This is a genomic window from Mesorhizobium sp. M0898 (assembly GCF_040319695.1).
In the GTDB taxonomy this organism is placed as follows: domain Bacteria; phylum Pseudomonadota; class Alphaproteobacteria; order Rhizobiales; family Rhizobiaceae; genus Mesorhizobium.
The window spans coordinates 1-55,334 of sequence record NZ_JAMYOE010000003.1 but is presented as its reverse complement, the minus strand read 5'-3'; the positions used below and the strand labels follow the sequence as shown (position 1 = coordinate 55,334).

The 55,334-nt window shown below is 61.8% G+C and carries 56 protein-coding genes and 5 pseudogenes (1 of these 61 running past the window's edge); 38 read left to right on the top strand and 23 right to left on the bottom strand.

Going from position 1 to position 55,334, the window contains the following annotated elements:
- Positions 1-173, bottom strand: partial view of an NmrA/HSCARG family protein gene (locus NKH90_RS05550; protein ID WP_352469670.1) — the beginning only. It extends 697 nt beyond the left edge of the window; 173 of the gene's 870 nt are visible here — the first part of the coding sequence; it begins with the start codon at positions 171-173; the stop codon falls past the left edge of the window.
- A gap of 101 nt (positions 174-274) precedes the next feature.
- Here NKH90_RS05550 and NKH90_RS05545 point away from each other — a divergent pair, with 101 nt between their 5' ends.
- The gene (locus tag NKH90_RS05545; RefSeq protein ID WP_352767274.1) at positions 275-1,168 is read left to right on the top strand and encodes a LysR family transcriptional regulator; all 894 of its coding nucleotides are present in this window, start codon (positions 275-277) and stop codon (positions 1,166-1,168) included.
- Positions 1,169-1,296: 128 nt separating this feature from the next.
- Here NKH90_RS05545 and NKH90_RS05540 read toward each other — a convergent pair whose 3' ends face one another.
- The 4 genes from NKH90_RS05540 to NKH90_RS05525 form a co-directional block, all read right to left on the bottom strand.
- Positions 1,297-2,358: an alkene reductase gene (locus NKH90_RS05540; protein WP_352469672.1), complete on the bottom strand. Its 1,062-nt coding sequence runs from the start codon at positions 2,356-2,358 to the stop codon at positions 1,297-1,299.
- Between the two features lie 32 nt (positions 2,359-2,390).
- The gene (locus tag NKH90_RS05535; RefSeq protein ID WP_352818417.1) at positions 2,391-3,371 is read right to left on the bottom strand and encodes an NADP-dependent oxidoreductase; all 981 of its coding nucleotides are present in this window, start codon (positions 3,369-3,371) and stop codon (positions 2,391-2,393) included.
- 89 nt (positions 3,372-3,460) lie between these two features.
- Positions 3,461-3,610 carry a hypothetical protein gene (locus NKH90_RS05530; protein ID WP_352817929.1) on the bottom strand — a complete coding sequence of 50 codons (150 nt, stop codon included), beginning with the start codon at positions 3,608-3,610 and terminating at the stop codon, positions 3,461-3,463.
- 177 nt (positions 3,611-3,787) lie between these two features.
- A complete protein-coding gene (locus NKH90_RS05525; RefSeq protein ID WP_352817926.1) occupies positions 3,788-4,654 on the bottom strand; it encodes a LysR family transcriptional regulator in 867 nt (288 codons plus the stop codon).
- Positions 4,655-4,780: 126 nt separating this feature from the next.
- On the opposite strand from NKH90_RS05525, the gene NKH90_RS05520 reads away from it, so the two are divergent.
- From NKH90_RS05520 to NKH90_RS05505, 4 genes are all read left to right on the top strand, one after another.
- On the top strand, positions 4,781-5,401 hold the full coding sequence (locus NKH90_RS05520) for an isochorismatase family protein (protein ID WP_352817923.1): 621 nt from the start codon (positions 4,781-4,783) through the stop codon (positions 5,399-5,401).
- 145 nt (positions 5,402-5,546) lie between these two features.
- The gene (locus tag NKH90_RS05515) at positions 5,547-5,972 is read left to right on the top strand and encodes a DoxX family protein (protein ID WP_352767280.1); all 426 of its coding nucleotides are present in this window, start codon (positions 5,547-5,549) and stop codon (positions 5,970-5,972) included.
- Between the two features lie 98 nt (positions 5,973-6,070).
- Positions 6,071-7,297, top strand: a complete 1,227-nt coding sequence (locus NKH90_RS05510) for an LLM class flavin-dependent oxidoreductase (protein WP_352817920.1) — start codon at positions 6,071-6,073, stop codon at positions 7,295-7,297.
- A 36-nt stretch (positions 7,298-7,333) separates the two neighbouring features.
- Positions 7,334-8,056, top strand: a complete 723-nt coding sequence (locus tag NKH90_RS05505) for a CE1759 family FMN reductase (RefSeq protein WP_352469679.1) — start codon at positions 7,334-7,336, stop codon at positions 8,054-8,056.
- Positions 8,057-8,283: 227 nt separating this feature from the next.
- Here the strand turns inward: NKH90_RS05505 and nadA are convergent.
- Positions 8,284-8,426: pseudogene (nadA, locus tag NKH90_RS05500) on the bottom strand (quinolinate synthase NadA); the annotation flags it as partial.
- A gap of 317 nt (positions 8,427-8,743) precedes the next feature.
- Positions 8,744-9,625: a ComEC/Rec2 family competence protein gene (locus NKH90_RS05495; protein ID WP_352817916.1), complete on the bottom strand. Its 882-nt coding sequence runs from the start codon at positions 9,623-9,625 to the stop codon at positions 8,744-8,746.
- Between the two features lie 1,326 nt (positions 9,626-10,951).
- Here NKH90_RS05495 and NKH90_RS05490 point away from each other — a divergent pair.
- The 3 genes from NKH90_RS05490 to NKH90_RS05480 are packed head-to-tail and all read left to right on the top strand — an operon-like array spanning position 10,952 to position 13,195.
- Positions 10,952-11,719 (top strand): SDR family NAD(P)-dependent oxidoreductase, encoded by a 768-nt coding sequence (locus NKH90_RS05490; RefSeq protein ID WP_352817913.1) that lies wholly within the window; start codon positions 10,952-10,954, stop codon positions 11,717-11,719.
- 8 nt (positions 11,720-11,727) lie between these two features.
- Positions 11,728-12,312: an SDR family NAD(P)-dependent oxidoreductase gene (locus NKH90_RS05485; protein ID WP_352817910.1), complete on the top strand. Its 585-nt coding sequence runs from the start codon at positions 11,728-11,730 to the stop codon at positions 12,310-12,312.
- The gene (locus tag NKH90_RS05480; RefSeq protein ID WP_352817907.1) at positions 12,296-13,195 is read left to right on the top strand and encodes an aldose 1-epimerase; all 900 of its coding nucleotides are present in this window, start codon (positions 12,296-12,298) and stop codon (positions 13,193-13,195) included. Before NKH90_RS05485 ends, NKH90_RS05480 begins: the two co-directional genes overlap by 17 nt.
- On the opposite strand, the gene NKH90_RS05475 is transcribed toward NKH90_RS05480, so the two are convergent.
- Genes NKH90_RS05475 through NKH90_RS05460 form a run of 4 tightly spaced genes read right to left on the bottom strand, consistent with a single transcriptional unit; the run spans position 13,192 to position 17,604 of the window.
- On the bottom strand, positions 13,192-13,953 hold the full coding sequence (locus NKH90_RS05475; RefSeq protein WP_352539251.1) for an SDR family NAD(P)-dependent oxidoreductase: 762 nt from the start codon (positions 13,951-13,953) through the stop codon (positions 13,192-13,194). The genes NKH90_RS05480 and NKH90_RS05475 overlap by 4 nt on opposite strands.
- Entirely contained in the window at positions 13,950-15,512 is a 1,563-nt protein-coding gene (locus tag NKH90_RS05470; protein ID WP_352817902.1) for a sugar ABC transporter ATP-binding protein, read from the bottom strand. Before NKH90_RS05470 ends, NKH90_RS05475 begins: the two co-directional genes overlap by 4 nt.
- Positions 15,513-15,565: 53 nt before the next feature.
- Positions 15,566-16,540 (bottom strand): sugar ABC transporter substrate-binding protein, encoded by a 975-nt coding sequence (locus NKH90_RS05465; protein ID WP_352817899.1) that lies wholly within the window; start codon positions 16,538-16,540, stop codon positions 15,566-15,568.
- Positions 16,541-16,593: 53 nt separating this feature from the next.
- Positions 16,594-17,604, bottom strand: coding sequence for an ABC transporter permease (locus NKH90_RS05460; RefSeq protein ID WP_352539248.1), 1,011 nt, complete (start codon positions 17,602-17,604; stop codon positions 16,594-16,596).
- A gap of 243 nt (positions 17,605-17,847) precedes the next feature.
- Here NKH90_RS05460 and NKH90_RS05455 point away from each other — a divergent pair, with 243 nt between their 5' ends.
- Entirely contained in the window at positions 17,848-18,879 is a 1,032-nt protein-coding gene (locus NKH90_RS05455) for a LacI family DNA-binding transcriptional regulator (protein ID WP_352817896.1), read from the top strand.
- Here the strand turns inward: NKH90_RS05455 and NKH90_RS05450 are convergent, their stop codons facing one another.
- From NKH90_RS05450 to NKH90_RS05435, 4 genes are read right to left on the bottom strand one after another with little or no spacing between them, the layout of a single operon-like run.
- Positions 18,880-20,061 (bottom strand): mandelate racemase/muconate lactonizing enzyme family protein, encoded by a 1,182-nt coding sequence (locus NKH90_RS05450; protein ID WP_352817893.1) that lies wholly within the window; start codon positions 20,059-20,061, stop codon positions 18,880-18,882. It lies immediately after the preceding gene.
- A 9-nt stretch (positions 20,062-20,070) separates the two neighbouring features.
- On the bottom strand, positions 20,071-21,060 hold the full coding sequence (locus NKH90_RS05445) for a transketolase family protein (protein WP_352685400.1): 990 nt from the start codon (positions 21,058-21,060) through the stop codon (positions 20,071-20,073).
- Positions 21,057-21,905: a transketolase gene (locus NKH90_RS05440; protein ID WP_352539244.1), complete on the bottom strand. Its 849-nt coding sequence runs from the start codon at positions 21,903-21,905 to the stop codon at positions 21,057-21,059. Before NKH90_RS05440 ends, NKH90_RS05445 begins: the two co-directional genes overlap by 4 nt.
- 4 nt (positions 21,906-21,909) lie before the next feature.
- The gene (locus NKH90_RS05435; protein WP_352539243.1) at positions 21,910-22,704 is read right to left on the bottom strand and encodes an SDR family NAD(P)-dependent oxidoreductase; all 795 of its coding nucleotides are present in this window, start codon (positions 22,702-22,704) and stop codon (positions 21,910-21,912) included.
- 118 nt (positions 22,705-22,822) lie between these two features.
- On the opposite strand from NKH90_RS05435, the gene NKH90_RS05430 reads away from it, so the two are divergent.
- The 11 genes from NKH90_RS05430 (at position 22,823) to NKH90_RS05380 (ending at position 36,037) form a co-directional block, all read left to right on the top strand.
- Positions 22,823-24,043 carry a mandelate racemase/muconate lactonizing enzyme family protein gene (locus tag NKH90_RS05430; RefSeq protein WP_352817887.1) on the top strand — a complete coding sequence of 407 codons (1,221 nt, stop codon included), beginning with the start codon at positions 22,823-22,825 and terminating at the stop codon, positions 24,041-24,043.
- 137 nt (positions 24,044-24,180) lie between these two features.
- A complete protein-coding gene (locus NKH90_RS05425; protein ID WP_352818414.1) occupies positions 24,181-26,565 on the top strand; it encodes a thiamine pyrophosphate-dependent enzyme in 2,385 nt (794 codons plus the stop codon).
- 34 nt (positions 26,566-26,599) lie between these two features.
- Positions 26,600-27,610 carry a C-terminal binding protein gene (locus NKH90_RS05420; protein ID WP_352817884.1) on the top strand — a complete coding sequence of 337 codons (1,011 nt, stop codon included), beginning with the start codon at positions 26,600-26,602 and terminating at the stop codon, positions 27,608-27,610.
- The gene (locus tag NKH90_RS05415; protein ID WP_352817882.1) at positions 27,607-28,335 is read left to right on the top strand and encodes an E3 binding domain-containing protein; all 729 of its coding nucleotides are present in this window, start codon (positions 27,607-27,609) and stop codon (positions 28,333-28,335) included. The genes NKH90_RS05420 and NKH90_RS05415 overlap by 4 nt, the downstream gene beginning before the upstream one ends.
- Positions 28,336-28,458: 123 nt before the next feature.
- Positions 28,459-29,229 carry a GntR family transcriptional regulator gene (locus NKH90_RS05410; RefSeq protein WP_352539239.1) on the top strand — a complete coding sequence of 257 codons (771 nt, stop codon included), beginning with the start codon at positions 28,459-28,461 and terminating at the stop codon, positions 29,227-29,229.
- 57 nt (positions 29,230-29,286) lie between these two features.
- Complete coding sequence (locus NKH90_RS05405) at positions 29,287-30,351, top strand: sugar ABC transporter substrate-binding protein (RefSeq protein ID WP_352817879.1); 1,065 nt, start codon at positions 29,287-29,289, stop codon at positions 30,349-30,351.
- Between the two features lie 167 nt (positions 30,352-30,518).
- On the top strand, positions 30,519-31,586 hold the full coding sequence (locus NKH90_RS05400) for a substrate-binding domain-containing protein (protein ID WP_352817877.1): 1,068 nt from the start codon (positions 30,519-30,521) through the stop codon (positions 31,584-31,586).
- Positions 31,587-31,653: 67 nt separating this feature from the next.
- Positions 31,654-33,156, top strand: a complete 1,503-nt coding sequence (locus NKH90_RS05395) for a sugar ABC transporter ATP-binding protein (protein WP_352539236.1) — start codon at positions 31,654-31,656, stop codon at positions 33,154-33,156.
- 33 nt (positions 33,157-33,189) lie between these two features.
- Positions 33,190-34,188 (top strand): ABC transporter permease, encoded by a 999-nt coding sequence (locus tag NKH90_RS05390; protein ID WP_352539235.1) that lies wholly within the window; start codon positions 33,190-33,192, stop codon positions 34,186-34,188.
- On the top strand, positions 34,185-35,153 hold the full coding sequence (locus NKH90_RS05385) for an ABC transporter permease (RefSeq protein ID WP_352539234.1): 969 nt from the start codon (positions 34,185-34,187) through the stop codon (positions 35,151-35,153). Before NKH90_RS05390 ends, NKH90_RS05385 begins: the two co-directional genes overlap by 4 nt.
- A 2-nt stretch (positions 35,154-35,155) precedes the next feature.
- Entirely contained in the window at positions 35,156-36,037 is an 882-nt protein-coding gene (locus tag NKH90_RS05380) for an SMP-30/gluconolactonase/LRE family protein (protein WP_352539233.1), read from the top strand.
- Positions 36,038-36,383: 346 nt separating this feature from the next.
- On the opposite strand, the gene NKH90_RS05375 is transcribed toward NKH90_RS05380, so the two are convergent.
- Both NKH90_RS05375 and NKH90_RS05370 read right to left on the bottom strand, forming a co-directional pair.
- Positions 36,384-36,683: a hypothetical protein gene (locus NKH90_RS05375; RefSeq protein ID WP_352817872.1), complete on the bottom strand. Its 300-nt coding sequence runs from the start codon at positions 36,681-36,683 to the stop codon at positions 36,384-36,386.
- Positions 36,684-36,778: 95 nt separating this feature from the next.
- A complete protein-coding gene (locus tag NKH90_RS05370) occupies positions 36,779-37,534 on the bottom strand; it encodes an SDR family NAD(P)-dependent oxidoreductase (RefSeq protein WP_352503877.1) in 756 nt (251 codons plus the stop codon).
- Between the two features lie 190 nt (positions 37,535-37,724).
- Here NKH90_RS05370 and NKH90_RS05365 point away from each other — a divergent pair, with 190 nt between their 5' ends.
- The 9 genes and pseudogenes from NKH90_RS05365 (at position 37,725) to NKH90_RS05325 (ending at position 43,952) form a co-directional block, all read left to right on the top strand.
- Positions 37,725-38,297 (top strand): L,D-transpeptidase, encoded by a 573-nt coding sequence (locus tag NKH90_RS05365; RefSeq protein ID WP_352503876.1) that lies wholly within the window; start codon positions 37,725-37,727, stop codon positions 38,295-38,297.
- Positions 38,298-38,496: 199 nt separating this feature from the next.
- Entirely contained in the window at positions 38,497-38,631 is a 135-nt protein-coding gene (locus tag NKH90_RS05360) for an ABC transporter (RefSeq protein ID WP_352503875.1), read from the top strand.
- Between the two features lie 139 nt (positions 38,632-38,770).
- The gene (locus tag NKH90_RS05355; protein ID WP_352503882.1) at positions 38,771-39,343 is read left to right on the top strand and encodes a hypothetical protein; all 573 of its coding nucleotides are present in this window, start codon (positions 38,771-38,773) and stop codon (positions 39,341-39,343) included.
- Between the two features lie 200 nt (positions 39,344-39,543).
- Positions 39,544-40,131, top strand: a complete 588-nt coding sequence (locus NKH90_RS05350) for a protein-S-isoprenylcysteine O-methyltransferase (protein WP_352503881.1) — start codon at positions 39,544-39,546, stop codon at positions 40,129-40,131.
- An 11-nt stretch (positions 40,132-40,142) separates the two neighbouring features.
- On the top strand, positions 40,143-40,922 hold the full coding sequence (locus NKH90_RS05345; protein ID WP_352817869.1) for a hypothetical protein: 780 nt from the start codon (positions 40,143-40,145) through the stop codon (positions 40,920-40,922).
- Complete coding sequence (locus tag NKH90_RS05340; RefSeq protein WP_502893803.1) at positions 40,922-41,809, top strand: SDR family NAD(P)-dependent oxidoreductase; 888 nt, start codon at positions 40,922-40,924, stop codon at positions 41,807-41,809. The genes NKH90_RS05345 and NKH90_RS05340 overlap by 1 nt, the downstream gene beginning before the upstream one ends.
- 289 nt (positions 41,810-42,098) lie before the next feature.
- On the top strand, positions 42,099-42,446 hold the full coding sequence (locus tag NKH90_RS05335) for an ester cyclase (RefSeq protein ID WP_352539228.1): 348 nt from the start codon (positions 42,099-42,101) through the stop codon (positions 42,444-42,446).
- Entirely contained in the window at positions 42,359-42,724 is a 366-nt protein-coding gene (locus NKH90_RS05330; protein ID WP_352539474.1) for an ester cyclase, read from the top strand. The genes NKH90_RS05335 and NKH90_RS05330 overlap by 88 nt, the downstream gene beginning before the upstream one ends.
- A 324-nt stretch (positions 42,725-43,048) precedes the next feature.
- Positions 43,049-43,952: pseudogene (locus tag NKH90_RS05325) on the top strand (ArdC family protein).
- Positions 43,953-44,183: 231 nt separating this feature from the next.
- Here the strand turns inward: NKH90_RS05325 and NKH90_RS05320 are convergent.
- Complete coding sequence (locus tag NKH90_RS05320; protein WP_352817865.1) at positions 44,184-44,408, bottom strand: hypothetical protein; 225 nt, start codon at positions 44,406-44,408, stop codon at positions 44,184-44,186.
- A 360-nt stretch (positions 44,409-44,768) separates the two neighbouring features.
- Here NKH90_RS05320 and NKH90_RS05315 point away from each other — a divergent pair, with 360 nt between their 5' ends.
- From NKH90_RS05315 to NKH90_RS34790, 3 genes and pseudogenes are all read left to right on the top strand, one after another.
- Positions 44,769-45,035: a hypothetical protein gene (locus tag NKH90_RS05315; RefSeq protein ID WP_352539226.1), complete on the top strand. Its 267-nt coding sequence runs from the start codon at positions 44,769-44,771 to the stop codon at positions 45,033-45,035.
- Positions 45,036-45,668: 633 nt separating this feature from the next.
- A complete protein-coding gene (locus tag NKH90_RS05310) occupies positions 45,669-47,051 on the top strand; it encodes an adenylate/guanylate cyclase domain-containing protein (protein ID WP_352817861.1) in 1,383 nt (460 codons plus the stop codon).
- Between the two features lie 50 nt (positions 47,052-47,101).
- Positions 47,102-47,260: pseudogene (locus NKH90_RS34790) on the top strand (slr1659 superfamily regulator); the annotation flags it as partial.
- A 350-nt stretch (positions 47,261-47,610) separates the two neighbouring features.
- Here NKH90_RS34790 and NKH90_RS05300 read toward each other — a convergent pair.
- Positions 47,611-48,213 (bottom strand): hypothetical protein, encoded by a 603-nt coding sequence (locus NKH90_RS05300; RefSeq protein ID WP_352817858.1) that lies wholly within the window; start codon positions 48,211-48,213, stop codon positions 47,611-47,613.
- Positions 48,214-48,767: 554 nt separating this feature from the next.
- On the opposite strand from NKH90_RS05300, the gene NKH90_RS05295 reads away from it, so the two are divergent.
- The 4 genes and pseudogenes from NKH90_RS05295 (at position 48,768) to NKH90_RS05285 (ending at position 50,422) form a co-directional block, all read left to right on the top strand.
- Positions 48,768-48,926: a hypothetical protein gene (locus tag NKH90_RS05295; protein WP_352817855.1), complete on the top strand. Its 159-nt coding sequence runs from the start codon at positions 48,768-48,770 to the stop codon at positions 48,924-48,926.
- A complete protein-coding gene (locus tag NKH90_RS05290; RefSeq protein ID WP_352817852.1) occupies positions 48,923-49,612 on the top strand; it encodes a hypothetical protein in 690 nt (229 codons plus the stop codon). Before NKH90_RS05295 ends, NKH90_RS05290 begins: the two co-directional genes overlap by 4 nt.
- Before the next feature lie 7 nt (positions 49,613-49,619).
- A pseudogene (locus NKH90_RS34785) lies at positions 49,620-49,751 on the top strand (LysR family transcriptional regulator); the annotation flags it as partial.
- A 365-nt stretch (positions 49,752-50,116) separates the two neighbouring features.
- On the top strand, positions 50,117-50,422 hold the full coding sequence (locus NKH90_RS05285) for a DUF736 domain-containing protein (RefSeq protein ID WP_352817849.1): 306 nt from the start codon (positions 50,117-50,119) through the stop codon (positions 50,420-50,422).
- An 82-nt stretch (positions 50,423-50,504) separates the two neighbouring features.
- Here NKH90_RS05285 and NKH90_RS05280 read toward each other — a convergent pair whose 3' ends face one another.
- Positions 50,505-51,038 carry a Ros/MucR family transcriptional regulator gene (locus NKH90_RS05280; protein ID WP_352817846.1) on the bottom strand — a complete coding sequence of 178 codons (534 nt, stop codon included), beginning with the start codon at positions 51,036-51,038 and terminating at the stop codon, positions 50,505-50,507.
- A gap of 586 nt (positions 51,039-51,624) precedes the next feature.
- Positions 51,625-52,536 (bottom strand): LysR family transcriptional regulator, encoded by a 912-nt coding sequence (locus NKH90_RS05275; RefSeq protein WP_352817843.1) that lies wholly within the window; start codon positions 52,534-52,536, stop codon positions 51,625-51,627.
- Between the two features lie 99 nt (positions 52,537-52,635).
- Between NKH90_RS05275 and NKH90_RS05270 the strand changes: the two genes are divergently transcribed.
- Entirely contained in the window at positions 52,636-53,397 is a 762-nt protein-coding gene (locus NKH90_RS05270; RefSeq protein WP_352818411.1) for an SDR family NAD(P)-dependent oxidoreductase, read from the top strand.
- Here NKH90_RS05270 and tnpB read toward each other — a convergent pair.
- Together tnpB and NKH90_RS05260 are read right to left on the bottom strand one after the other, a co-directional pair.
- A complete protein-coding gene (gene tnpB / locus NKH90_RS05265) occupies positions 53,394-53,861 on the bottom strand; it encodes an IS66 family insertion sequence element accessory protein TnpB (protein ID WP_352817840.1) in 468 nt (155 codons plus the stop codon). The two genes, NKH90_RS05270 and tnpB, sit on opposite strands and share 4 nt — an antisense overlap.
- The gene (locus tag NKH90_RS05260) at positions 53,858-54,145 is read right to left on the bottom strand and encodes a transposase (RefSeq protein ID WP_352817837.1); all 288 of its coding nucleotides are present in this window, start codon (positions 54,143-54,145) and stop codon (positions 53,858-53,860) included. Before NKH90_RS05260 ends, tnpB begins: the two co-directional genes overlap by 4 nt.
- 618 nt (positions 54,146-54,763) lie before the next feature.
- Here NKH90_RS05260 and NKH90_RS05255 point away from each other — a divergent pair.
- Positions 54,764-55,334: pseudogene (locus NKH90_RS05255) on the top strand (DUF3363 domain-containing protein); the annotation flags it as partial.

Sequence of the window (55,334 nt, the reverse complement as noted above, 5' to 3'; positions counted from 1 at the left end):
GTGCGCAGCGCATCGACGTCAAGCAGATCGCCTTCGGCGAGGGCAACGGCGGCTGGTAAATTGGCCTTCGAGGGATCGCGGACGAGCGCGCGCACATTAGCGCCGCGCTTGATGAGCTGATCGACGACATTGCGGCCGACGGTTCCGGTTGCACCGGTGACGAGGATAGTCATGTGGTCACTCCTGCTTTTATCAGATCGTTAGCGCTATTTAGGAGTCCACAAACGCACCGGAAGCTGCCATTTGTAGACACCCTGTCTCACTGGTGGAACACATGGACCTGCTCGCCCTAGCCGACTTCAATCTGGTTGCACGTCATGGTGGATTCGGGCGAGCCGCGCGCGCCACAGGGCGCCCCAAGGCGACGCTCTCGCGGCGCGCCGCAGAACTGGAGAATAGCTTGGGCCTACGCTTGTTCGAGCGCGGGGCGCGTGCCCTGAAGCTCACGCAGGAGGGAAAGGACCTGCATGAGCGAACCAGTCGCTTGCTGACGGAAGTGGAGGAGACGGCCGCAGCGATTGCGTCGGGAGACCGGGAACCGCGTGGAAATTTGCGGATCAGTGCACCGTTGCTCTTCTCTCAACTTGCGATGGGTAAGCTGGCGGCAGGCTTCTCGCTCAAATATCCCGACGTTATCCTTGAAGTCACGACCGAAGACCGTGCAGTCGACATGGTCGAAGAAGGGTATGACCTGGCCATTCGCGTCAATCCGCGTTCCGATGAAAGCCTGGTGGGACGGGTCTTCATGCGTGATCGGCTTGTGATCGTGGCGAGCCCGCAAGTGGCGAGACCGCGAGACGGAGACGCCGCTCCCGCTGTCGTGCGGAGCTCGGACAGAGGACTCTCGTTGTGGAATATCAAACCGGACACGGGGCCGACGACGATCGCGTTCACCCCGGTGCTCAGCCTGTCGTCGCTCATCATGGTTCGCGATGCGGTCGTCATGGGCGTGGGTGCGGCACGGTTGCCGGTATCGCTCGTGAGTCATGATCTGGCCGCCGGCACATTGGTGCATTGGGGGGACGTGGATGGTCCGGATACGGCCCTGTGGACGCTCTACCCGTCGCGGCGCCTGTTGAATGCCCGCGTTTCCGCCTTTCTCGACCATCTGAGAGGAGCGTTCCCAAAAGGAACTCCCGACGAATTGGCAGCGTTCATTCGGATTTGAAGCCGCCACGGTTACCTTCTGTCGGCCAACGCCATCACCCACGTCGCGGGCCAGCTTGATCCAATAACGCAAGCGACGACCGCCAGAAGGTGGCTGCTGCAGTCCGATGAACTACAGCAGCCGACGCATCAGCCCGCAAGCCGCGGATAGTCCGTGTAGCCGGCCGCGCCACCGCCATAGAAGGTGGATGGATCGGGCTCGTTGACGGGCGCGCCCAACCGTAGACGCTCGACGAAGTCGGGATTGGCCAAAGCCCAACGGCCGATCGAGGTCATGTCTGCCTGGCCCGAGACGATGTCCTGGTCCAGGGCTTCGCGTGTGCGGCCAAGCCGCAGCACCATCAGGGTCGTGGGCCACGCACGGCGGATGTCGGCGAGGAACTCGTCGCCCCCGCCATACATCAGATGGAGATAGGCCAGTTTCAGTGGTGCCAGCGCGGCGACCAGTTCGCGATAGAGCGCAGGACTCTCCGGACCTTCATCAAGCCCGCCCAAAGGCAGGCCTGGCGAAAGGCGGATAGCGGTGCGATCGGCGCCGATCTCATCGGCGACAGCCTGCGCCACTTCGACGGCGAACCGAATGCGGTTAGCGATCGGCCCGCCATAGGCGTCGGTCCGGTGATTGGCGTTCGGCGCAAAGAACTGATGGACGATATAGCCGTTGGCGCCGTGAATCTCGACGCCGTCGGCGCCGGCATCGATAGCCAGCCGCGCGGCCCGCCGGAAGTCCTGCACCGTGGCGGCGACTTCCTCGGTCGTCAGCGCGCGCGGCTCGGGGATGGGCTGCATGCCGCTCGCAGTGAACATCTGCTCACCGGGCGCGACGGCCGATGGGGCGACGGGCTGACGGTGATGCGGCGTGTTGTCCGGGTGCGACATGCGGCCGACATGCATGAGCTGCAGGAAGATCTTCGCGCCTTTTGCGTGAACCGCATCGGTGACCTTGCGCCAGCCGGCGACATGTTCGGGTGCGTGGATCCCCGGCGTCGCGAAATAGCCCTGGCCATCGGCCGAGGGTTGCACACCCTCGGTTATCAGCAGGCCAAGGGAGGCGCGCTGGGCGTAGTATTCAGCGGCGTGCTCGCCCGGTACGCCGTTGAACTCGGCACGGCTGCGAGTCATCGGGGCCAAGGCCAGGCGGTGGGGCAGGTCCATTTGGCCCACGCGGACCGGACTCCAGATAGTCGTCATGATAAACTCCTTGAAAGTTGAAAACTTGGTGATCAGCGGGTGAAGTCAGCGACGATCTTGCCGGGTGCGTGGCCGGTGCGATTGCGCTCGATTGCGGAAGCCAAATCATCGAAGCCCGCCACGTCGGCGATCGTCGATCGCAGGGCGCCGATCGCGACCTGCTGGGCGATCGCGGTCAGGCGCGCGGTGTCGGGCCTGTTCGATAAAAAGACGCCGCGGCGGCCTGGCGGCGTACGTGATGCGAGGTCCGTGGCGGCGATGCTTACGAGAAGGCCATCGGGCGACAGGACTGCCCAGGAGCGGTTCACGACCTCACCGCCGACGAGGTCGACGACGAAATCGATGTCGCGCGCAAGCAGCTCGAAGTTCTGCTGCCGATAGTCGATCACCTCGTCCGCGCCGAGCGCCCGGACATGTGGCAGGCTATTGGTCGAGGCCGTGGCAAAGACCGTCGCTCCGGCCGCCTTGGCGAACTGGACGGCAAAGCCGCCCACGCCGCCGGCTGCGCCATGGATCAGCACCCGCCGTCCGGAGAGGTCGAAATCCGCCGCCTGAATGACATGCCAGGCTGTTATCGCCGCGACCGGAATGGCCGCCGCCTCCACGTCGGACAGTGATGCCGGCGTCAGGACGAGCTTCTCGGCGTTGATGACCAGATGGTCGGCGTAGGCTCCGACGCCACCGAGGGCGGCCATAACCCGATCCCCGGGCTTCACGCCTGTGACGCCGGGGCCGGTCCGAAGCACGACGCCGGCCATTTCGATGCCAAGCGTCGCGGGCAGGGTCAGCTTGAAGCGCTCGCGGAGGTAGCCTTCACGGATTTTCCAGTCGATACGGTTTACCGCGGCGGCCTTGACCGACACCAAGACCTCGCCCGGACCCGGCTCGGGCGCGGATACGCTATCGACTGTCAGCGATTCGGGGCCGCCATAGGCTTGAAGACGTAAGGCTCGGCCGTGGGCAAGCGGTTCGGATGTGGAGGCCCCGCGCTTGAGATCAGCGGATTGGATCATGTAGGTTCTCCTTCTTGGCAGAAGGTATGCGTTCGAAATCCGCGCCATAAGTCATCGAAATAAGACAGTCTGTCTCGCTGGAGAGACACCTAATGGCCTTCCGGCGTCTCCAATTTCGTATTTGTGGCCTTATCCGTACGGTGCTTTTCGGCCAGGCGGAAAGCGGTCGGCCGACGGCGACCTTGTAGCGGCGCGTGATCGGGCTCGTCGATCATCAGCGCCAGGATCAGATGGGCCATGAGCCAGCTTCGGACGAGCCGCTCATCGCGTGCAGGAAGCTTATGGGTGCCCATGCCGCTCTTGAGCCGCTTGAAGGCGAGTTCTGCCAGTGTCTCGATCGAATACTAACCATAGCCTTCGGCCGGGTCCGCAGAGTGCACAGCCGCCGATCTCCATTGGCCGTCGGGCGCCCGTCCTCAGCCGGCGTGATATTCGAGCATGATGTCGATCAGCGCTCTGACTTTGCGTGGCGGGAAGTCGCCGGGAGGACGCACCACATAAAGCCCTGCCGCGACCACCGTGTGGTCGGCAAGCAGGGGGATGAGCGCACCGGAGGCGATGTGGGGCTCGATCAGGAAATCCGGCAGGGCCGCCACGCCGAGTCCGGCCAGCGCCGCCGAAAGCAGCGCTTCGCCGTTATCCGCCTTGAAACGACCGTGAGGATGGACCGCGATCGTTTTGCCTTCCTCGACGAACCGCCATGCTTCGGTCCCCTGCAACAGGCACTCGTGATCCGCGAGTTGGCCAAGCGTTTGCGGTGCCCCATGCCCGGCGACATAGGCGGGGCTGGCGACAAGCATGCCGGATATGGGCCGAATGCGTCTGGCGATCAGGCTCGAGTCAGGCAGAAATCCCGCCCTGATTCCCGCGTCGAAGCCCTCGGAAATCAGATCCACGAAACGATCGCTGTAGGCTGCATGAACATGCAGCAAGGGATGGCGTCGAGCGAGTTCGGCAAGAACCGGGGCGACAAGCCTCGGCCCGCCAGACAGGGGCGCGGCGATACGCAGCAGCCCGCGCACCGCGCCATCGGGTGCTATTGCATCCTGTGCCGCCTCGAACTCGCCGAGGATGCGAGTGGCGTGGTCGCGGAACGTCGCGCCGGCCTCCGTCAAGGCGGCGCCGCGAGTCGTGCGAGAGAGCAACTGGCTTCCGAGCGTTTCCTCCAGCCGAGCCAGTCGGCGGCTGACGACGGATTTTGCGACGCCCAGCCGCCGCGCGGCAGGCGATATGCCTCGCCCCTCCGCGATCTCCACGAAAGTCCTGACGTCCTCAATCTCCATAGCGTTCCGCTTTCAGCAACAATCAATCGCAAAACCGGAGGCTATCTTAAGCCGACAAGGAACGCCATCCTTTGTGGGTCAGTTCATCCGGCATAGCCGCGCCGGACCAACCCCATGGAGAAACAGATGAGCGTGCAAGACGTGTGGAAATACGAAGAATCTGCGCTGGTGCTGATCGACTACCAGCCGGAAATGTTCAGCCAGATCCGATCCGAAACGCCGGCCAAACTGGTCGAGCTCAACGTGCGGCTACTGATCAGGGCTGCACGGGCTTTCGACATGCCCATTATTCTCTCGACGGTCGGTGCAAACATGGGTGTCAACGGCCCCACGGTTCCGGCGATCCTCGCCGAACTGCCCGGCATCGAGGTGATCGATCGCTCGACAATGAACTCGTGGGAAGATCCGGCCTTTCGCGCCGCGGTCGAGAAGACCGGCCGCAAACGGCTGATCATCGGCGCCCTCTGGACCGAGATCTGCCTTGCTTTCCCGGTCATCGATGCGCTCAAGGACGGCCATGACGTGGCTTTCCCGGTCGACGCCGTCGGCGGTCGGTCGCAGCTTGCCCACAGCACGGCGATCCAGCGGCTCACTCATGCCGGGGCGGTCCCCAGTACGGCCTTGGCTGTCGTTACCGAACTCTTCCGCGACTGGGCGGGGCTGGTGGCCGACAAGGCCCGCACGCTGGTGTACTGGTATTACGAGGAGCTTGCGAAGCTGCAGGGTCCGGCCGCAAAGGCCGCCTGAAGCGCCAGGCCGAGCACGGTTGGAGCGGCGGGGAAGCCTCTGACAGGGCCGATTTTTCCCGCCTGTTCTATCGGCAGCACCGGCGAGCCCCGCATAGTCGGCTCTCCCGCCGCCAATTTCCCTATTTTCGAAAAGGACGATCAAAATGAAAACTCAAACCGGCGCCGTTCGCGGCCCCATCAATCGTTGGAGCCTGGCGCTGTGGATCGCACAGGCGCTCCTGGCTCTCCTCTATCTGGCAGCCGGTGGCGCGAAACTGACACAGCCCATCGACGCGCTCGCCGCGAGCATGAGCTTCGTCACCCATGTACCGGAAGCCGTCACACGGCTGATCGGCACTCTCGAAGTGCTGGGCGCTGTCGGTCTCATCCTGCCGGCCGCGACGCGGATCAAGCCCTGGCTGACGCCGCTGGCGGCTGTCGGGCTTTCACTCATACAGGTGGGGGCGATCATCACGCATGCGCTGCTCGGCGAGACGGCCAAGATGCTGCCCATCAACCTGACGCTGCTCGCCTTGTCCTTGTTCATTGCCTGGGCCCGGCTGCGGAAAGCCAAGATCCCGGCTCGCTGAGCATGGCGAGTCACGAAGAGGGTAGGCCGGCCCGCCACTCGCGGATCACGACCCGTTGACGCAGACATCTACCGACATCGAGCCCCTGGAGCTTCAAAATGCAGTTCGGAATCTTCTCTGTCAGCGACGTAACGCGCAACCCGATCACAGGCGTCACGCCGAGCGAGGCGCAGCGGATCGATGCGATCGTCAAGATCGCGAAGCGGGCGGACGAGGTCGGGCTCGATGTCTTCGCCATCGGCGAGCACCACAACCCACCCTTTTTCTCGTCCTCGCCGACGACTCTGCTCGCCCATATCGCCGCGCAGACGCAGCGCATCATCCTCAGCACCGCCGTGACGCTCATCACGACCAACGACCCGGTGAAGATCGCGGAAGACTACGCGATGCTGCAGCATCTCTCGAAGGGGCGGACGGACCTGATGCTCGGCCGCGGGAATACAGTGCCGGTCTATCCCTGGTTTGGGAAGGACATGCGTGACGGCGTCGCACTGGCGCTCGAGAACTACAATCTGCTCCACAAGCTGTGGCGCGAGGACGTTGTCGATTGGCAAGGCAAATTCCGGACCCCGCTGCAAGGCTTCACGTCGATCCCGCGTCCGCTCGACGACGTTCCTCCCTTTGTCTGGCACGGCTCGATCCGCACTCCGGAGATCGCCGAGCAGGCGGCTTTTTACGGGAACGGCTATTTCGCCAACAACATCCTTGCGCCCAACCTGCACTTCCTGCCGCTGGTGAACTTCTACCGCGAGCGGTTCGAGCATTACGGACACGGCACCAAGGAGCAGGCCGTCGTCGGGCTTGGTGGCTATGCCTTCATCGCCAAGCGCTCGCAGGACGCATACGACCGATTCCGGCCCTATTTCGAAGGCAGCCCCATCTACGGAAAGACCTATCGGCTGGAAGAATATTCGCGCGATACGCCGCTCAGTGTTGGCAGCCCGCAGGAGGTCATCGACAGGACGCTGACTTTCAGGGAAGCCTTCGGTGACTACCAGCGGCAGCTCTGGGTTCTCGACGCCATGGGGCTGCCGCTGGAGATGGCTCTCGAGCAGGTCGAGCTGCTGGGCACTGAGGTGGTGCCCGTGCTCCGCAAGGAGATGGCGGCGCGACGCTCGCCGGGCGCCGCCATAGCCCCGACGCACCGGAGCCTGGTGGAAGTCAAGTATGGAGACCAGCCGCCGCGCCAGCCGAGCCCCAATGCCAATCGCGGAGACAACCTGACGGACGGCCGGCCGTATCACGATAACGACAAAAGCGAATCGGCCCGCTCTCCGCTGGTCGTGGGGCAGGCCGCCCGGTCCGGCAATGTCGCAAAGCGGTAGGCCCCCGGTGGTGTCTTCAGGGAAAGGATTAGAGAGATGACGAAGACCATCGAGAACAGGGGGAAGCCCATACGGCTCGTCGTGGTGAACGCAGGCGTAAATGATCCCTCCACAACGCGGATGCTGGCCGACCGCATCGCACAGAAGAGCATCGAACGTATCACTGGTACGGGAAAGACCGCCGTCCTTAGCGTCATCGACCTGGCTCCGCTTGCAGTCGATATTGCGCGTGCCGTGGTGGCTGGTTTTCCCGAGGCCAAGGTGCAGTCCGTAATCGAAACGCTTGCCGGCGCGGATGCCGTCGTTGCCGCCACGCCAGTCTACAAGGCCGGTGTCAGCGGGCTGTTCAAGTCGTTCATCGATATCCTCGACAACGACTTGCTCATTGCCAAACCGGTGATCCTCGCCGCGACTGCCGGCACCGCCCGCCATGCGATGGTCGCGGACGCGCAGATGCGCCCACTTTTCGCGTTTCTGCGCACTTTTCCCGTGCCAACGTCGATCTTTGCTGCCCCGGAAGATTGGGGGTCGCCGGAGCTCGGCGGTCGCATCGATCGAGCTGCTACCGAGCTCACCCAGTTCCTGTTGAGTGGCACCAGCCGATCCATCGCGGACGCGGCATGGAAAGGCTATCAACACCAGTTCGCAGGCAATGCGGCGCGCGCGGAGCGCAGCGCTGCCGATGTCAATTTCGACACCGATCTGATGAAGCTGGCCGCAGGAGGGACGGCTGTAGAGCGGATGATCGTCAGAGGCTGAGGGAGCTGAATTTCCTTGCCCAATCCTTTGGCCTGGCAATCCACCACCATATGGAAATGCTGTTCATGCAGCCGTGCTCTATTGGTTCCTCTCGATTGGGCTAGATCTCATCCAGCATCGGCTTGAAGTGAAACTCGGCTGTGGTTACAGGGCCGCCTAACCTCTCGATCACAGATGCTCAACGGACCTTGAACCATGACTGACGGCGGGATGGGCCGTCTCCTCGATCGGGGAACACCGAGAGTCTCGACGACGGCTTTGGCATTGCCCGAGGTGCAGCAGATGTCGGACTCAGCCGTCACGGCGGCGGAAATGTTGACGTAGGTGACAATTGGAATGCCGGATACCGCTGTCGCAGCAGGCGGATGTTGGCACCACCAGATAGCAGGCTCGGCCCTGAAATCATTGAGGATTTTTGGACAGGGCGCTACCAAAGTTTCAGTTTTTGTTGTTATTTCAATAGCTTATCCGTAGGGTGGTAGCGGGAGAGGGACTTAAATTGTCAGTAAAAACAACGCCTTAGCTGGTATTAAATCAACATTATGGGCTGCGCGAGTCCACATTTTTGACCTTTGCCAAAGAATAAAGGAAACCTGATCGCTATCGGCGGCAGCCGTGCGTAAGTCATGATCCCATGGAGAGACGAACCGGCGGCGATCTCCGGTTGAAGCTACAAAACGCGGAAGCTTAGAAATTTAGGGTACCAATGTAATAGTCACGGTCTGCCAAACCCTCGTCATCTAGCCAGTCTCTCATTTCGTAATCCGGATTAGAGACGTAGCAGTGCACCTTTTTCCCATCGGGAACGAATGTGATGTCCCAGGCGCGGGTTTGTGTGAGGGTGTTGTAGCCGGTGTAGTAGTGTAGATCGCGAGAAGGTGCCTCGCCTAGCACAACGATTTCAGGCTGAAGTTTGTCCAGCCAGCTATTCGGAAGCTTTCCCGAATAGCGTCCATGATGGGGTGCGAACACTACCGTGGTGCGCGGCAGCTCGATATCGTCGAGGATGTCTTCCATGAATTGGGTTTCCAAATCGCCAATCCACATGAAGCTTGCACTTTCCTCAATCGCGTAACGCGCGACCAAAGAGATATTGTTAAAGGCGGTTCCATCTGCTGCTTCCTGGAGGGCGGCTTTAAAATGCGCGTTTTCTCTGTTCGGCCAGTGAATCTGAATGCCTGATGTGCTCCGTTGCCCATCACCCAGATTCATCCATTTCCTGGAGCAGCCTTTATATACATAGAATGCTTTGTCACCATCGCGCAACTTACAGTAATGCTTAAATGATTCTGTTCTAATTTTCTTCGTGGCAGCGTTATGAGCCACATAAAAGTTGTAAATTGGCAACTTTTCATCGAGGTATTCAAGGCCCTGAATGTGATCTTCGTCAGGATGGGTAGAAATGAACCGAGTTATACCTCTACCGGATGACTCCTTTTTGAGCTCATCGGTGATACTTTCCTTGAATTCACCGAACAACTGACAGTCGATAATGGTGAAATTGTCGCTGTTGTGCCTTATATAAAACATATCGCCAACGCCTACGGCATAAGATTTCACGACAGCCATCGTCAGCCCTCCCGATTGTGATGTAGGATCCGCTTTTCTATAAACGCGGCCTGATTCCTGTATGAAAGAAGGAAGAGAACTGCGAGGAAAATAACCGTTCCTACCTCGACTGACCGCAAGGACCATCCATAACGAGCGGCTAGCAGTTTGACCCCATAGGCCAGCAGTGCAAGGAGCAAGACCGAGCAAATAGAGCGGTAGAGGTTGCTGGACTCCAACAGTACTGCCATTTTTGGATCTTTGGCTTCGGCGATAATAAATTGAGAGTAATCCCCATACTTAACGAAATTGATCTTTCGCAAAATTGGCTGCAATATTACTGATCCAACACGACTAACGACCATTCCAAGAAAGTAATACATTATTATATCAATTACAGTTGATGGCGATTGAAAATTGTATACATCCAATCGCTGCATTATGAAGGCAAATACAGCGCCGGGGATTAAATTAGTAAAAATATTATATGATGAGAGCTTTGATATTATATCGCCCATCCCAACCCACCCAGAACAAACCGAATTTTTATATACTGGTAAATTAGCTTCAACGGAAGCGCTGCATCGGTCTATTCACTGAGGAATTACCTTCCTCACTAGCCAGGAATGGCTATGCAGGTCGTTGTCGGGCGCGGCTCCACGCCACGCCTTCTATGGCGCGCTCTCATTGGGTGGGCTGGCGTACGCGCTTCCGCCTTAACCGGCTGAGTGCGTGTGTGCGCATTAACGCTAAGGGATCGAGTTAGCGCATCTCGCTTCTGCCTGATGGTGCAGCTGTTGGTGGGTTTCGGTCGTCAGGGGGTCCGATCCCGGAACTCTATTTGGTGCGCTTATTTTGCGGCGCGATTACTGATGCAAAAATGTGGACTCGAGCCGAGGGACGCATACCCACAAATGAGTCCGCACTAGCGGCTAAATCGATTTATGTCCCTATGCCGCAAGCGATCAACCCGTTAATTTCATTGGCCTTTTAGCCGTCGTTGAGAGGGCTGGTAGCGGGAGAGGGATACCGCCTTTCCCCCCACTCATCGCGCTGCCAGTTCCGACTTCGCTGCAGCGGCTGACGAGGCCGTCCTGGCTACAAATCTGGCGCAAGGAGTGCCTTACCCTCAGAAGGCTCGTGTCAAGCGGCTGTCTATTCCTGCGGGGGGTCGGACCGGCGCCCGCTACTGGTGAAGCCGACGCTGCGTGCCTCGTGCACCTCAGGCAATGTTATGCGATGCGTTTGTGACGTTCCTTCCGGTTCGAATCTGCTCTGTTGTGAAGCCTATAGCATTATAATAGTATAATTCTGATCTAAGGTGGGGAATGACGCATGCGATGCGATTTGAGAGGTAAGACAGCGCTGGTCACTGGTGCAGCGGGAGCGATCGGCAGCGCTATCGCCAAACGGCTGTCCGACAATGATGCTGCAATCGTTGTCGCCGATATCGACATGGAAGGCGCCGAGCGCGTAGCGGCAACCCTGAGCGGCGCGATGGCCTGTGCCGTCGACATCCGCGATCCCGCCTCGGTGGACGACGCGATCGCCGCCACCATGGCGCGCTACGGCCGCCTCGACATTCTCGTCAACAATGCCGGCGTCAACACACTGGCGCACCGCGTCACCATCGATGAATTCCCAGTCGAGGAATGGGATCGCATCACGGGCATCGATCTCGACGGCCTCTACATCATGAGCCGCGCGGCGCTTGTGCCGATGCTTGCCGCCGGCAGAGGCGGCCGCATCGTCAACATCGCCTCGGTGGTCGGCTTGGCGGCGATGCGCCTGCAGAGCCCGTTTGTCGCCGCCAAGGCCGGCATCATCCACCTGACGCGCTCGATGGCGATTGAACTGGGCGAAAAGGGCATCCTGACCAATGCAATCGCGCCGGGTTCAGTGATGACAGCGCTCACCGCCAAACTGTTCTATGGCGAGGACGGCAAGTTCGCCGGACTTACCGAGGAGTTCCTCGCCCATGTGCCGCTTGGCCGGCCGGCCCGGCCGGAGGAGATCGCCGAGGCGGTGCTGTTCCTTGCTTCCCCCATCGCCAGTTATATCAACGGCCAGGTGCTGGCCGTCGATGGCGGCTGGACAGCAGGATACATGATGTGAGTGCGGGCATGGAAATCGATCTCGAGGGCACTGCTTACGCAGTCGATGGCGACACAAATCCGGTGGCCGAGGCCGCACTTGCCGCGTTGCAGGCCAATGGCGGCCATCTGGTCGAGGGTTCCCATGCACGGGCCGCCGATATCCTGCTGATCTCCTGCGCGTTGTGGCCAGGATCGGCGACGCGCGATCCGCGGTCTCACTACGCCGATGCGCGCAAGGCTGCCGTGACCATGACCGAGCGCGGCAGCGGGCGCATCGTCTTCCTGCTGTCGGTGACCGCCGGCATGCCGATGCGCCGCCATCCGCGCTTTTCCATGGAGAACGCCTCGATCCTTGCCGGTATGCGCACGCTGGCCATGGAGTTCGGCCCTAAGGTGCTGGTCAATGCCGTCGGCGTCGGCGCGGTCGAAGATGAAACCATGGTTTCCGGCGACAAAGCGATGCTCAGCCACACGCCGGCCGGCCGCTCAGGCAGCATCGAGGAAGCGGTTGCGGCCGTGCTGTTCTTCTGCGATCCGCTCAACACCTACACGACGGGCCAGATGCTGAGCGTAGACGGTGGATGGACGGCAGGCTATGGGCGCAATTTCTGAATGGGTGAACATCGGATCGGGAGCGCTCGAAGTCGCCCTGGTGCCGCAGATCGGTGGCTCCGTGAGTTCGCTACGCTGGCGCGGCATCGACCTCATGCGCCGGCTCTCGGACGAGGAACGCGAGGCCGGCAATGTGCTTGGCGTCGCCATGTTCCCGATGACGCCCTATGCCAACCGCATCACCGGAAACGCCTTCGAGTTCGCAGCAAAACGCTGGCAGGTCCTGCCCAACAATCCGCCGGAAAAATTCAACGTGCATGGCAGCGGCTGGCAACACTCCTGGACTGTCACCAAGGCAGGCGCCATCGACGTGACGCTGTCGCTGGACATCGCCGCGGGACCGGAGCCCTATTCCTACCGCGCGACGCAGGCTTTCGTAGTCTCCGAGGAGGGCCTTAGCGTGACCATGACACTGACCAACACTGGGCCGGTCGACATGCCGTTCGGCTTTGGCCTGCATCCCTGGTTCGATCGCAATCCGGACGTGACGCTGCAGTTCAAGGCCAGGCACTTCTATCTCGAAGGACCGGAGAGCATTTCCGGTGATCGGATCACGCTTCCACCCGAACTCGACTATGCCGAGACTCGGCCCTTGTCGGGCGGCTGGCGCAACAACGACTATGGCGGCTGGAGCGGCGAAGCGACCCTTCGCTTTCCGTCACGCGGCGTCGGGTTGCGGATCGCTGCGGATCCCGTCTTCAAGCATCTGATGCTTTATGCCGATCCCACAGAACCGTATTTCTGCGTCGAGCCGCAAACCAACGCCTCCGGCGCATTTAACCGGGGCAGATGGGACGATCCGGACGAAGGCGTGATCGTGCTTGCCCCCGGCGAGAACGCAGTGGGCACAGTCTTGTTCATGCCCTTTGCGGTTAACACCTAGAGCAGCCGCGCCAGCAGCCCGCCATCCACCTGCATGGCGCTGCCGGTCACGAAGGACGCGGCATCGGAGATCAGGAAGCCTATTGCCGTGGCGATCTCCGAAGGATTGGCGATGCGCGCGATCCTGTTGGGCTCGAAGGACAGGCCCAGTGCTTCCGCACCGCCGGCCGCTTCCAACCCGTCCAGCGTCATCCTCGTGGCGACGGAACCGACCAGCACGGCGTTGACGCGGATACGGTCGACGGCATAGTCAAGCGCCATCTGCCGCGACAGGCCGACGACCGCCGCCTTTGTCGCGGCATAGGCAGGCACACCGGGAACCGTTGCGTCGGCATGCACGGAGGCGATGTTGACGATCGAGCCGCCGCCAGCCGCGCGCAGCAGCGGCAAGGTCGCGCGGCAGACGCGAAAGATGGCCGTCAAATTGACGGCGATGGTCCTGTCCCACTCCTCGTCGGAAAGCTTTTCAAGCCGCTTGCCGGTCGGATAGATGCCGGCGCAGTTGATGACCGCGTCGAGACCGCCAAACCGCCCTGTCGCTGCCGCCACGGCCGCCTGCACCTCGGCCTCGCGGGTGAGGTCGCTCTGGTGAAAGATCAGCTGGCTTCCGGTATAGCGACCGGCGAGCGCGTTTCCCTCTTCGCCATCCAGCCCTGCGCCAAAGACCTTGGCACCTTCGGCGGCAAGGTACTCCGCTGTCGCCCGGCCGATACCGGTCGCAGCCCCCGTGACGAAAACGCGTTTGCCGGCAAAGATCATGCAGAGACCTGTGAAGCTATCGCGTGGCGTTCCGCTTGCGCTGCCGTCACCGAGCGCAGCACGCGGTCTTCGCCGCCTTCGCCGCGGCCGAATTCGTCGACGATGCGGCCATCGGCAACGACGAGGCAACGGTCGCAAAGGCCGATCAGTTCTTCAAGCTCGGAAGCGACGATGAGCAAGGCCACGCCCTTCTCGGCGAGCTCAACCACAAGCCGGTAGATCTCGTGCCGGGTTGCCGCGTCGACGCCCTTGGTCGGCTCGTCGAGCAGCAGCACTTTCGGCGCCCGCATCAGCACGCGGGCAAACAGCAGCTTCTGCTGGTTGCCGCCCGAAAGATGGGTGACCGCGGTCTGCGGCGACGATGCCTTGACGTTGAGCGCGCGCATGGCGGCGAGAATCGAGCTGCGTTCCAGTCCGCCGCGCACCATGCCATGCCGCGATAGGGGCGCGAGATTGCCGATGGTGATGTTGGCGCCGACCGGCAGGTTGAACAGCAGGCCGTCGCGCTTGCGATCCTCGGTCAACAAGGCGATGCCGGCGGCGCGGGCATTGCTTGGCGATTTGATCGCTACAGGCTGATCAGCGACACGGATTTCGCCCTCGGCCGGCACCCGGCCATAGATGCCGTGCAGGATCTCGCTGCGGCCGGAACCGAGCAGCCCCGCCAGTCCAACGATCTCGCCGGCGGCCACCGAGAGGTTGATATCCTTCGCGCCATGAACAGCGCCGCTGTGGCCGGCGACAGTGAGACGGCGGACCTCCAGCGCGGTCGGCGCGCCGACAGGTGCAACATGCTCGGGAAACAGCCGATGCAGCCTTTGGCCCGACATCGAGAAGATGAAGGTCTCGGCATCGAAATCCTCCCTTGCGATGCGTACCGCCACTTGTCCGTCACGCAGCACGGTGGCGCGGTCGCAGATGGCGAGCACTTCGGGCAGGCGATGGGTGATGTAGATCATCGCCACGCCTTGCGCCTTCAGGCGCCGCAGTACGCTGAACAGCGCGTCGACTTCCGTGCCCGACAGCGAGGCCGTCGGCTCGTCCAGCATCAGCACGCGCGGCTTCAGCACGATGGCGCGCGCAATCATCACCAGATGGCGCTGCGCCGAGGTCAGCGACGCGACATAGGCCCGGGGATTGATGTCGATGCCAAGCTCGGCAAAGATCGCGCCGGCGCGCTGCTCGAGCTGGCGCTGGTGGACGAGCATGCCGTCACTGAGACCGGTCCGGCCGGCAAAGACGTTCTCGGCGACCGAAAGCTGCTCGAGCACCTCGATTTCCTGCGGCACATAGCCGACGCCGTTCGACCCCGCATCGGCAGGCGAGGCGAAACTGACCGGCCGTCCGTCAAGTTGGATGGCGCCGGTGTAGGAGCCGGCCGGATGCACACCGTTGAGGATTTTCACCAGGGTCGATTTGCCGGCGCCATTCTGCCCAAGCAGGGCATGGATTTCGCCCGATGTCACATCGAAATCGACACCACGCAGTGCTTGCACGCCGCCAAAATTCTTGGCGATTGCGTGGGCCGAGAACAGAGGCGCTTGGGCGGTGTTGGACACGGCGATCCTCTCAAAAGGCACCGGGCCCGCGCAAGCGGACCCGGCGGGAGCTGTTACTGGCCGGCGCTGTCCAGCATCTTGTAGTAGGGGGCGAGGTCGGCTGATGTGATCACCTTGGCCGGCAGCGGATTGCTGTAGGGCACGGTCTTGCCCTGGGCCAGATCGCCCAGCAGCTCGGCGACCTTGGCGCTCTCTTCATAGAGCGGCTGCGCGACGATGCCGTAGGCGGCGTCCGATTTTACCAGATCGAGGTTCTGCCGAATATAATCCATGCCGATGATGACGACATCGCGCCCGGCCTTGCGGGCCGCCCCCGACCAGGTCTGGATGCTGTTGCCGGTAGTGCCGAAGGCGGCGGTCACGTCGGGATTGCCTTGCAGGATCGCCACCGCCTTGGCTTCCGCCGCCGAGGGTTCGAAGCCTTCCATCTGGGTGTCGAGCACTTTGATGCCGGGATATTTCGCGGCGATGGTCTTGCGGAAGGCATCCGACATGGCGTTTTCGGTGTCGTTGGAGGCGCCTTGCGTCAGTGCCACCGTGCCCTTGCCGCCGAGCTTGTCGCCGATGGCGATCGCGGCGTTGGTCCCGGCCTCGGCGATGTTCTCGCCCGTTGCCGCTTTCAGCCCGTTTACGGTCCCTTCGGGCGGCAGCACGTGCCAGGTGACGATCGGGAAGCCCTCCTTGGCCAGCTTGGAGATGTAGGAATAGATGGCCGGATCGGGACCGTAGACGCCGATGGCATCGTATTTGGTGCGGGCGAGGGCGGCTTCGGCAAGCGGCAGCGTTGCGGGGATGTCCCAGTTGGTGGCGCTCGGGTCGCCGACGACCTCGCAGGTGTAGCCGAGCTCTTTGCACTTGTTGAGGAAACCGGCCTGCATCAGCCGGTGCACGGGATGATCCTTCATCGCCTGCACCCAGAGCAGGTGGATGTCCGCCGCTCGGGCCAAGCTCACCGAGCCCAGCGAGGTGGCAACGGCCGCCGCTACCAATGCGGCTCGGATCACCCTCTTTTTCAAATGGATTTTCATGTCTTACCTCCCTTGGTTGGCCGGCATTTTGCCGGTGCAATATCCACGGCCTCTCAAGCGCCGGCGATGAAATAGCGGCGGCGCACGATGTCGAGGCCGACAGCCATGACCATGATCACGCCGACCGCGATCTGCTGCCAGTTGGAGTTGACGCCGATGACGACGAGGCCGCTTTGCACCACTTTCAGCATGAGAATGCCGACGACGCCGCCGGCCACCGTGCCGGCGCCGCCGAACAGGCTGACGCCGCCGACCACGACACCGGCGATGACCGTCAGTTCCCAGCCGCTGCCGATCGAAGTGCCGCCGCTGCCGAGATCGGCCATGACGAACATGCCGGCGATCGCCGACAGCGCGCCGACGGTGATGAAGGCGCCGATCTTGTAGGCGCTGGTCTTGATGCCGACGAGATGCGCCACTTCCTTGTTGCCGCCGGTGGCATACATGTTGCGCCCGAGAACGGTGCGCCGCAGCACGAAGTCGGCAAGGATGGCGGCGACGATGAAGAAGGCAAAGCTCCAGCCCAGCCCAAAGGCGAGATCTGTGCCACCGATCGTGTTGATCGCCTCGGGCAGCGGATAGACGGGATAACCGCCCGTCACCACCTGGATCAGGCCCTGGCCGATGAACAGCATGCCGAGCGTCTGGATGAAGGCGGGGATGCCGACCCTGACGACGATCAGGCCATTCAGCAGGCCGATCAGGGCACCGACGGCAACGCCGCCGAGAACGCCGACGGTCACCGGCAGGGCGGCCGCGGTCATCAGCTTGGCGGCGATCACGGCGGACAACCCGGCCACCGAGCCGACCGACAGGTCGAATTCGCCGGCGACCAGCAGGATGGTCTGGCCGATGGCGATGATGCCGACAAAGGAGACGACGTTGAGAATGGCGCGGATGTTGCGCTCCGACAGGAAAGCCGGTTCGATCAGCCAGAAGAAGGCGATCAGCAACGCCATGGCCGCCAGCACGCCGACTTCACCGACGGCAATCAAGCCTATCAGTCGCCGCCGGAACGATCGCGCGTCCCGGAGCGGCGCGCTCACCTCAGCCGCGCTGTTCATCCTGACCTCCCTGGCGGCGCCTGTCGCCGGCTCTTGCGGCCGGCTCCATTCACCTGTGCCGATCCTGGCGCACTCCTCTTGGCCATTAAGATTATAATATTATAACTTGTCAACGGCGAATTTCCTGGCAGTGCATAGCCAGCTCCATCGCTGGAATGCATTCGCGCCAACCGCTATGAATGGGCGTTTACGCCGCGGTCCGCGGGACATTGCTGACGGATCGCGCTCTCTTGGAGCATGGTGATGGTCGACGAGCTGCCGGCGGGCGAGAAGAAGCGGCAGCGCCTTGGTGTTCGCGAGATCGCCAAGCGCGTTGGTGTCGCGCCGATGACGGTATCGCGGGCGCTGTCCAATCCCGACATGGTCTCGCCCGAGACGCGCGCGAAAGTGCTTGAGGCTATCGAGCAGGCCGGCTTCGTGCCCAACCGGCTGGCCTCCAGCATGCGCGGCAATGGCCGCATGATCGGCACGGTGGTGCCGCCGCTGATCAATTCGGGCATTGCCGAACAGGTGCAAGGCATGTCGGACGAATGCCATGAGAGCGGCTACTCGATGCTTCTGGTGCAAGGCGAATTCACGCAGGAGGCCGAGGAGAAATCGATCCGCAACCTGCTTGGCTGGCGCCCGGTCGGCATGATCCTGCAGAGCTTCGTACAAAGCGAGGCGGCGCGCGGGCTTCTGAGGAGCAGCGGTGCGCCGATCGTCGAGATTTCCGAAATCAAGGGCCGCAAGCCGATCGACATGGTGGTCGGCGTCTCCAACTTCGAGACGGCCTATGCCATGACCATGCATCTGGCCGCCAAGGGCTACAAGCGCATCGGCTTCGTCTCGACGCCGATCCATGGCAATGATCGCCTACAGCAGCGCCGCACCGGCTATCATGCCGCGCTCACCGAACTCGGCATCAAGAACCATGCCGACATGGAGGTCGAGGTGCCGATCACCGCGCAAGGCGGCGCCGAGGCGCTGGTGACGTTGACGTCGAGGCACAAGGACATCGACGCCATCTTCTTCTCCAGCGACACGCTGGCCGTCGGCGCCGTGCAGGAATGCCACCGCCGCCACTGGGCGGTGCCGGGCAGGATCGCGATTGCCGGCTATGGCGACCTGGATCTGGCCGCGCAGCTCTATCCGCCGCTGACCACGGTAAAGGTCAACCGCTACGAGATGGGCCGGCGCGCCGTGCGGCAATTGCTGGCAAGGCTCGGCGGCGACACCAAGGTGCCGACCATCACCAGCCTCGGCTTCGAGATCGTCGACCGCGAAAGCGCCTGATCAGGTTTTCTTCCTGCCGGTCTCTTCATGTCGTCCGAGGCGCTTTTCCCAGCCTTCGGCGTGGACGTTGAGATAGGCATCGGGATCGTAGGGATGATCCTTGATCGCATCGATGTTGAGATCGATGCCGAGCCCCGGCGCGTCCGGCAACGACAGGTGGCCATTGTGGGAATTGACGGTTGGGTGCCAGGTCACCAGGTCGCGTGTCCACGGGTCGTTAAAGGCGTCGAAATGCTCCTGGATAAGGAAATTCGGCACCGCTGCCGCGAGCTGCAGGCACACCGCCGTAGCCACCGGTCCACCGCTCTGGTGCGGCGCGATATGGCTGCCATGCGCGAGCGCCAGATTGGCCACCTGCATCGACGGCCCGATGCCGCCGAGCGACATCGGCTCAGGCTGGAAGATGTTGACGCCGCCGCCGGCGGCCAGCGTGTAGAACTGGCCGACCGTGTCGTACATCTCGCCGGTCGCAACCGGGATCGGCGAGCGATGCGCCACTTCATGCACGGTCTCCTGCCGGTCGCGCGAGGTCGGCTCCTCCCACCAGTAAATGTCGAGATCGGAAAATTTCTGGGCTGCCTGAAGCGCCGCGATCTCGGTGAAGCGGGCATGCACGTCGATCAGGATCAGCGTGTCCGTGGGCAAGCTGTCGCGCAGCATCCGGCAGATAGCGTAGGAGAGGTCCAATTCCTCGCGCGAAATAAACCCTTGCGCGGTGCCGAAAGGGTCGAGTTTGAATGCCTTAAAACCCTTGGCCAAAACCGCTTTGGCGGCCTCGAGGAAGGCTTCCGGCATGCGTTCGGTGCGGTACCACCCATTGGCGTAGCCGAGCACGCTGTCGCGCACCTGGCCGCCGAGCAACTGGTGGATCGGCACGCAGAGGCTCTTGCCCAGGATATCCCAACAGGCGACCTCGATCGCCGCGATCACCGTACGGTGGATATGGCCGCCATCGAGCGAAACGCTGTCCAGCAAGCGCTTGGCCAGCGCATTGATGCGGCGCGGGTCTTGGCCGATGGCGAGATGCTTGAGCTCGTGCACCCCGGCTTCGGTGGTCTTGATGAAGCCGTTCAGCGTGCCTTCGCCAACGCCGTGGATGCCTTTGTCGGTATGCACTTTGACGAACAGCCAGTTCTTCCAGCCCGCGCCGACGGCAAAGGTCTCGATCTCTGTGATCTTCATGCGGCAGTCCTAATTCAGGGCGGCGATCGTTGCGATGACGGCCTCGGTCGTCAGGCCGTACTTCGCTTGCAAGGTCGGCACCGCGCCGCATTCGATATAGCGGTCGGGCAGGCCGATGCGCGTTACCTTCTTCGCGATGCTGGCATCGAACAAGGTCTCGACCACAAGGCTCGCCAAGCCGCCGACAACAACATGGTTTTCCGCCGTGACGATATGGTTGAAGCCGGTCGAAAATTCGGCCACCGCCTCGGCGTCGAACGGTTTTATCGTCGGCACGTGCAACACTCCGACGGAGATGCCTTGTTTGCGCAAGGCTTCCGCCGCGTCCAGCGCTCGCTCGGTCATCAAGCCGGTCGAGATGATGCCGACATCCGAGCCTTCGCGAAGCTGTCGCGCTCTGCCTATTTCGAAGCGATAGCCAGCTTCAAATACCACCGGCACGTTGCCACGCAGCAGCCGCATATAAACTGGACCACGATGCTCGGCGATCGCGTCGGTCGCAGCCTCGATCTCGGTGGCATCGCAGGGGTCGATGATGGTCAGGCCGGGGATCATGCGCATCAGCGCCAGGTCCTCAATCGCCTGATGCGTGCCGCCATAGCCGGTGGTCAATCCCGGCAGTCCGGCAACGATCTTGACGTCGAGGCTGGAGTGGGCGAGCGCGATGGCGACGAAATCATAGGCGCGCCGGGTCGCGAACACACCATAGGTGGTGGCGAAAGGCACCTTGCCGGTGCGCGCCAGTCCGGCGGCGACGGCGACCAGATTCTGCTCGGCCATGCCGACATTGAAAAAACGTTCCGGAAAGGCATCGCGGAACGGCAATATGTCGGTGTATTTGCCGAGGTCGGCGGTCAGCCCGACGATGTCGGGGCGGCTCTGGCCAAGCCGCGCCAAAGCCTTGCCGAACGGTGCCTCCACGCTCCGTTGGCCACCGCCGACCGCTTCGTCCTGGCCCATGGGCAGCGTGCGTCCGGGCTCAATCGCCGTGCTGCTCATTGGGTTGCTCCCACGGTCTTTTCGAACTCGGCGATGATGCCGTCCCACTGCGTCATGTCTATGCGGAAGAAATGCGATTTCTCGCTGGTCTCAATGCGCGGCACGCCCTTGCCCGGCAATGTGCGCAGCACGATCGCCTTCGGCTTGCCGTTGCGGTCGCGTGCGCCGGCCAGCGCACCGACCACCGCCTTCATGTTGTTGCCGTCAATCTCCGATGTCTGCCAGCCGAAGGCGCGCCATTTGTCGGCGACCGGTTCCATCTCGAGCACCGCCGGCCCATCGGCCTGTATGCCGTTGCAGTCTATCAGCGCCACCAGCCCGTCGAGCCTGAAATGGCTGGCCGACATCGCCGCTTCCCAGGTCGAGCCTTCCTGCATTTCGCCATCGGACAACTCGACGAAGACGCGCGCGTCGGATTTGTCGACGCGCAAGCCCAGCGCCTGGCCGACGCCTTGTCCCAGACCATGGCCGAGCGAACCGCCGATGACCTCGACGCCGGGCGTGGTGTCGAGTGTCGACATTTCCAGCCGGCTATTGTCGGCGCCGTAGGTGGTGAGTTCCTCGACCGGGATGATGCCGGCCTCGGCCAGCGCCGCCCACAGTGCAATGGAATAGTGTCCGGTAGACAGCAGGAAGCGGTCGCGATCGGGCCATACCAGATTCTGCGGATCGTAGCGCAGTTCGTGGAAGTAGAGCGCGGCCAGCACATCGGCGATGCCGAGGCCCTGGCCGATATAGCCTTGGCCCTGTCCGCGCGCCATGGTCAGCATGTGCCGGCGCAGCCGTGTCGCCTTGCGTTCGAGCGCGCCAATATCGGCACTGCCGGGTGGGGAATTTCGCAACATAAGGTCAGTCCTTGTCGAGCCCGCCCGACATGTTGAGGCGCTCAGCGGTCATGTATTTGGGCGAATCGAGGCAGAGCCAGACGACGGCCTCGGCGACTTCGGAAATCTCGGCGCGTCGGCCGAGCGGGATCCGTCGGGTGCGCTCGTCGAGGAAGGCTTGCAGGTCGTCGCGGCCATTGGCGCGGGCGAGGTCGACCTCGGTCGACCGCTGCATCTCGGTGTCCATCATGCCCGGCGCCAGGCTGTTGACCAGTACACCGTAGGGCGCCAATGCAACCGCCGCGGCGCGGGTGATGGAATCGACGCCGGCCTTGCTCGCCGTGTAGGCGGTGTAGTCGGGCAGCGCCATGCGCGAACCGGGTGAGGTGATGTTGATGATGCGCCCCGAACGCTGCTCGCGCATCACCCGGCCAGCCGCCTTGCAGGCCATGGCAAGTGCCGTGACATTGAGCGCCAGCGTGCGTGTCCAGGACTTGTAAGTGGCGTCGAGGAACGGCTCGATCACACCATAACCGGCATTGTTGACGAGGATGTCGATACCGCCCCAACGCGCGACCACCTTTTCGACAGCTGCCTCCGGCGCGCCTTCCCTGGTGAAGTCGCCGATGATCGTCTCGGCCTCGGAGCCTTTCTCCCGAACAAGGCGAGCGGTCTCGGTCGCGCCTTCGGCGTTGATGTCGGCGATGGCGACCGCGCATCGACGGGCCGCCAATTGTATCGCCACCTCGCGGCCGAGGCCGCCGGCGGCGCCCGTGACCAGCGCTCTGCGTGGCGTGGTATCGAGAATTTCGGCAGGCATGCGAGCACCCTCCCGGTGGCCATCTTGACGGAAATTGATACCGGTACCATAAATGGCTGTCAACGGGGATGTGCTATTGTCCGCCGACCGAGCGGTCGGTCGGTACAGGGAGGAAAAAATGAAAGTCGTCGCGCTCGAAACGCTGCAACTGGCGGAGTTCCCGTTCCTGTTCTGGCTGCGCGTCCACACCGATGCCGGCCTCATCGGCACCGGCGAGACCTTCTGGGCGCCGGGGCCGGTCGCCTCCTACATCCACGACAATGTCGCCGCTTACCTTCTGGGCAAGGACCCGCGCGACATCGAACTGCATGACCGTACGTTGGGCAGCGTCTATGTCGGCGCGCGCGATTCCGGCGCCGAGGTGCGTGGCAATTCCGCCGTCAACATCGCACTCTGGGATATATATGGCCAGGCGCTCGGCGAGCCGGTCTGGCGGCTGCTTGGCGGCCGTACCCACAAGACCGTGCCGATCTACAACACTTGCGCCGGCTACAAACATGTCCGCGCCACGAAGAAGAACGCTCTGTTCGAGCGCGGCGAGGACTGGTCGCTCAAGGCAGGCGATTCGAACGAAGGCCCGTATGAGGATCTGCTCGCCTGGCGCCACAATGCCGGCGACCTCGCCAAAAGCCTGAAATTCGAAGGTATCAAGGCGATGAAGATATGGCCGTTCGACATTGCCGCCGAGGCCTCGAACGGTACGCGCATTTCGCTGGCCGACCTCGACAGCGCGCTGCAGCCGTTCCAGAAAATCCGCGACGCCGTCGGCCGCGACATGGAAATCATGGTCGAACTGCACGGCCTGTGGACCTTGCCGCCGGTGCTGCGCATCGCCGAGGCGCTGAAAGCCTACGACGTCGCCTGGTTGGAGGAGCCTATCCGCTACAACGAGCTCGACGCCATGGCCGAGCTTGCCCGCCATACCTCGATCCCGATCGCCGCCAGCGAAAGGCTGGCCTCGCGGCAGATGTTCAAGCAACTGATCGACAAGCGCGCCGCTTCGGTGATCATGATCGACCTCGCCTGGTGCGGTGGTCTGTCCGAGGCTCGCAAGATAGCCAACATGGCCGAAGCCAGCGAACTGCCGGTCACCTTGCACGACTGCACCGGGCCGATCGTCTACTCCGCCAGTTGCGCGCTGTCGGCGACCTTGCCGAACGTCAACTACCAGGAAGCCGTGCGCGCCTATTTCACCGGCTGGTACACCGAGATCGTCGCCGACATTCCGCTGGTCAGCGACGGCCATGTCGTGCCGCTGGAGGGGCCGGGACTTGGCCTCAGCTTGCGGCCGGAGCTGTTCGAGCGTCCCGACGCCACGGTCCGGATCACCAAAATCTAGCGCCTGCGCGCCTCTGTTCAGTGTCGGTAGACATTATGCTATTATAATCTATTATGCGCCGAAGCGGGCGACCAACAAGCTCGCCGCCGGCGCTCTGCCGTCCGGCGTCAGACGTATTCAGGGAGGCTTTGGTGGCAATGTCTGGGGCGCGCACGCGCGAGGAGTCCAGGGGTGCGCCAAACCTCCCCGACCGCAAGATTCTGCTCGATCTGTTCGAACGCATGGTGCTGTTGCGCCGCTTCGAAAGCATCGCCCAAATCGCCTGCCGCAAGGGCGAAACGCCCGGCTTCCTGCATCTCTATATCGGCGAGGAGGCGACGGGCGTCGGCGTCTGCGCGCATCTCAGGCCGACCGACTGGGTCACATCAACCCATCGTGGCCATGGCCACGCGCTGGCCAAGGGCGCCAACCCCGGACGTGTGATGGCGGAGCTGTTCGGCAAGGTCGACGGCATTTGCGGCGGCCGTGGCGGCACTATGCATCTCTACGACCGTTCGGTCGGCCTGTTTGGCACCAATGGCATCGTCGCCGCCGGCATCGGCCATGCGGTCGGCATCGGTATGAGCGCCCGCCAGCAGGGCCGTGACGACATCGGCGTGGCCTTCTTCGGCGATGGCGCCGCCAATCATGGTGGCTTCCACGAGGCGCTTAACTTTGCCGCCGTGCAGCGCGCGCCGGCGGTGTTCGTCTGCGAGAACAATCTCTACGCCACCGCCACGCCGCTGAAATCCGTCACGCTCAATCCCGAAATCGCCACCAGGGCCGCGTCTTACGGCATGCCAGGCGTTGCCGTCGACGGCAACAACGTCTTCGCCGTCTGGCTCGCAATGAAGGAAGCGACTGAGCGCGCCCGCGCCGGCAAAGGTCCGACGCTGATCGAGGCCAAGACCTATCGCACCGTCGGCCACCATGAGGGCGATCCAGTCATCGGCACCTACCGCACGCAGGAAGAACTCGACGCCTGGATCAGGCGCGATCCGATCGACATGTTCCGCAAGAAGCTGGTCGAGGACTATGGCATCGCCGACACGGAAGCTCTCGCCGCCATCGAAACGCGGATCGACAAGGTGGTCGAGGAAGCGCTGAGCTTTGCCCGCAATTCGCCCGAGCCCGACCCGGCAACGGTGCGCCTGCATGTCTTTGCCGATCCGATCAACCCGCCGGCAGCGCTGCAGCCGCGCGCCGTCGGCGAGACGCGCACGCAAGGCTGGCTCGAGGCGGTACGCGACGGCATCGCCGAGGAAATGCGCGCCAATCCGGCAATCCTCTATTTTGGCGAAGGCACCGGCGAGCGTGGCGGCAGCTTCGCCCACACCAGAAACCTCTGGCAGGAGTTCGGCGCCGAGCGCATGGTCGATACGCCGATTTCCGAACAGGGCTTCACCGCCGCCGCCGTCGGCGCCTCGGCTACCGGCGCGCGCACGGTCTCCGACCTGATGTTTGCCGACTTCGCCTTCGAGGCCGCCGGCCAGATTTTCCTGCAGGCCGCCAAGTTGCGCTACATGACCAGCGGACTGATGAGCGCGCCGATGGTGGTGCGCGTCGGCGCCGGCGCGCTGCGCAGTTCCGGCCCGCACCACAGCGGCATCTATCATCCGGTCTTCGCCCATATGCCGGGCCTCATCGTCTGCGTTCCCTCGAGCCCCGCGGATGCCAAGGGGCTGATGAAGACAGCGCTGAGGGCCGGCGATCCTGTCATCATGCTCGAACCCAAGGCGCTGTTCGCCTCCAAGGGCGAGGTGCCGCTTGGCGAACATTTTGTCCCGTTCGGCGTCGCACGCATCGCGCGGGCCGGCACCGACATCACCGTCGTTGCCGCAGGGCAGATGGTGCAGCGCGCGATTGAAGCGGCGGAGGCATTGGCGGCCGAAGGCATCGAAGCTGAGGTGATCGATCCGCGCACCATCATGCCGCTCGACATCGAGACGATCGTCGCCAGCGTGCGCAAGACCCATCGCCTGCTCATCGTCGACGAGGCCTGGGCGATGTGCGGCCTGGGTGGCGAGATCGCGCAAGCCATCAACGAACTTGCCTTCGATGAACTCGACGCTCCGCCCGGAAGGCTGCACACCGCGCCGACCTCGCATCCCTTCGCGCCCGTACTGGAACGCGCCATGCTGGTCGACACGGCGCGCATCGTCCAGGGCATGCGCGACGTCATCGCCGGCAAGCCGCCGATTCCCGATCACTGGTACACGGTCGGCCTGAAAAGTGCCGCACCGGCTAAATCGGCACCTGCTCCCGCCAAGGTTGCGCCCGCTGCGCCGCAGGTACCCGCCGCCGGCGACGACGAGCCGGTGACGATGCCGTTCGGCGATCTCACCGTCAGCGAAGGCACCGTCATCAAATGGCGGAAAGCGGTCGGCGATGCGGTCAAGGAAGGCGAACTGGTCGCCGAGATCGAGACCGACAAGGCCGTGGTCGAGATCGAGGCGCCAGTCAGCGGCACGCTTGCCGCGATCGACCAGCCGGTCGGCGCCGTGGTGCCGATGGGCGGCCGCATTGGCGGCATCAAGAAATAGTCACCACTCTCCCTGTAAAATCTGAAGGGCAAGCATGAAGATCCTGTGCGCCAACTGGCAAGCCGCCGATGAAGCCGAACTCGAGCGCGAGCACTATCCCGACATCGAGTTCATCCTCGCCAGATCGACCAATGACAAGCCAGCCATGCTCGATCCGTCGGCCTGCGAGACCGCCGATGCGGTCATCAACTATTCGCCGACCCACAATGTCGCTGCCGCTCCCACCGCGTTTCCCAAGGCCAGGATCGCGGTACGCTCGGGCGTCGGCTTCGACAACATCGACACGGCAGGCTGGGGCGCGCGCAAGATACCGGCCTGCAATGTGCCGGACTATGGTACAACCGAAGTCGCCGACCACGCCATCGGCCTGATGCTGGCGCTGACGCGCGGCACCTCCGCCTATGGCGCGGAACTCACCGGCAATGGCGCCGAAGGCTGGCATTTCTCCAAAGCGCCGCTGGTGCGCCGGCATAAGGGCGCCACCTTCGGCATTGTCGGACTTGGCCGCATCGGCCTCGCCACGGCCCGCCGCGCAGCCGCCTTCGACATGAAGGTGGTGTTCTACGACCCGCATCTGTCGTCCGGCGTCGACTTGTCGACAGGCTACGAGCGGGTCCATTCGTTGGCCGAGCTCATGGCGCGCGCGGATGTGGTGAGCGTCCACACGCCATTGAGCGAGGAAACCCGCAAGCTGCTTGGCGCGGCGGCCTTCGCCGCGGCCAGGCCCGGGCTTGTGCTGATCAACACCGCGCGCGGCCCGATCGTCGATCTCGACTTGCTCGAAGCAGCCATGCGCGCGGGTACCGTCACCGGCGCGGGGCTCGACGTGCTGCCAAGCGAACCCGGCGATCTCGAACATCCGCTGCTGGCGGCATGGCGACGCCGCGAAACATGGATCGCCAACCGCCTGATCGTCACCCCCCACGCCGCCTTCTACAGCCCGGCATCGATGCGCGATCTCCGGCTGAAATCGATCGAGGTCGTGCACGCATATCTTGCGGAGGGGCGGCTGACCAACTGCGTCAATTCAGAGTATTTGAAATGAACGCAATGGCGGCGCAGGCAAGGCGTCTCGCCGTTTCCCCATACGCCCGCCGCCTGGCGCGCGAGCGTGCGCTGCCGCTCGAAGTCCTTCGCGGCAGCGGGCCCGGTGGCCGCATCCTCGCTGCCGATGTCACCGGCTACGTTCCGGCTGCCACGCTGGTCGTTTCGCCTGATATCGCCGCCCCAGCGGCGGAGCCTTCCACTGCTGCGCCCCGGATCGCTGCCTTTGCGACGTCCGTTGCCCTCCGCGCGCTGCGAGACCTGCTGGCGGCACTGGAGAGCTCTGGAAGGCTGTTCGACATTGACGACGTGCTGCTGCGCGCGGCGGGCAGAGCATTTGCCGAGATACCGGACGCCGCCAGGATCGGCACGGCATCCGTGGCGCTGGAACTGGCGGGCCGGCAAGCCGTGTTCGACATGATCCCCGAAATGTCTCTGATATCGCTGTGGGAGACGCGGCTCACTGCTTTGGCCGACAGTCGTGACGATGCGGAAAAACCTGCCGCATTGTCCCTGCGGGTGTTGCCGGCAAGCGACGTCAGGCCGCTCATGATGCCGCTTCTGCCAGCCCGCGCCATGCGCTTGACCGTCTCGCTCGACACATCAGGCGATCACGCCGAGTGCCTGCTGATGGCGGATACGGGAAGCATTGACGAGGCAGCGGCGGCCTTATGGCTTTCGAGCCTGAAAGCCGCGATCGAGCATCCGCTTCGGCTCTTCGTCTGAGACGGTTGATGATCGTCGGGCTTGTTTTTTGATCCCAAAACCGGAGCCACTTTTGGGTGACATGCAATAGCCTCCGGCGCAGGAAGCTATTATAAAAGCTTCGACACAGGCGCGACGAGGCACATGGATCACTCCGTTCCCACCATCGACAGTCTTCCCAAGCGCACACTTGGTCGCGCCAACGGCCCGCTTTACCGCCAGCTCGCCGACATCCTGCGCGAGCCGATCGGCAACGGCACCTTTCCCGTCGGCGGCGAACTGCCGAAGGAGGCGACCATCGCCGAACATTTCGGCGTAAGCCTGATCACCGTACGGCAAGCGTTGCGTGACCTCGAGGCCGACGGGCTGATCAGGAAGCGGTCGGCCAAACCGGCTGTGGTCACGGCGCGCAGTCCATCGGTCAACCTGAGCTGGAAATTCAAGAACTTCGCCGACATGGCGGCCTTCACCAAGGACGCGCAACTGACGGTGAAATCCTATCGCAAGGAGGTCTCCCCAGTGCTCCAGCGCCATTTCGGCATGGGCAAGGACGAAGCGGGCTACTGCTTGCGCGGCATCCTGTCGGTGGGTGAGCAGAAGAAAGCTCAGATCACCAGCTATTTCCCGCCAACTGTCGGAGCGAAGCTGAAGCGGGAGGATTTTTCCGACGTGCTGATCTTTCGTTCGGTGCAACGGCATCTCGGCCTGCGGCTGGACGTCGCGCATGTCACGGTCCGCGCCGAGATCGCCGATGAGGTCATCGCGGACGACCTCGGCATCGCTCTCGGCAGTGCGGTGCTGAGTGTGGAGATGCTCTACCAGTCGGCCGACCAGCAGAGCATCGAGTTCACCATCGCGCGGCATCCGGCCGATCTCTTCAGCATCAGCTACGACGCGCCGAACGATCTGGCCTGAACCCGATCGGCGGCATTGGCGCGCGTCGATTTCCTGGTCCCGGTCAGGAGGAAAATCATGAAAGCAGGCGCATTCTTCGCCGGCCTTGCGGTGATCGCGACGACTTTGCTGTCGATCGATACCGTGCCGGCCAACGCACAGGACAAGAAGCCCTACACCATCTATCTGTCCAACAATTTCGTCGGCAACGACTGGCGCCAGCAGATGCTGCGCAGCGCCGACATCGCGGTCACGAAGCCGCCGCTTGCCGGTCGCGTCGACCTCAAGGTCGAGGTGGTCGAGACCACGGTCCAGGCGCAGATCAATTCCCTCAACAACATCGTTCGCAACAAGCCCGACGCCATCGTCATCGACGCGGGCTCCGGCGAAGCGCTCAACCCGACGATCGAGAAGGCCTGCAAGGCCGGCATCGTGGTCATCGCCTTCGACCAGATCGTCAGCGCGCCCTGCGCTTACACGATGGAGTCCGACTGGGGCCGCGCGCCGCGCGTGGAGGCCGAATGGCTGGTCAAGAAACTCGGCGGCAAGGGCAAGATCCTCGTTGATCGCGGACTTGCCGGTGCTCCGATCTCCGCCCAGCTGCAGGGTGGGTTCGAGGAAGTCATCAAGAAATATCCCGGCATTGAAGTGGTCGGTTATTTCAACGGCGACTATGCGCTGGGACCGGAACAAGCCGGCATCGCCAGCCTGCTGGCGGCGCACCCGCAAGTCGACGCCATCTTCGTCCAGGGCTACGGCGCCGGAGCGATCAAGGCGCTGCAGGACGCCGGTCGTCCGATCGTTCCCATCACCGGCAGTCCGTTCAACCTGACGACGACGACCTGTGCGCAGACCCAGGGCGCCCAGTGCATCCTTGCACCCAACCCTGCCTATCTGTCGGCCGAGGCCTTGAAGCTGGCGGTGGAGATACTCGACGGCAAGAAGCCGGCGGAGAAAAAGATCCTGCTGCGCAACGCCTTCCTCACCACCGATCCGGTCCCGTCGGGATTGTATCCCGACGCGACCATGCAGAAGATAGAGGTCGGCAAGAATGCCTTTCCGGACATGGCGCCAGGCCTGTTTCTTCCCGTCAGCCCGGGCTGGGTTGAAATCACCCCTGCCGAGGCCGCCGGCGCCAAATGAACGACGTCTGCCGATCGGCGGCGAAATGGTCGCCTCGAGGCTCCTCCAATGCGCCTTGGCTTAAATTGACAAGGCGCATTGGTACCGGTATCAATTTATGTGCAGCACCCATCAAGATGGCGAAGTCCGTCACCGGCTGATGCAGGAAACACGAAGGAGGAGAGATCATGAAACTGAAGACAGTTTGCGGCGGATTGGCAGCTCTTGCCATGTCCGCAATCGCGGTGAGCACCGCGCCGAGCCACGCCGAGAACAAGAAGACCTACACCATCTATCTCTCGAACAATTTCGTCGGCAATGACTGGCGCCAGCAGATGGAGCGTGTCGCCAACGTTTCGGTGAACAAGGGGCCGCTGAAGGGCCGCGTCGACCTCAAGATCGAGAATGTCGAGAACACCGTCCAGGCGCAGATCAATTCGCTGAACAACATCATCCGCCAGAAGCCGGACGCCATCCTTGTCGATGCCGGTTCGGACTCGGCCTTGAATCCGACCATCAAGAAGGCCTGCGACGCCGGTATCGTCGTCATCAGCTTCGACCAGGTGGTGACCGAACCCTGCGCATTTGCCGTCGCGTCCGACTGGGATCGCATTCCCTCGGTGATGGCCGAGTGGATGGCTACGCAGCTTGGCGGCAAGGGCAACATCATCCTCGACCGTGGTCTCGCCGGGGCGCCGATCTCGGCACAGTTGCAGCAAGGCTATGAGAAGGTGTTGGCCAAATATCCCGACATCAAGGTCGTCGGCTACTACAACGGCAACTATGCACTCGGTCCGGAACAGTCGGGTGTCGCGGCCCTGCTTGCCGCCAATCCGAAGATCGACGGCATCATGACGCAAGGCTATGGCTCCGGCGCTATCCAGGCGCTGAAGGATGCCGGCCGCCCGATCGTCCCGGTCGTCGGCTTCTCCTACAATGTCGCCGCCGTTACTTGCGCGCAGACGCAAGGCGCCAAGTGCATCCTTGGCTCCAATCCTGCCTATCTCTCCTCGGAAGCGATCAAGCTCGCGGTCGACATTCTCGACACCGGCAAGAAGCCCGCCGAGCGCTCCGTCTCGGTCAAGGGTGATTTCGTCACCACCGATCCCTTCGAGTCCAAGCTTTACCCGGGCACCAAGATGATCAAGATCGCGATCGGCAAGAATGCATTTCCGGACCAGGCGCCCGGCCTGACGCTGCCGATCACGCCCGACTGGGTCGAGATCACCGCTGCGGAAGCCGCCGGTACCAAGTAAACTCCTGTCAAACGCCCCTGTCTCCCGGCGGCGCAAGGTGTCGGGAGAGCTTTTCGAAGGCGCATTCATGGACCTCGTCACCGTCAAAGGCTTGTCCAAACGCTATGGCGGCATCGTCGCGCTGAGCGAGGCGACGTTCAGTGCCCGCGCCGGCGAGGTGCACGCACTGCTCGGCGAGAATGGCGCCGGCAAAAGCACTTTCATCCAGATCCTGTCGGGCGCCGTGCAGCACGACGGCGGCTCGATCCTGGTCGATGGCCAGGACTATCGCCCGGCCAATCCGGACGCCGCCCAGGCGCTCGGCATCGCCGCCGTCTTCCAGGAACTGTCGCTGATCCCCGATCTCAGCGTCGAACAGAATATCTGGTTCCGTCACGAACCACGGACATTGCTGCGCATCGTCAACCGCGGCGAGATGCGCCGCAAGACGCTGGCGCTGCTCGACAAATATAGTTTTCCGGCATTGCGTCCCGACCAGGAATTGCGGCGGCTGACCCTGGCCGAACGGCAGATTGTCGAGATTGCCAAAGGCTTGGCCAAGGACCCGCGCATCCTGATCCTTGACGAAGCGACCTCGGCGCTGCCGGCGCGGGAGGCGGAGTGGCTGCTCAATTTGACGCGGCAATTGGCGGCCGAAGGCCGGCTGGTGATCTTCATTTCGCACCGCATGGCCGAGGTGCGCGCCATCGCCGACCGGCTGACCATCTTTCGCAATGGCAGCACCGTCGCCGCGCACGAGGCGAACGCCGTGTCGGACAACGAGATCGTCACGCAGATGATCGGCCGCCATCTGGACAGGCTTTATCCGGAGCGTGTGTCCACAGCGACAGACCACATCGCGCTGAGGGTCAGGAACTTCTCCAGCGGCAGCCGGCTCTCCGGCGTCGACTTCACGCTGCGCGAAGGCGAGGTGCTGGGTGTTGGCGGCTTGCAGGGCCACGGCCAGCGCGACCTGTTCCAGGCGCTGTTCGGCGCCAGCAAGGCGAGCGGCACCCTCGAACTCTGGGGCAAGCCGGTCTCGATCGGCAATCCGCGCCAGGCGCTGACAGGCAAGGATGGCATTGCGCTGGTGCCGGAGGACCGGCGCGGGCAGGGCCTGCTCCTGACCAAGAGCGTGCGCGAGAACCTGACCCTGTCCGTTATCAGGCGTTTTACCGAAAATGGCTTGCTCAGCCGACAAAAGGAATTGGCTCTGGTCAAGGAAATGGTCGACTTCCTGCGCATCAAGGCAGGCACGCCGGAACAGCTCGCCGGCACGCTGTCCGGCGGTAACCAGCAGAAGGTGATCTTCGGCAAGATGCTGCTCACGCAGGCGCGCGTTTTGTTGCTGTACGATCCGACGCGCGGCGTCGATGTCGGCACAAAGGGCGAGATTTTTCAGCTGATGCGCGACCTCGCGGCCAAGGGCTATGCGATCCTGTTCCATTCCAGCGACATGCCGGAACTGGTCCATGTCGCCGACCGGGTGCTGGTGATGCGCAATGGCCGCATCGCGGCGACGCTCGAAGGCGACCGCATCTCGGAGGCGGGCATTTTGCGCGCCGCCATGCTCGACAGCGAGGCGGCTTGAGGCATGGTGATGTCCGCGGAGCAAACTGTGGGGATGGCGCAACGACCTGCCGAAATGAAATGGACGAGGCCCGGCATCGACTGGCGCGGCCGCCTGCTCGACCGCGCGCCGTTCCTTGTCGCCTCCCTCATGCTGGCCTTGATCGTTGCCATCTATGGCAGCCTGCAGGCCGGTGTCTTTTCGCTGGACGAACTCAACCTCGACACGGCCGCGGCTATGACGCTGATGCTGGCGGCAACCGGCCAGACCATCGTGCTGGTGCGGGGCGGCATCGACCTGTCGATCGGCGGCATGATCAGCCTCGGCACGGTGATCGCGGCGACGCGCTTCACCGATGATCCGTCGGCCACAGCACTTTGGGCGCTGATCATCCTAGCACTCGGCTTCCTGATCGGCGCACTCAACGGCCTGCTGATCTCGCTGCTCAAGCTGCAGCCCTTCCTGGTGACGCTTGCCACCTGGTCGATCCTCAACGGCGTCGCCATGATCATCCTGCCGACCGATGGCGGCAGCGTTCCCGGCTGGTGGGTCGGCTTCGCCTCGGCACAGCTTGTCGGCCTGACGAGCCCGGTCTGGATGCTGCTGGCGCTGCTCGTGTTCTGGTGGTGGTTTCGCGCGACGCGTGTCGGCATAGCCATCCAGGCGACTGGTTCCAACGAGAAATCAGCCTTCCTGTCCGGTGTTTCGATCACCCGCGTCAACCTCGTCACCTACGGCCTGTCCGGCCTGTTCGCGGCCGGCGCGGCGCTGTTTCTGGTGACGCAGACCGGCGCCGGTTCGCCGACCATCGGCAAGGACTATATCCTGCCTTCGGTCGCGGCCGCGGTCATCGGCGGTGTCAGCCTGTTCGGCGGTCGCGGCCATCTTGCCGGCACGGTGATCGGCGCCTTCGTGCTCACCCTCATCGGCAATCTCGTCTTCGTCCTGCATGTGTCGAGCTACTGGCAGCCGGTCGCTTCCGGCATCATCCTCCTGCTCTCGGTGCTTGCCAGTTCCGTTGCCGAAAAAGCCGCAAGGAACCGTGTCCAATGAGCGCCTTCCTTGCCCGCAACCGCCTCATCGTACTCGCCTATGCCGGCATGGTTGTGCTGCTGCTGGTCACGGCTTTGTTCTCGCCGGGCTTCCTCTCAGTATCCAACATGCGCTCGACTATCGTGCTGGCCGCCTTTGTCGGCATCGTCGCGCTCGGCCAGACCTTCGTCATCATAGGGGGCGGCATCGACCTGTCGGTGCCTTGGGTGCTCAACTCGGCGGCAATCGTCATGGCGCTGCTCTGCGGCGGTCGGGATCTGCCGCTGGTCTGGGTAATGCCGCTGCTGTTCGCCGGCGGCGCCTTGATCGGGCTGTTCAATGGCGTCGGCGTCGCCCGGTTCGGCGTGCCGCCGATCATCATGACACTCGCGACCAATGTCATCCTGCAAGGCCTGATCCTGGTGCTGACCGGGGGCTCGCCGACACCCTCGGCACCGGCCTTGATCCAGTTCCTGTCGGTCGGCCGCATCGGCGGCTTCCCGGTCATCGCGCTGATCTGGCTCGCGCTGACACTGGTGGCGACGCTGCTGCTGTCCAAGGCGGCATTCGGCCGCCATCTTTATGCGCTCGGCACCAGCGCCACGGTCGCTGAATTCTCCGGCGTGCCGACGGCGCGCACCACCATCCTGACCTTTGTCATCTCCGGCCTCACCGCCGCTTTCGCCGGCATGTTGCTCACCGGCTATTCCAGCCAGGCTTATCTCGGCATGGGTGACGCCTATCTGTTCACCTCGATCGCGGCAGTCGCCATCGGCGGCGCCTCGATCCTCGGCGGCAGCGGCCACTATCTCGGCACCGTCGCCGGCGCCATGGTGCTCACCATCCTCACCGGCCTGTTGCCGGCGCTCAACCTGTCGAGCGGAGCGCTGCTCATCGTCTATGGCGCGGTGATCCTGCTCACCGTGTCGATCGGCAGCGAGACCTTCGCCGGTCTCGGCGGCAAGATGCGCAGAAAGGAGAGCTGACCATGGTCGAAATCACCTGTGTCGTCGATGCCAGGGCCGAGCTCGGCGAAGGCACGCTCTGGGACCCCAAGGCCGGCGTGCTGTGGTGGATCGACATCTGGAAGAAGCTGATCCATCGCTACGATCCATCGACCGGCAAGGACGAGGTCTTCGAGACGCCGGAATATCTCGGCTGCCTTGGCCTGCGCGAGAAGGGCGGCCTGGTGCTGACCATGACAAACGGCTTCCATTTCTTCGACCCGGCAACCGGCAGGTTCGAGGCGATCGTCGACCCGGAAGCGCATATGCCGAAGACCCGCTTCAACGACGGCAAGCCGGACCGCCAGGGCCGCTTCTGGTCGGGCTCGATGTTCGAGGTGCCGGGCCAGCCGATCGAATTCATCGGCGCGCTCTACCGGCTCGATCCAGACCTTTCGGTCCACAAGATGATCGACGGCATCGGATGCTCCAACGGGCTCGCCTGGAGCCCGGATTCGAAAACCATGTATTTTTCCGACAGCCATGCCGGCGCGGTGTGGGCCTATGATTTCGATGCCGCCACCGGCGAGATCGAGAACCGCCGCACCTTCATCGACATGAGGGCGACCGGCGGCGTTGCCGACGGTGCCACCGTAGATGCCGAAGGCTGCTACTGGGTGACCATCCCAGTGACCGCCAAAGTCTGCCGCTATGATCCCGACGGCGAACTGATGGAAACCGTGATCTTGCCGACCGACCTGCCGACCTGCTGCGAATTCGGCGGCAAGGACCTCGATATCCTCTACGTCACCTCTGCCGTACTCCGGCGTCCGGCCAGTCACTTCGTCCGCCAGAAGCATCCGGGCGGATTGTTCGCGCTCGATGTCGGCGTCAAGGGCCTTATCTTGCCGGCGTTCAAGGGGTGACCCGCTTTGGCTAAACAGCCGGCATGACCAGCGGTGTCTCGAACTTGCGTATCAAAGGCGACATCAGGACATCTGCTTGGTAAAGACCGCTTACGGCGCCTCTGCGACGTTCGTTGGCACCACCAGATAGCAGGCTCGGCCCCTGAAATCATTGAAGATTTTTGGACAGGGCGCTACCAAAGTTTCAGTTTTTGTTGCTATTTCAATAGCTTATCCGTAGGGTGGTAGCGGGAGAGGGATACCGCCAATACAGTGCTGTTACTGAATTCACTTGCTAAATTGAGTCCCTGCGCCTGTTGGCGGTTCGAATCGCGTGCTGTGCGCCACTTTACGATTTTGCGCGATTTCATACCCTGCCGCGGACGGATGCCGCATCACGCCGCCGACAGCCGCACGTGGAACTTGCTGTCGGTTGCCGAAGATTGTGGCAATCCGGACAGACCCGTCGAAACAGGGTGTAGGCTTTCGCCTCCTGGGTCACAACCGCTGTTTGCAGGGTGGCCATGATCTTCTTGCCGTCGTCGATCGACAGGCCCAGGTGTCCTTCACGCAGACGCTCATCGCTTTTGTCGATCCGGACCTCTCGGCGACAGATGTCGCCGAATTCGTTCGTCCCTTCGATCGAAATCGTCCACTCCATTCCCATCACTACCTCCGAAACCAAAGAGATGGTGATGGCCCAGTCGACGCTAACAAATCGTGGCCGCGCTCACCCCAGAGAAGTTACCGGTCTCCACTGCACTAATGGGCGGTGTAAGCTCCGTCCACCAGATGGTAGCTCCCAGTGATAAAGCTGGCCTGGTCGGACAACAGGAAGCACACAAGAGCCGCTACCTCTTCCGGTTTCCCGCGCCTGCCCATCGGCTGAAGACCCGCCATGCGCCGGCTGGCTAATGCCTCCATTTGCTCCGATAAAAGAGGCGTTTCGATCCAGCCGGGGCCGACGACATTGATCCGGATGCCCATCCTAGCATATTCAATCGCCGCAACCTTGGTTAATCCAACGACCCCGTGTTTCGCTGCCGTGTAAGCGGACGCAGTTGGCAAGCCGACGGAACCGAGAACAGAGGACATGTTCACGATGGCACCTCCGCCTCGATCCAGCATCGCGGCGATTTCGTACTTCATGCTGTAGAAAACGCCATTGAGATTAACGTTTATCAGTTTGTGCCAGTTGTCGAGCGGATAGTCTGCCGTTGCTTTTCGAATGCCGTCGATACCTGCATTGTTTACCGCCATATCCAGTCCGCCGCATTTCTGGACAGTGAACTCGATCAGCTTTTCCACTGCTGCCGCATCCGTGACATCTACCGCAAAGTCGTAGGCCCTGCCTCCTTGCGAGCTTATTTCGGCGGCTGTGCAGCGCGCGGCCTCGGCATCAAGGTCGGCGACAACAATCTCGGCTCCTTCTTGCGCGAGTTGCCGTGAAACAGCCGCACCTATTCCGGAGCCTGCGCCGGTCACAATCGCGACTTTACCATGGAAGTCAGGCTTCATCGGCTCTGTCCTATGCCATTTCTGACATAACCGAACAGAGGCAGACGGTCATCGCAAGAAGTTTCGCTCCAATTCGCTTGTTTAATCCTGTGAATTCATTTTTGCCACCACACAGCGAGACTTGGCCCGCAGGCCTCGGAATGGTAGAGACGAGGGCGGCGGTAGATGACCAGTTTCCTAGCAGGTACAAATGGAAGAACACCACATTGCGCGCCGGGGGCTCGTGCTGGGTAGTCTGGCTCTGATGATCTCCGGATGCACGTCGATTTCATCCGCGTTCGGACCAAGGCGTGGCCTGAATCCTCGTTACCGACGGCAGCATGTGCGGTACGACGGAAACGAGCCGGCCGGAACGATCGTCGTCGATACTTCGCACCGTTTTCTCTATGCCGTCGAGTCTGACGGGTGGGCGACGCGCTACGGCGTTGGCGTCGGCGAGCAGGGACTTTCCTTCAAGGGTACAGCGACCGTCGGCCGCAAGGCGGACTGGCCGTCGTGGACACCCACCGCCAGCATGATGCAGCGCAAGCCGCGCCTGGTGCAGTATGCAGGGGGGGTCCCTGGCGGACCAAACAACCCGCTTGGTGCGCGTGCCCTTTATCTCTATCGAGACGGGCGCGACACCCACTTCCGGATACATGGTACAAACGAGCCATGGACGATAGGCACAGCGGTATCGAACGGGTGCATCCGTATGATAAATGACGACGTCATTGACCTCTACGACCGTACTCCTTTGGGCACGACGGTGGTGGTTGTTTGATGGTGGGCAGGCCTGATCTTCGTTGGATGGTGAACCCTGCCAGCACGTCACCGCAAAGGTGCCGCCGGCAACCGGGTGCCAACTGTGTCATTTCTGCACTAGGCGTTGGTGTAGATCGCAGCTAACTTCGTGGGGCTGCATATCGTTTTAGTTGTGGCGATTCCATAGGCTATTCCGCCCCCGGGGAAAGGATTGCTTGATGAACAGGATATTGATTGCAATGGTTGCTGTGCTCGCCGTTGCCAGCCTGAGCGGCTGCGCGAACGACTGGATCGGCAAAGGAAAGGGTAAGGCTCCGGCACCCGCTCCGGTAGAGCAACCAGTGATTAAGTAAGGACCGGCTTGTATGGGGAAGGGGTGCCAAGCCCTTCCCCATACATACGCAGCCGGGGCTTTGGCCGGCTTCATAGCGGTTGGCGAGCATAGGCCGTTATTAGGTCTGTGCTTTGTGAAGTTCGGGAATGGACGCGGCGATGACGCTTCTAAGTAGCCGTCTCTTGCTTGTGGCGTTGGTGGCCCTCCCGGCAGCGGCATGTCAGACGAAAGACCTGCCGCCCCAGCCGAATTTCGTATCTTATGCCGATGGCGGAGCTGCGCCTCAAAAAAACGACGAGCGGTACTTCATCGAGTTCCGCTCCCGCTACGCCCTAAGCTACGGCCACACCTACGCAGTTTTTGGGCGCCTGGACCGGGCCGGGAGAATGATCGATCCCCAAGTCGCGGGCCTTCACCCGGCTTCGAACAGTGCGGTTCCCTATGTTCTGGGCCATATCGTGCCGGTGCCAGCCGAAACCGGGTGGAGCGACGGTGATCTGGAAGAACCATACAGATCCGCAAGCTGGCAAATCATATTGACCCGGGCCGAATACGACAAAGTCGTTGCCTACATCCGCAAGCTGCAGGCGAGCTCGCATGTCTGGCAGGCGACGGTCTTGAACTGCAACGGCTTCGTGGCGGACATCGCTCATTCCATGGGATATAAGACTCCCGCCATTCAGCTCCGGCCGCAACAATTCATAACCGAGCTTCGGGAGATGAATACATAACCAAGATTCGAGGGATGAATGGGACCGAATGCGATCGGTACTGCCCCTCCGGCTTTCGCGTCTGCGGACTAACTCGGAGAGGATCGCTGCGCCTGAAGGTCGGCCGGTGACGAAATCGAGACGATGGGTGAAGTGGCCATACTCAGGGGCAGCTGCTACAGTCGCGATCGCAGAAAGGGCGCTGGTGACCTGAAGTGAGCATTGCGGCAGCCTCACTTGGCGAGGTCATTTGGGTGATCGGCATCGTTGCTTGGTACGTGATTCGGTATCCCTTCGAGCGCCGGGCAAGGCGCGTGCGAATTGTAACTGGCTACCGCTCACGTTCCGACATCGTCGGGCTTGCATCTGCTCTGTTTGGCCTCGCAATCCTGCCTGCCTTCTATGTTGTCACCGGCATGCCCGCAGCGGCTGACCACCCGGCCAGCGTTTGGGCCGTGGCTCTCGGCACAATCATCTTCTGCTCCGCGCTATGGGTTTTTCGCAGATCCCATAAGGAACTTGGCCGGAACTGGTCGATTACGCTGGAGATTCGCGAACGGCATGAACTCATCTGCGCCGGACCATACGCTTTGGTCCGCCACCCGATGTATACCTCGTTCCTGCTCATGGGCCTCGGCCAGGTCTTTTTGCTGGCGAACTGGATTGCGGGCATATCGGGTTTGATTGGGTTCGCAGTCCTTTTCCTGCTGAGAGTGGACGAGGAAGAGCGTATGATGCTGGAGAATTTCGGCCCGCAATACCGTGCCTATATGGAAAAGACCAAGCGAATAGTCCCTTATCTTTATTAGAGGTACGTTTTATGCGAGGCCGAGCCCTCAAGCTTTCCGCGCCCCGGCGCCTTGTTGGCGATCTGATGAGGTTTTCGATCGGCGTGCCACGGGTCGCGGTGCAGCGTCAGATGAACCTCAGCCCACTCGTAAGGGCTAGAATGGCGCAGCAGACCAGGCCCTCCTGGACCGCGATCTTCCTGAAAGGATATGCGCTTCTTGCCCTAGAGATGCCGGAGCTGCGGCGCGCCTATGTCAAGTTGCCCTGGCCGCAGCTTTATGAGTATCCGGCAAGCGTAGCCTCGATTGCCCACGAGCGCGAATATGATGGCGAGCCGGCCGTTCTGCTGAGCTGCATCAAGTGCCCGGAGCGCTACTCCATCACGGAACTTGAGGGATCCATCCATGCGGCTCGATCACGGCCGATCCTGGAGGTCCCGGAGTTTCGGCGTGCCTTGCGGGTGGCAGGTGCGCCCGCGCCAGTCAGGTGGCTGCTTATGTGGCTAGGGTTGAACATCGCCCGGCAAAGGGCAAATTACTTCGGTACCTTCCAACTGTCGGTCTATTCTGGTCTCGGTGCGGAATCACTCAACCCGCTGACACCACTGACCACGCTTCTGAACTACGGTCCGATCGGCAAAGACGGATCGGTGAATGTCCGCATCCACTACGATCACCGGGTCATGGATGGAGCGAACGTCGCACGAGCACTGGAGAGATTCGAAAAGATCCTGAACGGCACTGTCGCCAATGAAGTGATGCTGCTCGGTCAAGGAGTTTCCGCTCCTGCAAGACAGAGGAAGGCGACGTGATTTCGCACTGTGAATACCGGCCAGCTATCGTCGTGATTGGCGGCTCGGGTGGAATTGGCCGGGCGATTGCGAGCGTCGCGGCAAGGGAGCGCGGTGCGGTTGTGCTGGTTGCCCGCTCGCCCGAGGGTTTGGCCGCCGCGGCGTCTGAGGTTAGGGAGGCGGGCGGCGAGGCATTCACGCTCGAGTTGGATCTCGTGGCAGGCGATGCGCCGACGCGCATGGAGGGCTTTCTGTCCACACACGGCCTGGTCTGTGATGTCCTGGTCAACAGCGCCGGCTATGGCCTGCGGGGCGCGACGACGGCGCTGCCTATCGATGATCAACTGGGCATCATCGATCTCAACATACATTCCCTCACAGAACTGACCCTCCATTTTCTGCCGGGAATGGTGGCGCGCCGACGGGGCGGGGTGCTCAATCTCAGTTCCGTGGCCGGGTTCGTTCCCGGGCCTTATATGGCTCTGTACTTCGCCAGCAAAGCTTTCGTGCGCTTCTTCTCAGAGGCGCTTCACCAGGAATTGCGCCGAACCGGTGTGACGGTCACATGCGTTGCACCAGGCCCGGTGTCGACGGAGTTTCTCGCAAGATCAGGCGCCAATCAGACGGCGCTCTTCAACATCTTGCCCAAGGTGGATCCGGAGTATGTGGCCGAACGGGCGTGGCGAGGGTTCAAATCTGGTCGTCGCCTCGTCGTACCGGGAATCTCGGGCAAGTTGGCTGCCCTGGCGGCAGCGCTCCTGCCTTCAGCAGCGCTGCTGCCCCTGGTCGGCCGGCTGCAACGCGGCGGCAATGATCAATGTCCTTGCGGTTCAGGTATGAAGTTCAAGAAATGCTGCGGTACCCGCCAGATTCAGCTACGCCGGGGCCCTCGGGGAATTATCCCCTGAAGGACCAGCACGCCCGCTCGCTATTTCAGAAGTCCCCGATGGTCTTGGCAACGACCAAACGCTTTCCACCTGAACCGTTGCGGCGCTCGTGCATGAAGTCCCTCTCGGCCAGCGAGACAAAAGCCAAACCTTCCAGACCTACCGCCCTCCAAGCGACCGCCATCTCGGCGTGGCCAGCGCTCGTTCATCTACTCGACTCTTCGAGTCACAGGCGGCTCAGCACGGTCACTGCCGACGATGCAGCCTGCCAGCGAATGGAACCGGGTACAGCAGCCCATGTCCGATTCTGATGCCAATAAAGCCATCGTCCGCCGCTATTTCGATATGTTCCGGTGATCTGACCCAGCTCGCCGACATTGTTTCGCAGGACTATGGTGACAAGCTGAATGAACAATCCTCTGGCATCGACGTCATCCGCGGCTATCTCGAGGGCCTAAAGTCCAGCTTTCCCGATTTCACTTGGACCATCGAGCAGATCATCGGCGAGGGCGATCGGGTGGCGGTCATGAATCGCGTCAGCGGCACCCAGGTGAAAATGACTTCGGTGAGATCAAGGCGACCGGCAATCGCGTCGATTTCGCTGCTTTTCAATTCTATCGGATCGCCGACGGAAAGCTCGCCGAGCACTGGGAGGTAGCCGACTTCGCCAAGTTCCAGGAGCAGCTGACCGCCAAGCCGCCAGGGAGTGCCTTCAATGCTTTTCATGCCTTGGCAGTTATCTTAAACTTCCACCGATTGCGCCGCACTTCCTCAGCTACACCAATGCCAGCTTTCCCGTACGCAGTGACCTCGCATGGCCTCAGGGAAGGCGCATGCGGCGCAGCAAAAACCGGAACAGCGACCGAACCCGATTACGGCGCCGGATTCTGGGCGCGTACTGCTTCGCTGAAGCTACGCAGGACCGGGCTCTCGTAAACCGAACTCCGGCTTCGCCACGCTACGCCGGGATTTCGGCCATCCGGCTTCCATCCCTCGCGCAAGCACGCCCTTTCAGGCCGTGACCTGAACGGGCCGTTTCGGCCCGTGCAACCTTTTCTCTTTTGATCCGGGGCTGCCGCCCCCTGCCGTCAAGGCCGGGCGCTATTCGCGTGAAAATCAAAGGCCGTGTGCTCACTCCGCTGTGGGCCGCACCACCCTTTGATTTTCAGCCTTGACCGCATTCCGCCCGCTCATTGGCGCGGGGCCTAGTCCGGTTGCAGCAGCAGCTGCTGCGCAACCGTAAACTAGGAGGAAAAACCAATGAAAGCAGATGTTTATGAGAAGGTGACGGCGAGCATTGTTGCCGAACTGGAACAGGGCCTGCGCCCATGGCTGAAGCCTTGGAACGCGGAGCACGCCGCCGGGCGGATTTCGCCGCCCTTACGTCATAACGGCGTGCCCTATCAGGGAATCAACATCATCATGCTTTTGGTCGGTAGCCATGGCGCAGGGCTTTGCCGCGCCGATCTGGATGACCTTCAAACAGGCGCAAGAGATGGGCGCGCATGTCCGCAAGGGCGAGAGGGGCAATCTTGTCGTTTATGCCGACCGTATCCGCAGGACAGAGAAGGACGAAGCGACCGGCGAGGAGCAGGAGCGGGATATCCCGTTTATGAAGGGCTACACCGTCTTTAATGTCGAGCAGATCGAGGGCCTACCGGCGCAATTCTATGCCCCGGCGGAACAGCGCCTCGATCCGGTAGCACGCATCGAGCATGCGGAAACTTTCTTCGCCGCGCTGCGCGCCGATATCCGTCACGGCGGCAATCAGGCCTATTACAGCATGGGCAGCGACCATGTGCAGATGCCGCCGTTCGAGACCTTCCGCAATGCCGAAAGCTATTACGCAGCGCTGGCGCACGAGTGCACGCACTGGACGCGCTACCCCTCGCGGCTGGAGCGGGATTTTGGCCGCAAGCGCTGGGGCGACGAAGGCTACGCGATGGAAGAACTCGTTGCTGAACTTGCTTCGCTCTTCCTGTCCGCCGATCGCGACCTGACGCCCGAAACCCGGCCCGACCATGCCGCCTATATCGGCTCATGGCTGAAGGTGCTTAAGAACGACAAGCGGGCGATCTTCACCGCAGCCAGCCACGCGCAGCGCGCCGCGGATTTTCTTCACGGCTTGCAGGAAGAAGCCGGCTTGCTGGAGGCCGCGGAATGAAGCGGCCCGAGACCATCTGATGTGACCCCACCGTCGCACAAGGTCGGCGATAGCCTTCTGTTTCCTTCTGTCGACCTCAACCATGGTCGAGGATAGAACCTCCTGCCGAGAAGATTTGTTCCTTGGTTCCTTGGAAGGCGGGAATGTTGGTAGAAATTTCTGAGCGGGATCGGATAACTGGCTGGGGCAAAGAGTGCCCTCTCGGGGTTGAACCAGTGGGTTGCCATGACGCTATTCGTGGAGGTCGAACGCGACAAACAGGCCAAAGGCTGGGGCAATCTCTACAATAAGCTCGACCGGCGCGCAGTCACTTTCCACTTGCGGCCCGTCTCGGCGCACCACTGTAATGGTCTCTTTGACGGAGATGATTTGACCGCGACGGGCTTGTAGGATCAGCTCTTCAACAATCTCGTGGGCAGTCACGTTGCTGGGTCGCCCGTTCGTAAGAACGCTCATCCGAGGCCTCCACCTCAGCGATAACCCACGAGCTTGGCCCGCCGGGTCATGACAGGCACCTACGCCCAACTGCCCTTTCCGACCCCAGCGCCGGATCCCGATATGTGCCACGCGAGTCCTTGCTGTTGTTGTCCGGCTGTTTGCGCTTGTCACATGTCAATAGCCACAGCCGCGTGACCGCGATCCTGGTTCATTGAGGTCGAACGGTCCGTAAGAAACGCCCACTCCGAATCGTTCTTCCGCGCGCCTTTAACGAAATAATTGACAGTCCAACCGAAACGGCGCTCCGTCGTTCGACGGGATGGATCTTGGCACTTTTGGTTGATGCCGGGCCTTCGCCGTTACGATAGGGAGGATGCAATGCCGACAGTCATTGGCTACCATAACATCACAAAGGGCGCAAAACACTGGCTCGACTCGCCGAAGCGCAAAGAGCTTTTTGGTCCGCTCGGCGTGACCAACATACGAACATTTGTAGATCCACAAAATCCGACTCGGGTGGCCGTTCTCATGGACGTTCCGGACATGGACGCCATGATGAAAGCTATGCAGAGCAAGGAAGCCGCGGATGCGATGGCCTTCGATGGAGTGGTTCCAGAGTCCTTGGTGATCCTGGTCGAATCGTAAAGGTGATTGCTCCGCTGGCCAAGCTTAGGTTTGGTCAGCGATGGTGCGGTTCCAGTCATTCTGGAAAGCGCCCATTGTTGGCGTAGAGCCCGCTGGCCACTGGCTTCAAGAGCGGGCCCTGCGCGTCAGCGCCGACGTTGGTCTCGGTCGCGCCAAGGTCAGCCGCTACAGCTTGCGCAACCTAATGCCGGCTCAAGTCCGCAAATCAACTATTCCGCGCGTTCACGCTGGACTTCCGCTTGCCACCCCAGCCAGTCGTTATGCTCATTTCGGGCTTGCTCCGGCTCATGTGTTTGAACCAGCGGGACGCGCCATTGACGGAAGTTCGACGATTAGAGCGAGATGATCCGCTTCCCGCGCTGATTGCGGGCGTACATCGTTGCTGCGTGGTTGTTGCATCTGGACTAAGCCCGATTCTGCTCTGCGAGGACACCAACACGATCCGCGCCGTGATGAACCCTCGTTGTCCGCTCAGCAAGCGGTCGCTGCCGATGCAAGCGGTCTTATGGTCCGGTCCCCGCAACGAAACCATTTCGGCTTCGTCGGTGCTCGAATTTTGCATGATTCTATTGCCTGAGCCGATTGGTGCTACACTGGCAAGCCAGTTAACGCGACGGACCTGTGTTCGGTGATATGACCAAAGTAACCGCTTTACCCGACAGAGTGGGTTTCGACGTGGCCGCAGATGAGACCTTGCTTGAGGCGGCTCTCAGATCGGGCGTGCCATTTGCCCACGCATGCGGCGGCAGGGCGAAATGCTCGACATGCCGCGTTTGGGTTCTCGACGGCATTGAGGCTTGCCCGGACCGGAATCCGGACGAAACCCTGATGGCGAACCGGTTGAGATTGGCCGATGAGGTTCGGCTGGCCTGTCAGCTCAGACCGGAAGGCGAGCTTCGCGTCCGACGCCTGGTGCTAGACGAAACCGACATGATGATCACCAGCCAGCTTGGCGCTTCTGCCGCGACGCGTTGCTGCGAAGCAAGGCATGTTGCGGTCTTCTTCAGCGACATTGTAGATTTCACAGCGCTGTCGGAGCGGCTTTCCCCCTACGACGTGATGTATCTGCTCAATCGTTACTTCGCCCAGGTCGGCGACATCATCGAGCAGAATGGCGGTTTCATCGACAAACTGATCGGCGATGGCCTCATGGCAATATTCGGCATCGACGACCAGCCCGACGCTCCGCTCCGCGCCGTGAACGCCGCACTTCAGACCCTCGCCACAGTTGATCGTCTGAAGCCGTTCTTTGCCTCGATGTATGGCATCGATTTCGATATTCGCATCGGCCTCAACTATGGCGAAGCCGTCATCGGCACATTGGGTTTTGCTGGACACAAACGTCTCACGGCCATCGGCGACATTGTAAATCTGGCCAGCCGGGTCGAGGCCGCCAATAGAGATGCCGGTACGCGATTGCTGATATCCGAGGCCCTCCGCGACCAGATCGCCGACAAGGTGGAAATCGGCGACTTCGTCAGGGTACGCCTTCGCGGTACCGGCGAGCGCACAAGCCTGTTCGAAATCGTCAGGCTGAAGCCCGAAATTGACGCCGAGCTGAATGCCAGACGGCCTCGCGAAACCATCCGTCAGGGCGGCAGGAGGTGGATTCGCGCTTTCGCCGAAGACGAGCTTCAGCCCCACGAACGCCGGATTCTCGATTTTGAAGATTACGACATCGTCGTCGTTCGCGGATCCGATAGCTATTGCGCCTTCAACAATGCCTGCCCGCATCTTCATCTGCCGCTCTACGAGCGCCGAAGTTCCGCTCAGGCCGAAAAGCTGAAGCTCCCACACATGGAGAGCACGATCACCGCAGATCTTGGCCTGGTCTGCCGCTGGCATCAGAGTTGTTTCGACCTGCTTACCGGCGAAATCAGGGAGTGGGCGAAGTTGGAGCACGATGGTACCAGGGCGGGCCTTGAATATTTGGGTGACATTTCGAAAAACCGCGCAAAGCTGATCGTATATCCCTGCCGAAAGCAGGACGGCTTTGTGTGGATCGGGCTCGAGTGAAAACGGTCCAATATTTCAGTTTTTCCGTCGCGGTCCCATGTCGCCCCTCTCTGAGGGACCTTCACTTTCTCAACTCTTCCGGCATCAACCTGCTGGCGAAATTTGCCATCGAGGTGCGCAAGCATCCCGATGTTCGACTCGTCGTGCGTGGAACGCCCGACATACCCTGGCAATCGAAAAATCGAAAATCAATGTCGAACCTGAAGAAGCGAAGAAGCGAAGAAGCGAAGAAGCGAAGAAGCGAAGAAGCGAAGAAGCGAAGAAGCGAAGAAGCTGCATCCCGCTCTGGACTGACCAGGCCCCGGACTGCGTGAGCTAGCGGCAATCCGGATGGCACATGCCAGTCGGACGGTGCAAGGCGCAAGTGCGCCGCACCGAGCGAGATATGTACGCCAAGATAAGTATTAGCCTGAATATCTCAAAGTGAGGGGTGCATCGGCCCCGAGAATCTGAGAAACTGCTTTTGCAACAAAGAGTCATCAGATCCAAGGACGGGGTCCGATGCACCCCTCACTTTGAGATATTCAGGCTAGCTGGTCGCTTGGGGCGGTGCTTCATTTTACCAGCCGGCTAGCTCTGGCAGATCGTCAAGCCAGCTTTTCTCTGGCATCGAGGCCTCGCCGGCTAGCGGCGCAGCCTCGGAGGCGTTGTGAATGAGCCAGTCCATCCACTTTCGATAAGCGGACGGTGCCAACTCGGGCGGCAGCACCTTGGCCTTGGCCAGCATGCGTTTGCGAAAACTGACTTGCCTGCGCAGTTTGATTGACGTGAACTTGATTGACTTGCCCTGGTATTCAACCGTCCAGCGCCCATCTCCGTGGCTGGTGAGCCTGTCGATGGCGAAATCGGCGTCGACCGGCCTGTCTCGCCAGGGAAGCGCGATGGCATTCTTCCTCAGATTGAGTGCCCATCGCCTGTAACTGGCCCCGGCACGCCGGGGCGGCAGCACGCCAGCCTGTTCGAGTATCTTCCTGCGGAAGGCAGGCTGCTTCTTGAGCTGGCCGGTCGACAGCTCGATGCGATGCTCACGGAATTCGACGTGCCAGCGGATCCTGCCATTGCCGAAATACTTCACCAACCTGTCTATGACGAACTCGTCATCGGAAAGCATCACGCACCCCTGCTTGATACTTTCGAAAATGTACTGGCTATCGGTGGGCATGACGCGCCTCGTGCAGGACCTTTCAGAAGCTCAGAGCTGCAAAAAATCAAGGGCCAATTTCTCCACCGGCGCGCGGCGTTGACAGTGCGGCCTGTCACATGGGTTAGTGTCCTCTGTCCGAGGACAAAGGACAGAAGCGATTACTATGATGAAGAGCCAGGATGTTGTCGTTCTGCTCAAGTTGGTGAGCTTGGAGGACGACGAGCAAAATATCGGCCATCAGCCGGCGCGGCAAGGGCTCGTGGGGGGAGGATCCTTATTCCGTCCGCGGCCTTGAGGCGGCGCTTGGGATCAGCAAGACCGAAGTCAGCGCCTCAATCAAGCGCAGTCTCGCATCTGGTATCGCGATCAAGGACAGGAAGACCGGTCGACCCAAGCCGAACCGGCGACAGCTGCGCGAATTCATCGTTCATGGCCTGAAATTCGTCTTTCCTGCAAAGCCGGGCACAATGCAACGCGGTCTACCTACGGCCTTTGCGGCACCTGTTCTTCGCAATTCCCTGCAAAGCGCCGGCAGCCTCATCAGCGTCTGGCCTTATGCTCGCGGTCAGGAAATGGGCCAGTCGGTCGAACCGCTCTTCAAAAGCGTGCCGGACGCTGCCGAGAAGGACGAGCGTCTCTACGCCTATCTCGCGCTCGTTGACGCCGTGCGTCTTGGCAATCAGCGCGAGGCCAATCTGGCCGCCAACTTGCTGGCAGAGAGGTTGGGATGACGGTCCAGGTTCAGCTGAAGACGGTCGCCGTTGCGATCGGCGACGAGCTTCGGGCGCGCCTGGTCTTTGTCGGCGGCTGCACGACAGCGCTCTATACAACGGATCCCATCACCCTGGAAGGGGTCAGGGCGACCGACGACGTCGACCTGATCGCTGATCTTGCCGGTTTCGCAGAATGCGCGGAACTAATGAATCGGTTGCGCGAGCGCGGCTTTTCCGAGTCGCCGGACGACAATGTCATCTGCCGCATGAAACTTGGCGACCTTAAGGTCGACTTCATGCCGGACGACGAGGCTATCCTCGGCTTCAGCAATCGCTGGTACGCCAAGGGGATTGAGACGGCGGTCCCAGCGGCGTTGGAGGAAACGCTCGTGATCCGACACCTCACGCCTCCTTTATTTGTCGCAACCAAACTGGAGACGTACCGCCGGCGCGGTGAAGCCGATCTCATCGGTAGCAGGGATGCTGAGGACATTCTCCTGCTCGTCGATGGGCGTGAGGAGCTCGTCGAGGAAATCGCCGGGGCCGAACTTGAGATCCGAATCTATATCGCAGAGCAAATTGCCGAGATGCTTACCGACCCCAACTTCGACCATTTCCTCGAAGGAAACATTCGCGGACCGGCGGGCCGCGCCGACATCGTTTACGATCGCCTGGTCGCCATAAGCCACTTGGGCGCTCACTGACATGGCCCTCGAAGGCATTGGGCTTGGCTTCTTCATGGAACAGAATGTGCGACCGACATCGAGGCAGGACGCCTCGTTCGCGTGCTGGAGGACCGGACACCCCCCCTTCGCCAGGCTCTGCCTCTACTATCCGGGACGCGCGCGAGAGCGCGTGCCGATCGCGGTCGCCGTCATAGCGGTTCCTGCCCATCTGTTCGTTCAAGCTACGCCAACGGTGCCCTCGAATGGATTTGGGTCTGACCGAACACCGTCTTCGCTTCGCTTAGTCTCGATCGTCTTCCCGCAACGTCGGCGCTGCGTTTTCTTCCCCTGGCCGTACCACCCCACCCGGCACACCTGGCGGGGACCCCGGTTTGCGTCCATTCCTCGCGGCCCAAGAAAGTCTCGCGGCGCCGTCTTCCACTTCGTTTCAGCTGCTTTGGGTGCGGCCCGATCGCCCCCGGTCTCAAGACCACCATCGAGGCCGCGATAGGCGCGGCCCGAGAAACAGGAGGAACCACCACAATGGCGACGATCGGCACATTCTCCCGCACCGCGAATGGCTTCTCCGGCTCAGTCAAAACCCTGAACCTCAACGTCAAGGCGGTGACGTTCGCCCCGGCCGAAGGCGACAATGAAAACGGTCCGGACTTCCGCATCTTCGCCGGCGCCATCGAGTTCGGGGCGGCATGGAAGAAGACCTCGCGCGAGGGCCGCGACTATCACTCCGTCAAGCTCGACGATCCCAGCTTCCCCGCTCCGATCTATGCAAGCCTGGTCGAGACCGAGGGCGAGTTCTCGCTCATCTGGTCCCGCCGGGCCGGCGAGTGATCCGAGCTAACACGAAGCCCCACGCAAGGCGGGGCTTCGCCATGTTCACGTTCGCCACTGCACCTCTATCTGGTGCAGCACGCTATGCTTTGACGGGTGCCTTGCGCGCCTTCTTCACTGGCGACTTGACTGCCGTTGCGGCTGTTGTCGCTGCTGCCGCGCGAGCAGATCGTTTTGGTTTTTCCGCCGCAGCCGTCGCTGGCGCTGCCGCCTTGCGGCCCAAGCCTATTGATTTTGCCAGGGCGGAGCGAGTCGCCGCGTAGTTCGGCGCAACCATAGGATAGTCGGAGGGCAGGTTCCATTTTTGACGGTATTCGTCCGGACTCAGATTGTAATGCGTTCCGATATGCCGCTTCAAGGATTTGAACTTTTTCCCGTCTTCCAGGCATATGATGAAATCAGGTGACACTGACTTCTTGATCGATACCGCCGGCTCCAGTTTGGCTGCGGTCGGAGCCACAGGTGTGCCGATCCCTTGCAACGCGACATAGACATCCCCGATCAGCTTCGACAATTCGCCGACCGGAAGCGGATTGTTCGAAACGTAGGCGGAAACGATTTCGGCGGTGATTGATACGAGATCAGCCTGGTCGCTTGGGTCTGGAGAAACGGTCATCGAATATTCCTCTTGTCCAAAGGGCGCTTTGAAAACGATGGTCTGTCTATTCGCCAATCAGGCAAATAATTCGCTACTCCGCCAACAAACCTCATTCCGTGCAAATATCAAGCAGGCAATTTTCGCGGGATCGTTCGGTCCGGCGGCAGACAAAGTTCACGATCGCGTCGGGGAAGCAGGAAGGCTTTCCCGCTCGCTTCTCCGCGCGCCAAGCGTGCAGCCCCACGCGAGCCAGCGCCATGAACCATGGCTCCTGCGTCGCAGGGTTGAGCCGTGAACATGCGCCCAACAGTGATCGTCGCGGCACGCTGTGGCGCGGTCCTCGTCGTCGCGCCGGCCGCGCGGAAGATGATCGGGCAAGGCGTGCGTTTTCTGCAGAGCCTTTTCGGTTACTGCCACCCGCACCGGACGGCTGTCAGTCGCCCGAGTTAAGCGGTTTCCGCACCGCTGAATTCACGAACCTTTTCGGTTCCAGGATCGCCGGATTATGCCTGATTAGCCGGACCCAAAAGCAATCGCCGTTTGCCGGATCTGCCCGATCTTGGGTGTCATGATCGCCCATGGCTGAGGGCGCCAAGAGCGGACCCTAGGAATGAGGATTTTCCCGCCGTTCGGATGTCGCACCGAATTCTGAAATGGCAAACGAGATGACGCTGCGCAGGCGCGGCGTCATGCGGCGGTCGCGATGATAGACAAGCGACATCGATCGTTCACGTAGATGCCAGTCTGGAAAGAGTTGAACGAGCAGGCCTGCCTGGACATCCGAACTCAGTAGAATGGACGGCTGCATGATCACTCCCAAGCCAGCGCGTGCAGTCATGCGGACGGCCTGACCGCTATTGACGGTGATCGACGTTCGCGGAATAACTTCGACCATATCGTCACCTTTCGCCAGCTTCCATGGCGACCGCGCTGCCGGGGTAAAGCCGATGGCATCGTGGTTGGCTAGATCACTAGGATGGTCTGGATTGCCCCTTCGTGCAAGGTAATCCGGCGCGGCACAGATCATCATCCGGTAAGGGGCAAGACGGCGCGCAATCAAGCGGCTATCCGGCAACTCGCCGATACGGAAAGCAATATCGAACCCTTCGTCGACGATATCGACGTTGCGATCCGTCAAGGTGACATCCAGCGTGACGTCCGGGGCAAGCTCGCGGTAGCGCTGCAATCTCGGCATCAAGACCTCTGCGCCAAAAGTCGTCGGTGCCGTAACCTTCAGCTTGCCGCGAGGCTCTGCTTGCAATGCCTCGGCATCTTGATCCGCGATGGCAACGCGCTCCAGAATATCTCGGCACTGTTCGACGTAGCTGGCGCCGAAATCCGTCAAGCTCTGACGGCGCGTGGTCCTGTTCAGAAGACGCGTTCCGAGCCGCTCCTCCAGTGCCGCCACGTGCTGCCCGACCATTGCTGGCGACATCCCGAGCTTGCCGGAGGCGGCGCTCATCGAGCCCTCTTGCACCGTCGTCACGAACACCTGCATGGAACGAAATAGGCTCATTTGATAGTTTGCCTTTTAAATGAACATGTATTTTTCGGAATTATCCATACAAATCAGCGAAATTACAACTGCCGTGACGCTGCAACCGAGGAACACGACATGGCACAGAACAGATTCACGGGCAAAACGATCCTCATTACGGGGGCGGGAACTGGCATGGGGCGGGCCGCTGCTTTTCGATTGGTCGAAGAGGGTGGCCAAGTCGCTCTCGTCGGACGCCGGCCTGGGCCTATCAGTCAATTGCAGTCGGAGATCGAGACCGCCGGCGGCACCGCGATCGCGATTGCCTGCGATATCGCCGACAACGAGGCGGTTGCCGCGGCTGTGCAGACGACGATAACGCACTTCGGAAAACTGGATGCCCTGTTCGCCAACGCCGGCGTACTGGGCGAGTTCAAGCCTTTGGCCGTCACGGAAGCGGATGAATTCGACGCGCTGATCGCTACCAATTTGCGCGGCACCTTCTTCACCATCAAGCAATGCCTGCCGTTTCTGGCCGATGGCAGCATTCTCATCAACGCCTCATGGACGGCTGGTGGAGTGATGCCCGGCGCCGGAGCCTATGCCGGCACGAAGGGCGCCCTACAGGCAATGATGCGCACGCTTGCGGTGGAGCAAGGCCCACGGAACATCCGCGTCAACGCCATAAATCCGGGCATCATCCTGACGCCGATGGCCGATGATGTCATAGATCCTGTCTTCGCCGCGCGCCTCGCCAGCCACACCCCCCTTCGCCGCAACGGCACATCGGAAGATGTCGCGGGCACCGTGGCCTGGTTGCTTTCGGACGACGCCAGTTTTGTTACCGGGCAGGAGATCACCGTCGACGGTGGCTTCACAATAGGCGGTATACGGCTTTAGTCCGATCCAATCGTATCCATCAGTGAACTGACCGCAAGCACCTCGCCAGGCTCGGCCAGACGCGGCCCCACAAGCCGTCCGTGATCGATGCGCTTAGTGAACAGGCACAGCTCCGTTCCGTCCCAGAACAGGATCTTCAGAAGCGAGGCATTCTTGCCGCGGAAGACGAACAACTGACCCGAGAACGGCTCCTTCTTGAGCTGTTCCTGGATCAGGTGGCGAGACCATCGAGACCTTTGCGCATGTCGGTGTAGGCGAGCCGCCAGATCCACTTTCACCCCGCTGGAAATGACAATCATGATGCCTTCTCTTTGCCGGCGAGCTGCCGCTTCACCGCAGTCGCAGTGGCGGCCGCCGGCACGAACACGCGCCGTCATCATCCAGTTCGATCGCCACCATGCCGTCCGGTGTGCGCACGAGATCGCGCAAGGCGGCCAGCGCCGACGGCTCGTCTTCGCCTTCATCGGCGCGCTCGACCCAGCGCCTTACGAGCGGTCAGGCCGAACTCTTCCCGCCAGCGGAAGGCCATGCTGGTGGCAATACCATGGCGGCGGCAAACCTGCGCCACGGCGGCACCGGGCTTCTCCGTCTCCCTCACGATCGCCCACTTCTGCTCGTCGCTGAACCGGCGCCGGTTCGAGCGCCCACCCACCGCTTCCGGCGTCAAGCGGTATTGGCGCCGCGTGCAATTAGCAGCGCTGCTTAATTGGGCTCGGGCACTCGGATGAAGCAGCGATCGCCAGTCCATTTCATCGCCGGATTCTTACAGGCGATTGCGCCAGATCCGCACCGCATGCGGCGAAAGGCCGAGCGCTGCGGCATACTCTGCATGCCCCCATGCCGCTCCAGTTCATCGCCTCGACATGCATGCTCTAGAACGCGTCGCATGTTGCGAGCTGGTACCGCGGCAATCAAGATGTGCAGGAATACTGTCGACCAGTAAGGACTGTTGGCCTTGGCCCAGGAGCGGCGAGCGCCATCCGGAAATCCTCCATGCAACGAAGGAACCCGACATCACGCGAGATTGTACTACCCCGAATAGGTGCAGAGACCGGACGCTTACGCACAACCGATTAGGACAGCGATTAGGACAGCAAGATAAAGCGAGCTGGCGCTCGCACTCGCTTCGCTCGTAAGTGTCTGTCTGCACATTGTTTTTTCCGACGGATGCTAACGCCAGGCTGAATGACGCGAGGTGCGGATGATGCCGGCTGGTTCGCTATCCTGTTGATCTGAAAAGCAAAGATGCGGTGTCGCAGCGATGTGCGATCCGCCGTTTTACGCCGCAGCAAGTCTTTGTGCGCCATAGCACACTCGGCAATCCAGCCATCTTGAAGCGCGAAATCCGACTGCCGATGCTGTCGTTATGGCAGATCGTGACAGCGATAGATTCCAGGTTCGCACTGGCCGGATGCGGCATGGCGGCGCGCCGGGCAATTCGCGGACGCTGCCCTTTGTGCGCCAGGTCGAGATCGCTGTCCGCAAGCAGGGCGGCAACCCCAATCGCATCGGGGCAAGCAGCAGCGCCGGGAAGGGGAGTGGTCGGTTCAATGCCCGTGGCCGCGGCGGCAAGGTCGCGTCAACGTTGCCAAAGAATGGTGGCGGATGGAGGCAGGGCGGCAACGGCGTCCGCTTTCGCTCGCGCCGCGTCGTGGTGAAGGCGCGTGTCGTCAAGCTGCCGGGGCGAGGCAAGGGGACTGGGCGCGGCCAAAAGTTCGTGACGACCAGCAAGGCTGTCGATGCGCATCTGCGCTATCTCCAGCGCGACGGCGTGACCAGGGACGGCGAGAAGGGCAGGGTGTACTCCGTCGACGACGAGGCCGACGGCAAGGAGTTTGTCGAGCGCGGACGCGGCGACCGGCATCAGTTCCGCTTCATCGTCGCGCCGGAGGATGCCGCGGAGATGGAAGACCTGCGCTCCTTCACCCGCGATCTCA

Excerpts from the sequence above, each read along its gene's own strand:
- NKH90_RS05545 (WP_352767274.1), top strand. The coding sequence starts at position 275 with ATGGACCTGCTCGCCCTAGCCGACTTCAATCTGGTTGCACGTCATGGT.
- NKH90_RS05540 (WP_352469672.1), bottom strand. The coding sequence starts at position 2,358 with ATGACGACTATCTGGAGTCCGGTCCGCGTGGGCCAAATGGACCTGCCC.
- NKH90_RS05535 (WP_352818417.1), bottom strand. The coding sequence starts at position 3,371 with ATGATCCAATCCGCTGATCTCAAGCGCGGGGCCTCCACATCCGAACCG.
- NKH90_RS05530 (WP_352817929.1), bottom strand. The coding sequence starts at position 3,610 with ATGGCCCATCTGATCCTGGCGCTGATGATCGACGAGCCCGATCACGCG.
- NKH90_RS05525 (WP_352817926.1), bottom strand. The coding sequence starts at position 4,654 with ATGGAGATTGAGGACGTCAGGACTTTCGTGGAGATCGCGGAGGGGCGA.
- NKH90_RS05520 (WP_352817923.1), top strand. The coding sequence starts at position 4,781 with ATGAGCGTGCAAGACGTGTGGAAATACGAAGAATCTGCGCTGGTGCTG.
- NKH90_RS05515 (WP_352767280.1), top strand. The coding sequence starts at position 5,547 with ATGAAAACTCAAACCGGCGCCGTTCGCGGCCCCATCAATCGTTGGAGC.
- NKH90_RS05510 (WP_352817920.1), top strand. The coding sequence starts at position 6,071 with ATGCAGTTCGGAATCTTCTCTGTCAGCGACGTAACGCGCAACCCGATC.
- NKH90_RS05505 (WP_352469679.1), top strand. The coding sequence starts at position 7,334 with ATGACGAAGACCATCGAGAACAGGGGGAAGCCCATACGGCTCGTCGTG.
- NKH90_RS05495 (WP_352817916.1), bottom strand. The coding sequence starts at position 9,625 with ATGGCTGTCGTGAAATCTTATGCCGTAGGCGTTGGCGATATGTTTTAT.
- NKH90_RS05485 (WP_352817910.1), top strand. The coding sequence starts at position 11,728 with ATGGAAATCGATCTCGAGGGCACTGCTTACGCAGTCGATGGCGACACA.
- NKH90_RS05480 (WP_352817907.1), top strand. The coding sequence starts at position 12,296 with ATGGGCGCAATTTCTGAATGGGTGAACATCGGATCGGGAGCGCTCGAA.
- NKH90_RS05475 (WP_352539251.1), bottom strand. The coding sequence starts at position 13,953 with ATGATCTTTGCCGGCAAACGCGTTTTCGTCACGGGGGCTGCGACCGGT.
- NKH90_RS05465 (WP_352817899.1), bottom strand. The coding sequence starts at position 16,540 with ATGAAAATCCATTTGAAAAAGAGGGTGATCCGAGCCGCATTGGTAGCG.
- NKH90_RS05460 (WP_352539248.1), bottom strand. The coding sequence starts at position 17,604 with ATGAACAGCGCGGCTGAGGTGAGCGCGCCGCTCCGGGACGCGCGATCG.
- NKH90_RS05455 (WP_352817896.1), top strand. The coding sequence starts at position 17,848 with ATGGTCGACGAGCTGCCGGCGGGCGAGAAGAAGCGGCAGCGCCTTGGT.
- NKH90_RS05450 (WP_352817893.1), bottom strand. The coding sequence starts at position 20,061 with ATGAAGATCACAGAGATCGAGACCTTTGCCGTCGGCGCGGGCTGGAAG.
- NKH90_RS05445 (WP_352685400.1), bottom strand. The coding sequence starts at position 21,060 with ATGAGCAGCACGGCGATTGAGCCCGGACGCACGCTGCCCATGGGCCAG.
- NKH90_RS05440 (WP_352539244.1), bottom strand. The coding sequence starts at position 21,905 with ATGTTGCGAAATTCCCCACCCGGCAGTGCCGATATTGGCGCGCTCGAA.
- NKH90_RS05435 (WP_352539243.1), bottom strand. The coding sequence starts at position 22,704 with ATGCCTGCCGAAATTCTCGATACCACGCCACGCAGAGCGCTGGTCACG.
- NKH90_RS05430 (WP_352817887.1), top strand. The coding sequence starts at position 22,823 with ATGAAAGTCGTCGCGCTCGAAACGCTGCAACTGGCGGAGTTCCCGTTC.
- NKH90_RS05425 (WP_352818414.1), top strand. The coding sequence starts at position 24,181 with ATGTCTGGGGCGCGCACGCGCGAGGAGTCCAGGGGTGCGCCAAACCTC.
- NKH90_RS05420 (WP_352817884.1), top strand. The coding sequence starts at position 26,600 with ATGAAGATCCTGTGCGCCAACTGGCAAGCCGCCGATGAAGCCGAACTC.
- NKH90_RS05415 (WP_352817882.1), top strand. The coding sequence starts at position 27,607 with ATGAACGCAATGGCGGCGCAGGCAAGGCGTCTCGCCGTTTCCCCATAC.
- NKH90_RS05410 (WP_352539239.1), top strand. The coding sequence starts at position 28,459 with ATGGATCACTCCGTTCCCACCATCGACAGTCTTCCCAAGCGCACACTT.
- NKH90_RS05405 (WP_352817879.1), top strand. The coding sequence starts at position 29,287 with ATGAAAGCAGGCGCATTCTTCGCCGGCCTTGCGGTGATCGCGACGACT.
- NKH90_RS05400 (WP_352817877.1), top strand. The coding sequence starts at position 30,519 with ATGAAACTGAAGACAGTTTGCGGCGGATTGGCAGCTCTTGCCATGTCC.
- NKH90_RS05395 (WP_352539236.1), top strand. The coding sequence starts at position 31,654 with ATGGACCTCGTCACCGTCAAAGGCTTGTCCAAACGCTATGGCGGCATC.
- NKH90_RS05390 (WP_352539235.1), top strand. The coding sequence starts at position 33,190 with ATGGCGCAACGACCTGCCGAAATGAAATGGACGAGGCCCGGCATCGAC.
- NKH90_RS05385 (WP_352539234.1), top strand. The coding sequence starts at position 34,185 with ATGAGCGCCTTCCTTGCCCGCAACCGCCTCATCGTACTCGCCTATGCC.
- NKH90_RS05380 (WP_352539233.1), top strand. The coding sequence starts at position 35,156 with ATGGTCGAAATCACCTGTGTCGTCGATGCCAGGGCCGAGCTCGGCGAA.
- NKH90_RS05375 (WP_352817872.1), bottom strand. The coding sequence starts at position 36,683 with ATGGGAATGGAGTGGACGATTTCGATCGAAGGGACGAACGAATTCGGC.
- NKH90_RS05370 (WP_352503877.1), bottom strand. The coding sequence starts at position 37,534 with ATGAAGCCTGACTTCCATGGTAAAGTCGCGATTGTGACCGGCGCAGGC.
- NKH90_RS05365 (WP_352503876.1), top strand. The coding sequence starts at position 37,725 with ATGGAAGAACACCACATTGCGCGCCGGGGGCTCGTGCTGGGTAGTCTG.
- NKH90_RS05360 (WP_352503875.1), top strand. The coding sequence starts at position 38,497 with ATGAACAGGATATTGATTGCAATGGTTGCTGTGCTCGCCGTTGCCAGC.
- NKH90_RS05355 (WP_352503882.1), top strand. The coding sequence starts at position 38,771 with ATGACGCTTCTAAGTAGCCGTCTCTTGCTTGTGGCGTTGGTGGCCCTC.
- NKH90_RS05345 (WP_352817869.1), top strand. The coding sequence starts at position 40,143 with ATGCGAGGCCGAGCCCTCAAGCTTTCCGCGCCCCGGCGCCTTGTTGGC.
- NKH90_RS05335 (WP_352539228.1), top strand. The coding sequence starts at position 42,099 with ATGCCAATAAAGCCATCGTCCGCCGCTATTTCGATATGTTCCGGTGAT.
- NKH90_RS05320 (WP_352817865.1), bottom strand. The coding sequence starts at position 44,408 with ATGAGCGTTCTTACGAACGGGCGACCCAGCAACGTGACTGCCCACGAG.
- NKH90_RS05315 (WP_352539226.1), top strand. The coding sequence starts at position 44,769 with ATGCCGACAGTCATTGGCTACCATAACATCACAAAGGGCGCAAAACAC.
- NKH90_RS05310 (WP_352817861.1), top strand. The coding sequence starts at position 45,669 with ATGACCAAAGTAACCGCTTTACCCGACAGAGTGGGTTTCGACGTGGCC.
- NKH90_RS05300 (WP_352817858.1), bottom strand. The coding sequence starts at position 48,213 with ATGCCCACCGATAGCCAGTACATTTTCGAAAGTATCAAGCAGGGGTGC.
- NKH90_RS05295 (WP_352817855.1), top strand. The coding sequence starts at position 48,768 with ATGGGCCAGTCGGTCGAACCGCTCTTCAAAAGCGTGCCGGACGCTGCC.
- NKH90_RS05290 (WP_352817852.1), top strand. The coding sequence starts at position 48,923 with ATGACGGTCCAGGTTCAGCTGAAGACGGTCGCCGTTGCGATCGGCGAC.
- NKH90_RS05285 (WP_352817849.1), top strand. The coding sequence starts at position 50,117 with ATGGCGACGATCGGCACATTCTCCCGCACCGCGAATGGCTTCTCCGGC.
- NKH90_RS05280 (WP_352817846.1), bottom strand. The coding sequence starts at position 51,038 with ATGACCGTTTCTCCAGACCCAAGCGACCAGGCTGATCTCGTATCAATC.
- NKH90_RS05275 (WP_352817843.1), bottom strand. The coding sequence starts at position 52,536 with ATGAGCCTATTTCGTTCCATGCAGGTGTTCGTGACGACGGTGCAAGAG.
- NKH90_RS05270 (WP_352818411.1), top strand. The coding sequence starts at position 52,636 with ATGGCACAGAACAGATTCACGGGCAAAACGATCCTCATTACGGGGGCG.
- tnpB (WP_352817840.1), bottom strand. The coding sequence starts at position 53,861 with ATGAAGGCGAAGACGAGCCGTCGGCGCTGGCCGCCTTGCGCGATCTCG.
- NKH90_RS05260 (WP_352817837.1), bottom strand. The coding sequence starts at position 54,145 with ATGGACTGGCGATCGCTGCTTCATCCGAGTGCCCGAGCCCAATTAAGC.